Annotated in this window: 59 protein-coding genes and 1 tRNA gene (1 of these 60 running past the window's edge); 30 read left to right on the top strand and 30 right to left on the bottom strand. The window is 31.4% G+C overall.

Going from position 1 to position 57671, the window contains the following annotated elements; genetic code table 11:
• Positions 1-415 precede the first annotated feature (415 nt).
• The 9 genes from Q0998_RS15180 to Q0998_RS15220 all read right to left on the bottom strand — a co-directional run bounded on the left by Q0998_RS15180 (position 416) and on the right by Q0998_RS15220 (position 7616).
• Positions 416-673, bottom strand: coding sequence for a hypothetical protein (locus Q0998_RS15180; protein WP_299671294.1), 258 nt, complete (start codon positions 671-673; stop codon positions 416-418).
• Position 674: 1 nt separating this feature from the next.
• On the bottom strand, positions 675-983 hold the full coding sequence (locus Q0998_RS15185; RefSeq protein WP_299671296.1) for a thioredoxin family protein: 309 nt from the start codon (positions 981-983) through the stop codon (positions 675-677).
• Positions 984-1052: 69 nt separating this feature from the next.
• Positions 1053-1694 carry a peroxiredoxin gene (locus Q0998_RS15190; protein WP_299671298.1) on the bottom strand — a complete coding sequence of 214 codons (642 nt, stop codon included), beginning with the start codon at positions 1692-1694 and terminating at the stop codon, positions 1053-1055.
• A 158-nt stretch (positions 1695-1852) separates the two neighbouring features.
• On the bottom strand, positions 1853-2401 hold the full coding sequence (locus Q0998_RS15195) for a hypothetical protein (RefSeq protein WP_299671300.1): 549 nt from the start codon (positions 2399-2401) through the stop codon (positions 1853-1855).
• 7 nt (positions 2402-2408) lie between these two features.
• On the bottom strand, positions 2409-3572 hold the full coding sequence (locus tag Q0998_RS15200) for a sigma-54 dependent transcriptional regulator (RefSeq protein ID WP_299671301.1): 1164 nt from the start codon (positions 3570-3572) through the stop codon (positions 2409-2411).
• On the bottom strand, positions 3572-4441 hold the full coding sequence (locus Q0998_RS15205) for a DUF6268 family outer membrane beta-barrel protein (RefSeq protein ID WP_299671303.1): 870 nt from the start codon (positions 4439-4441) through the stop codon (positions 3572-3574). Before Q0998_RS15205 ends, Q0998_RS15200 begins: the two co-directional genes overlap by 1 nt.
• Positions 4442-4455: 14 nt before the next feature.
• Positions 4456-5361, bottom strand: a complete 906-nt coding sequence (locus tag Q0998_RS15210; protein ID WP_299671305.1) for a mechanosensitive ion channel domain-containing protein — start codon at positions 5359-5361, stop codon at positions 4456-4458.
• 3 nt (positions 5362-5364) lie between these two features.
• On the bottom strand, positions 5365-6684 hold the full coding sequence (locus Q0998_RS15215; RefSeq protein WP_299671307.1) for an ABC transporter permease: 1320 nt from the start codon (positions 6682-6684) through the stop codon (positions 5365-5367).
• A 2-nt stretch (positions 6685-6686) separates the two neighbouring features.
• Complete coding sequence (locus tag Q0998_RS15220; RefSeq protein ID WP_299671309.1) at positions 6687-7616, bottom strand: ABC transporter ATP-binding protein; 930 nt, start codon at positions 7614-7616, stop codon at positions 6687-6689.
• Positions 7617-7795: 179 nt separating this feature from the next.
• Between Q0998_RS15220 and Q0998_RS15225 the strand changes: the two genes are divergently transcribed.
• From Q0998_RS15225 to Q0998_RS15265, 9 genes are all read left to right on the top strand, one after another.
• On the top strand, positions 7796-8254 hold the full coding sequence (locus Q0998_RS15225; protein WP_299671311.1) for a MarR family transcriptional regulator: 459 nt from the start codon (positions 7796-7798) through the stop codon (positions 8252-8254).
• A gap of 12 nt (positions 8255-8266) precedes the next feature.
• Complete coding sequence (locus Q0998_RS15230) at positions 8267-10672, top strand: 3-hydroxyacyl-CoA dehydrogenase/enoyl-CoA hydratase family protein (RefSeq protein ID WP_299671313.1); 2406 nt, start codon at positions 8267-8269, stop codon at positions 10670-10672.
• Between the two features lie 42 nt (positions 10673-10714).
• Positions 10715-11074, top strand: a complete 360-nt coding sequence (locus tag Q0998_RS15235) for a four helix bundle protein (RefSeq protein ID WP_299671315.1) — start codon at positions 10715-10717, stop codon at positions 11072-11074.
• A gap of 135 nt (positions 11075-11209) precedes the next feature.
• The gene (locus Q0998_RS15240; RefSeq protein WP_299671317.1) at positions 11210-12403 is read left to right on the top strand and encodes an acetyl-CoA C-acyltransferase; all 1194 of its coding nucleotides are present in this window, start codon (positions 11210-11212) and stop codon (positions 12401-12403) included.
• A 135-nt stretch (positions 12404-12538) separates the two neighbouring features.
• The gene (locus Q0998_RS15245) at positions 12539-14335 is read left to right on the top strand and encodes an acyl-CoA dehydrogenase family protein (RefSeq protein ID WP_299671319.1); all 1797 of its coding nucleotides are present in this window, start codon (positions 12539-12541) and stop codon (positions 14333-14335) included.
• A gap of 180 nt (positions 14336-14515) precedes the next feature.
• Positions 14516-15406: a septum formation inhibitor Maf gene (locus Q0998_RS15250; protein ID WP_299671321.1), complete on the top strand. Its 891-nt coding sequence runs from the start codon at positions 14516-14518 to the stop codon at positions 15404-15406.
• Positions 15407-15431: 25 nt separating this feature from the next.
• Complete coding sequence (locus Q0998_RS15255) at positions 15432-16385, top strand: M20/M25/M40 family metallo-hydrolase (RefSeq protein WP_299671323.1); 954 nt, start codon at positions 15432-15434, stop codon at positions 16383-16385.
• 76 nt (positions 16386-16461) lie between these two features.
• Positions 16462-16854 (top strand): hypothetical protein, encoded by a 393-nt coding sequence (locus tag Q0998_RS15260; RefSeq protein WP_299671325.1) that lies wholly within the window; start codon positions 16462-16464, stop codon positions 16852-16854.
• A gap of 75 nt (positions 16855-16929) precedes the next feature.
• Positions 16930-17376, top strand: coding sequence for a KTSC domain-containing protein (locus Q0998_RS15265; RefSeq protein ID WP_299671327.1), 447 nt, complete (start codon positions 16930-16932; stop codon positions 17374-17376).
• A gap of 139 nt (positions 17377-17515) precedes the next feature.
• On the opposite strand, the gene trxB is transcribed toward Q0998_RS15265, so the two are convergent.
• The 4 genes from trxB to Q0998_RS15285 all read right to left on the bottom strand — a co-directional run bounded on the left by trxB (position 17516) and on the right by Q0998_RS15285 (position 22452).
• A complete protein-coding gene (gene trxB / locus Q0998_RS15270; RefSeq protein ID WP_299671329.1) occupies positions 17516-18463 on the bottom strand; it encodes a thioredoxin-disulfide reductase in 948 nt (315 codons plus the stop codon).
• Positions 18464-18584: 121 nt separating this feature from the next.
• Entirely contained in the window at positions 18585-19040 is a 456-nt protein-coding gene (locus Q0998_RS15275; RefSeq protein WP_299671332.1) for a cytochrome c, read from the bottom strand.
• 2 nt (positions 19041-19042) lie between these two features.
• Positions 19043-20128 carry a PQQ-dependent sugar dehydrogenase gene (locus tag Q0998_RS15280; RefSeq protein ID WP_299671335.1) on the bottom strand — a complete coding sequence of 362 codons (1086 nt, stop codon included), beginning with the start codon at positions 20126-20128 and terminating at the stop codon, positions 19043-19045.
• A gap of 29 nt (positions 20129-20157) precedes the next feature.
• The gene (locus Q0998_RS15285; RefSeq protein ID WP_299671337.1) at positions 20158-22452 is read right to left on the bottom strand and encodes a TonB-dependent receptor; all 2295 of its coding nucleotides are present in this window, start codon (positions 22450-22452) and stop codon (positions 20158-20160) included.
• Positions 22453-22566: 114 nt separating this feature from the next.
• On the opposite strand from Q0998_RS15285, the gene Q0998_RS15290 reads away from it, so the two are divergent.
• Together Q0998_RS15290 and Q0998_RS15295 are read left to right on the top strand one after the other, a co-directional pair.
• Positions 22567-22641, top strand: a tRNA-Pro gene (locus Q0998_RS15290).
• Positions 22642-22872: 231 nt separating this feature from the next.
• Entirely contained in the window at positions 22873-24123 is a 1251-nt protein-coding gene (locus tag Q0998_RS15295; protein WP_299671340.1) for a site-specific integrase, read from the top strand.
• Here the strand turns inward: Q0998_RS15295 and Q0998_RS15300 are convergent.
• A complete protein-coding gene (locus Q0998_RS15300; protein WP_299671342.1) occupies positions 24116-24433 on the bottom strand; it encodes a helix-turn-helix domain-containing protein in 318 nt (105 codons plus the stop codon). The two genes, Q0998_RS15295 and Q0998_RS15300, sit on opposite strands and share 8 nt — an antisense overlap.
• A gap of 102 nt (positions 24434-24535) precedes the next feature.
• Between Q0998_RS15300 and Q0998_RS15305 the strand changes: the two genes are divergently transcribed.
• Positions 24536-25297, top strand: coding sequence for an MBL fold metallo-hydrolase (locus Q0998_RS15305; RefSeq protein ID WP_299671345.1), 762 nt, complete (start codon positions 24536-24538; stop codon positions 25295-25297).
• Between the two features lie 11 nt (positions 25298-25308).
• Here the strand turns inward: Q0998_RS15305 and Q0998_RS15310 are convergent, their stop codons facing one another.
• The 9 genes from Q0998_RS15310 to thiC are packed head-to-tail and all read right to left on the bottom strand — an operon-like array spanning position 25309 to position 32143.
• Complete coding sequence (locus tag Q0998_RS15310) at positions 25309-25830, bottom strand: N-acetyltransferase (RefSeq protein WP_299671347.1); 522 nt, start codon at positions 25828-25830, stop codon at positions 25309-25311.
• A complete protein-coding gene (locus tag Q0998_RS15315; protein WP_299671350.1) occupies positions 25817-26350 on the bottom strand; it encodes a DinB family protein in 534 nt (177 codons plus the stop codon). The genes Q0998_RS15310 and Q0998_RS15315 overlap by 14 nt, the downstream gene beginning before the upstream one ends.
• 53 nt (positions 26351-26403) lie before the next feature.
• A complete protein-coding gene (locus Q0998_RS15320; protein WP_299671353.1) occupies positions 26404-26922 on the bottom strand; it encodes a GNAT family N-acetyltransferase in 519 nt (172 codons plus the stop codon).
• Positions 26923-26930: 8 nt separating this feature from the next.
• On the bottom strand, positions 26931-27746 hold the full coding sequence (locus Q0998_RS15325) for an alpha/beta hydrolase-fold protein (RefSeq protein ID WP_299671356.1): 816 nt from the start codon (positions 27744-27746) through the stop codon (positions 26931-26933).
• Between the two features lie 26 nt (positions 27747-27772).
• Positions 27773-28183, bottom strand: a complete 411-nt coding sequence (locus tag Q0998_RS15330; RefSeq protein WP_299671358.1) for a GNAT family N-acetyltransferase — start codon at positions 28181-28183, stop codon at positions 27773-27775.
• Between the two features lie 24 nt (positions 28184-28207).
• Positions 28208-28900, bottom strand: coding sequence for an amino acid racemase (locus Q0998_RS15335; protein ID WP_299671360.1), 693 nt, complete (start codon positions 28898-28900; stop codon positions 28208-28210).
• Positions 28901-28918: 18 nt separating this feature from the next.
• Positions 28919-29563: a thiamine phosphate synthase gene (gene thiE, locus Q0998_RS15340; RefSeq protein ID WP_299671361.1), complete on the bottom strand. Its 645-nt coding sequence runs from the start codon at positions 29561-29563 to the stop codon at positions 28919-28921.
• 10 nt (positions 29564-29573) lie between these two features.
• Positions 29574-30305, bottom strand: coding sequence for a hydroxymethylpyrimidine/phosphomethylpyrimidine kinase (locus Q0998_RS15345; RefSeq protein ID WP_299671363.1), 732 nt, complete (start codon positions 30303-30305; stop codon positions 29574-29576).
• Positions 30302-32143, bottom strand: coding sequence for a phosphomethylpyrimidine synthase ThiC (gene thiC, locus Q0998_RS15350; protein ID WP_299671366.1), 1842 nt, complete (start codon positions 32141-32143; stop codon positions 30302-30304). The genes Q0998_RS15345 and thiC overlap by 4 nt, the downstream gene beginning before the upstream one ends.
• 139 nt (positions 32144-32282) lie before the next feature.
• On the opposite strand from thiC, the gene Q0998_RS15355 reads away from it, so the two are divergent.
• From Q0998_RS15355 to Q0998_RS15400, 10 genes are all read left to right on the top strand, one after another.
• Positions 32283-33200, top strand: coding sequence for a ketopantoate reductase family protein (locus tag Q0998_RS15355; protein WP_299671368.1), 918 nt, complete (start codon positions 32283-32285; stop codon positions 33198-33200).
• Positions 33201-33203: 3 nt separating this feature from the next.
• The gene (locus Q0998_RS15360; RefSeq protein ID WP_299671371.1) at positions 33204-33977 is read left to right on the top strand and encodes an AraC family transcriptional regulator; all 774 of its coding nucleotides are present in this window, start codon (positions 33204-33206) and stop codon (positions 33975-33977) included.
• Between the two features lie 112 nt (positions 33978-34089).
• Positions 34090-34986, top strand: coding sequence for an RteC domain-containing protein (locus tag Q0998_RS15365; protein WP_299671373.1), 897 nt, complete (start codon positions 34090-34092; stop codon positions 34984-34986).
• A 171-nt stretch (positions 34987-35157) separates the two neighbouring features.
• Positions 35158-35436, top strand: coding sequence for a helix-turn-helix domain-containing protein (locus Q0998_RS15370; protein ID WP_299671376.1), 279 nt, complete (start codon positions 35158-35160; stop codon positions 35434-35436).
• An 88-nt stretch (positions 35437-35524) separates the two neighbouring features.
• Positions 35525-36190 carry a hypothetical protein gene (locus Q0998_RS15375; RefSeq protein WP_299671378.1) on the top strand — a complete coding sequence of 222 codons (666 nt, stop codon included), beginning with the start codon at positions 35525-35527 and terminating at the stop codon, positions 36188-36190.
• Positions 36191-36238: 48 nt separating this feature from the next.
• Positions 36239-36922, top strand: a complete 684-nt coding sequence (locus Q0998_RS15380; RefSeq protein ID WP_299671381.1) for an ATPase — start codon at positions 36239-36241, stop codon at positions 36920-36922.
• Between the two features lie 71 nt (positions 36923-36993).
• Positions 36994-37722 (top strand): DUF6577 family protein, encoded by a 729-nt coding sequence (locus tag Q0998_RS15385; RefSeq protein ID WP_299671384.1) that lies wholly within the window; start codon positions 36994-36996, stop codon positions 37720-37722.
• Between the two features lie 34 nt (positions 37723-37756).
• The gene (locus Q0998_RS15390; RefSeq protein ID WP_299671385.1) at positions 37757-38953 is read left to right on the top strand and encodes a DNA adenine methylase; all 1197 of its coding nucleotides are present in this window, start codon (positions 37757-37759) and stop codon (positions 38951-38953) included.
• A gap of 1 nt (position 38954) precedes the next feature.
• Positions 38955-41108 (top strand): DGQHR domain-containing protein, encoded by a 2154-nt coding sequence (locus tag Q0998_RS15395; RefSeq protein WP_299671388.1) that lies wholly within the window; start codon positions 38955-38957, stop codon positions 41106-41108.
• A gap of 3 nt (positions 41109-41111) precedes the next feature.
• The gene (locus Q0998_RS15400) at positions 41112-42431 is read left to right on the top strand and encodes a hypothetical protein (protein WP_299671390.1); all 1320 of its coding nucleotides are present in this window, start codon (positions 41112-41114) and stop codon (positions 42429-42431) included.
• Between the two features lie 697 nt (positions 42432-43128).
• Here Q0998_RS15400 and Q0998_RS15405 read toward each other — a convergent pair.
• The 7 genes from Q0998_RS15405 to Q0998_RS15435 form a co-directional block, all read right to left on the bottom strand.
• The gene (locus tag Q0998_RS15405) at positions 43129-44067 is read right to left on the bottom strand and encodes a HipA domain-containing protein (RefSeq protein ID WP_299671393.1); all 939 of its coding nucleotides are present in this window, start codon (positions 44065-44067) and stop codon (positions 43129-43131) included.
• Positions 44057-44392 (bottom strand): HipA N-terminal domain-containing protein, encoded by a 336-nt coding sequence (locus Q0998_RS15410; RefSeq protein ID WP_299671395.1) that lies wholly within the window; start codon positions 44390-44392, stop codon positions 44057-44059. The genes Q0998_RS15405 and Q0998_RS15410 overlap by 11 nt, the downstream gene beginning before the upstream one ends.
• Positions 44379-44597, bottom strand: a complete 219-nt coding sequence (locus Q0998_RS15415; RefSeq protein WP_008238836.1) for a type II toxin-antitoxin system Y4mF family antitoxin — start codon at positions 44595-44597, stop codon at positions 44379-44381. Before Q0998_RS15415 ends, Q0998_RS15410 begins: the two co-directional genes overlap by 14 nt.
• A gap of 191 nt (positions 44598-44788) precedes the next feature.
• Positions 44789-44968: a hypothetical protein gene (locus Q0998_RS15420; protein ID WP_147679101.1), complete on the bottom strand. Its 180-nt coding sequence runs from the start codon at positions 44966-44968 to the stop codon at positions 44789-44791.
• Positions 44958-45200, bottom strand: coding sequence for a hypothetical protein (locus tag Q0998_RS15425; protein WP_299671406.1), 243 nt, complete (start codon positions 45198-45200; stop codon positions 44958-44960). The genes Q0998_RS15420 and Q0998_RS15425 overlap by 11 nt, the downstream gene beginning before the upstream one ends.
• Complete coding sequence (locus Q0998_RS15430) at positions 45178-45600, bottom strand: DUF5675 family protein (RefSeq protein ID WP_299671408.1); 423 nt, start codon at positions 45598-45600, stop codon at positions 45178-45180. The genes Q0998_RS15425 and Q0998_RS15430 overlap by 23 nt, the downstream gene beginning before the upstream one ends.
• 2 nt (positions 45601-45602) lie before the next feature.
• Complete coding sequence (locus Q0998_RS15435; protein WP_299671411.1) at positions 45603-46358, bottom strand: hypothetical protein; 756 nt, start codon at positions 46356-46358, stop codon at positions 45603-45605.
• Between the two features lie 822 nt (positions 46359-47180).
• Between Q0998_RS15435 and Q0998_RS19400 the strand changes: the two genes are divergently transcribed.
• The 8 genes from Q0998_RS19400 to Q0998_RS15470 all read left to right on the top strand — a co-directional run.
• Entirely contained in the window at positions 47181-47783 is a 603-nt protein-coding gene (locus Q0998_RS19400) for a phage integrase SAM-like domain and Arm DNA-binding domain-containing protein (RefSeq protein ID WP_366943661.1), read from the top strand.
• Positions 47784-47975: 192 nt separating this feature from the next.
• On the top strand, positions 47976-48416 hold the full coding sequence (locus Q0998_RS19405; protein ID WP_366943662.1) for a site-specific integrase: 441 nt from the start codon (positions 47976-47978) through the stop codon (positions 48414-48416).
• Positions 48417-48535: 119 nt separating this feature from the next.
• Positions 48536-52663: a two-component regulator propeller domain-containing protein gene (locus Q0998_RS15445; RefSeq protein ID WP_299671413.1), complete on the top strand. Its 4128-nt coding sequence runs from the start codon at positions 48536-48538 to the stop codon at positions 52661-52663.
• Between the two features lie 150 nt (positions 52664-52813).
• On the top strand, positions 52814-54115 hold the full coding sequence (locus tag Q0998_RS15450; protein ID WP_299671415.1) for a T9SS type A sorting domain-containing protein: 1302 nt from the start codon (positions 52814-52816) through the stop codon (positions 54113-54115).
• A gap of 55 nt (positions 54116-54170) precedes the next feature.
• Complete coding sequence (locus tag Q0998_RS15455; RefSeq protein ID WP_299671418.1) at positions 54171-54692, top strand: hypothetical protein; 522 nt, start codon at positions 54171-54173, stop codon at positions 54690-54692.
• A gap of 153 nt (positions 54693-54845) precedes the next feature.
• Positions 54846-56996: a T9SS type A sorting domain-containing protein gene (locus tag Q0998_RS15460; RefSeq protein ID WP_299671420.1), complete on the top strand. Its 2151-nt coding sequence runs from the start codon at positions 54846-54848 to the stop codon at positions 56994-56996.
• Positions 56997-57011: 15 nt separating this feature from the next.
• Positions 57012-57191, top strand: a complete 180-nt coding sequence (locus tag Q0998_RS15465) for a hypothetical protein (protein WP_299671422.1) — start codon at positions 57012-57014, stop codon at positions 57189-57191.
• Between the two features lie 167 nt (positions 57192-57358).
• A protein-coding gene (locus Q0998_RS15470; protein ID WP_299671424.1) for a sulfatase crosses the window boundary here: on the top strand, positions 57359-57671 show its start. The gene runs 1133 nt beyond the window's last position; 313 of the gene's 1446 nt are visible here — the first part of the coding sequence; the start codon lies at positions 57359-57361; its stop codon lies beyond the right edge, outside the window.

Consider the following 57671-nt stretch of genomic DNA (forward strand, 5'->3'; position numbering starts at 1 on the left):
TTGATTTTGGCAATGCTACCATTGACGTAGCTTGTAAGTTACTGTTTTACAAATTATTAATATATGTCTGGTCGAGCATTGCCGAGAAGCAAAATGTATTTTGCGCCGAAGGTAGCTAGCGAAGCTATCGAGACCTTCTTTAACCTCTCGATAGCTTCGCTAGGTACTCTCAATGAAAATGTCTTTTCATTTCAGTAATGCTCGAGGAGACATTACGTCATTCCAACCGCTTGATAAAAATTTTTCTCGGGTCTCGAACTGACATTTTGGAATACATTTAACTCAAAATGCACAACGGTTTATAGAAATACAAATATGTAGGCAATAGTTAATGGTCGCGTCAAAATAAGCGAAACAAAAAAGAGGCCGTCTAAAAATAGTTTAGACGACCTCTTTTAATAAATTTATTCTTTACTTAGGTATCTATAGACCCCAAAACACGTTTCATAAAAGTATTTAAGGCTTCTTTTTTTGGAGTACCCTGTTTTACCATCTTATCAACTTCCAATGCTCCGTACATATTAGAAATCAATTCACCAATAACGTCTAGTTCTTCATCTTTTAAAGACGGTACTTCCGTTAGTGCCTCTAAAGTTGCAATGGTTTCTAAAATATAATCTTGATCGTTTTCTTCAATAAAACCAGTTAAATGCTTAATGACGGGTAACTTCATATTACACTATTTCATTTACCAAGTCCTTCAAGACATCAAACTTATTTGTTTGTGTTTGATTTTTCTTTTCGCCATTTACAAAAATTGCAAACGTTGGTAGATTACTTACATCTGCCAATTTTCTGCTTTCAGGAAATTTTTCAGCATCTACAATTACAAATTTTACATCGTCTAATTCATTTGCTAATTTTTTAAACTTTGGTTTCATAATTCTACAATTACCACACCAAGTAGCGGAATATTGCACTACTACTTTTTCATTTCCTGAAACAATTATTTGTAAATTATCTTCTGTTAATTCTTGTACCATTTTAACTATGAATTTTAAATTATGAATTACAAATTTACTATTTGTAATTCATAATTCGTAATTAATTTATTAATGTGTTGCTAAATAGGCTGCTGTTCCTTTTGCATTGGCAGACATGGCTTCTTTACCTTCTTCCCAGTTTGCAGGACAAACTTCACCATGAGACTGTACATGTGAATATGCATCAATTAAACGTAAAAATTCATGTACATTTCTACCCACTGGCATGTGATTAACACCTTCATGAAATACAGTTCCTTCTTCATCAATTAAATAGGTAGCTCTATAGGTTACATTATCTCCTTCTACTTGAATGGTTTGTGAAACTTCATCAAAAGTTTCATTTGAGATATCTAAAATACCTAAGATAGATGATAAGTTTCTATTACTATCTGCTATAATTGGATAGGTAACACCTTCAATTCCACCATGATCTTTAGAAGTACTTAACCATGCAAAATGAACCTCTGGCGTATCACAAGAAGCACCAATTACAATCGTGTTTCTTTTTTCAAACTCTCCTAAAGCGGCTTGGAAAGCATGCAATTCTGTGGGACACACAAATGTAAAATCTTTTGGATACCAAAATAACAATACTTTCTTTTTACTATTTACTGCTTCTTCTAAAATGTTTAATTTAAAAGTATCGCCCATTTCATTCATTGCGTCTACATTTAAATCTGGAAATTTTTTACCAACTAATGTTGCCATATTGTATAAATTTATAATGATTATTTTATTTTTTTCTGGTGCAAAGATAGAAAGGAGATAAAAGAATAAGAAAAAAAAATGATGGGAAGAGTTTATCTTTCCATCAGATTTATTTATAGTTTTTAATATTTAAAATAGCTTTATACTATTCTTAAAAATTACTTCTCTTCGCCTTTGTCTTCATTGTTTTCTTTGTGAATTAAAGGATGATCTTCCTTACCCAAACCCACAATTTTTATAATACTAGAAACGGTATTAAATAACATCAATACAACACTAATTAGACCACCACTTAGCACTGCAGAAATAATTAAACTAATATAATAAATATACGTATACCAAGCAGTTGGAACGTTATCTGCCTGAGTAACGGGAATGTTTAACAGTTGAAACGCAATAATAGCAGTCACAAAAACAATGGTGTCTATTTTTGCTATTAATAAAACATGTTTGTAATGGTCTTTATTTAATTTAGATTTTGAACTCGAGCTAATACTTAATAAAGTAAGCAAGAGTGCTAAAATTGTTGCTGATGCCAATGCTATGGTATTACACAACATATTAGTACCAGATATGGAAGACTCTATCAATTCTTTAGCTTCGTAACCGCTGATACTACCTAAAGAATAAGCTCCTAGTCCCATGATAATGGTAGAAATTATTCCTCCTAAAAAAGCTCTTTTATTGTATGCTGTAAGTTTTATCATTCTTAATTTATTTACTAGCAAATAGTTTTACATCGTTTGCAGAAACAATATTTTCTCCTAAAATTATTAAGCGTTCTACCACATTTCTTAGTTCTCTTATATTCCCTGTCCAATTATACTTTTGAAGCAATGCTATGGCGCTCTCTGAAAATGTTTTTTCTGACATACCTTGTTCTACCGATATTTTTTTAGCGAAAAAATCAACCAATAATGGAATGTCTTCCCTTCGATCATTTAACGCGGGTACTTTTATTAAAATAACGGCCAATCTGTGGTATAAATCTTCTCTAAACCTACCTTCTGCAATCTCTTTTTGAAGATTTTTGTTGGTGGCAGCTACTACTCTAACATTCACTTTGATGTCTTTATCTGAACCCACTCTAGAAATACTGCTTTCTTGAAGCGCACGTAGTACCTTTGCTTGTGCAGAAAGACTCATGTCTCCAATCTCATCTAGAAAAATGGTTCCACCATTGGCTGCTTCAAATTTTCCTGCTCTGTCTTTATTTGCACCCGTAAAAGAACCTTTTACATGACCAAACAATTCACTCTCTATCAATTCAGAAGGGATTGCTGCACAATTCACTTCAATCATAGGTGCTTTATGGCGATCTGATTTTTCATGCAACCAATGCGCAACTAATTCTTTACCTGTTCCGTTAGGGCCCGTAATTAAAACTCTTGCATCTGTTGCTGCCACTTTTTCAATCATGTCTTTGATATGAGAAATAGCCTCACTATCTCCAATCATTTCATAGCTTTTACTCACTTTTTTCTTCAGCCTTTTATTTTCTACTACCAACACTTTTTTCTCTAAAGCATTTCTTACGGTGTTTAAAAGTCGGTTTAAATCTGGCGGTTTAGAAATATAATCGAAGGCGCCTAAACGCATTGTATTCACTGCGGTATCTAAATCTCCATGACCAGAGATCATGACAATGGGTATTTCTGGCTTCATCTTCTTCGCTTTCTCTAACACCTCAACACCATCCATCTTTGGCATTTTAATATCACATAAAACCAAATCGTAATCGTTATTTTTTATCATTTCAATACCTAACAAACCATCTTCTGCTTCTTCAACTTTATAGGCATCATTTTCCTCTGAAATAATTTTCTTCAGAACTCTTCTAATGGCTGCTTCGTCTTCTATTATGAGTATTTTTGACATTATATTTTAAATTTAATTCCTGTTCGTAAATAAAATGCATTTATATTATCTAATGTAAATACATTGTCTCTGTCTTTGTTTCTTAGAACGTTATTCAATCTTAATGTATAACCACCGTAAGTATACCAAACCAAATGTTTTGTAAATTGATATTCATAGCCTAAGCCGGCTACAATAAGAGATAAAGAAATATTATCAACTTGATCTCCGTTAACTGTTTCAGGTCTTTGTAAATGCGCAAAATAACCATCTAAACCCACAAAAGATTGCAAATTTTTCTCTGGACTAAAAGCATATTTCAGATTCATTTTTGGAACACCCACGGTGTATGACCACTTCTCATTCATTTGTCTAAAGTAACTTATTAGTGGAAGTGGAAACGGGATTCCTGCGGTGGTATTGTAAGTCAAACCTAAAATTAAGCGGTAAGGTTTTGCGATGTCTTTGGCTTTGGTTCTGTCTTTTATAAAAAAAACACCACCGTTTAGAAAGAAATCATCTTTCGTTAATTTTTTATTTAAAGTAGATGCTAACCTGGGAGAAATGCTATAGGCAACTCTCCATATATCATTCATTTTATAAGTGTAAGCGAAGTTTAAATCGATAACGGTAATGGTTTCTAAAAAGGAAGTATTAAATGGATACTTATCATTTAAGTTTAAAAAAATTCGATTGTATTCACCACCTACTACAAAATAACTGTCTTCTTTTACTTCAATAGGATAATTTACCAATGCCCTGATTCTTGTATACTGGTCTTCTGAATTGTTTTTAGGAATAAAGGAATATTCTAATCTTGCTAAATCTGTTAATTGTGCATTTAAGAAATAACTCACAAAAAATACAATCCCTAAAAGACATTTCTTCATTTTCTAAATTTTAATTATTCCTTTTCTTTTCTTTTACTTATCAATTTCAATCCTGATTCCTTATCTGAATACACATGCACATCTCTTTGAGGGAAAGGAATGGTAACATTGTTATCTCTAAAAGCTTTATCTATTGCAAAACGTAAATCACTTTGTACAAATCTTGTTTCAAAACTATCATTTAAAGAAAATACCAATTTAAAATTTAAAGAACTGTCTGCAAAATCTGTAAACAACACTTTTGGTTCTGGGATTTTTAAAATTTTATCCTGATCTTTTGTGGTTTTTAATAAAATTTCCTTCACTAAATTTACATCACTTCCATAAGAAACTCCTACAGTTACAGATTCTCTAGTTTCTGTTCCGTTTTCGGTCCAATTAAACAAAATATTGGTTAAATATAAATGATTCGGAATTACCAATACCTTATTATCTATCGTTACAGCTCTTGTTGTTCTTAATCTGATGTCTAAAACACGACCTACTTTTCCTTCTAGTTCTATAATATCACCTACATGAACGGATTGATCTACTAAAATAAATATTCCAGATATAATATCTTGAAACAATGTTTGCAATGCCAAACCAACACCAATTAAAAGTGCTGCAGAAGCTGCAAAAACTGCCGTTACATTCACTCCAGCAGAATGCATTCCTATTAAAAAAATAACTAAAAAAACAAACCATCTGATGTAACTAAAAACCGTTACAAATTTTTGCTTGTCGTTTACAGGCATTTTTCTTGTTAAAAACCTCCGTGCAAATTTAAGTATGATAGCAGATAAGATTAACGCAATAGCAATAAATAGTAACCCTTTTACAGTGATGCTAATATCATCTGAAAGCTCAAAAGGATAGTCTAAGATAGAATTTGCTTCTTCGACAATTGCTTCTTTTACTTGCTCTATTTTATCTTGCATTTTCTAATATTTTAACCATTTATATAAGTCTTTATAAGTAGCTTTTTTACCATACATTAAAATACCTACTCTATAGATTTTTGCTGCCAACCAAACCATAAATACAAAGGTAACCAATAATAATGCCATTGAAATTGCTAATTCTGTCCAAGAAACCCCAAATGGGACTCTCATTAACATTACAATAGGACTCGTAAAAGGAATGTAAGAAAATAGCACTGCTACAGCACCATGAGGAGCATTCATAACCGTTGCAAAACCAACATAAACCCCTAAAATTAAAGGCAACATAATTGGCAACATAAATTGTTGCGTGTCTGTTTCATTATCTACTGCTGCGCCTACCGCTGCAAACAGCGAACTGTACAACATAAAACCTCCTAAAAAATAAAAGATAAAAAGTACAAATAATTTTAGAATTGGCAATCTTAATATTTCTTGAATTATTAATTGCATTTTATCTCCGCTACTTGCATTTTTAACGGCGTCTAATTGTTCTGAAGAAACAGAATTCGCTTGCATTTCAGAAACATCTACACCAAAAACAGCCGAAACAACACTTAAAATTACAAAAAGTAAAATTCCCCAGATAAAAAACTGAAGCAAGCCTGCAGAAGCATTTCCAATAATTTTACCCAACATTAACTGAAATGGTTTTACTGATGAAACTATGATTTCTATGATTCTGCTTGTTTTTTCCTCAATAACGCTTCGCATCACAGAAGTTCCATAAATCATTACAAACATCATGAGTAAATAGCCCGCAATGGCACCTACGCCAATTTTTAAACCGTTTATTAATTTGGAGGATTCTTCGCCAGAGAAATTAAACATTTTTATGTCTGTGTTAATTTTTGAAGCTTTTATTTGTTCTAAATCAATACCCAAATTGGTCAATTTTTTATTTCGAAGTTTTGTTTCCACTTTGTTTTCTAAAGTATTCATTAGAGACAATCCTGGTGAGTCTTTAGAATAAAATTCTACGGCGCTTGCAAGTATTTCTAAACTATCTTTCTTCGGAATATATAAAACCCCATAATAGCTTCCTTCTTCAACATGTTTCTTTGTTTCTATGATTCCTAAAGCGGTAAAATCTGTATATTTTATAGATTCAGTATCTTCAAAATCTGTTTTCTCAAACAAACCAGAATTATCTACATACACGATGTCCTTCGCTTTTTCATCATTTTTTCGCATTAGAAAAACAACTAAAGTAATCATACCTACCATAATTAACGGACTTAAAAAAGTCATCACTATAAATGATTTGTTCCGAACCTTCGCAACAAATTCTCTATGAATAATTAATTTTAACTTACTCATACTTAATTGTTTTTATGGATTGCTTGAATAAAAATATCATTTGCACTAGGTATCAATTCTACAAAATGCTGTACTTCTCCTCTACTGGTTAAAAAAGTTAACAAATCGTTAGCGCTGCTATTTTCATTTAATTGGACGTTTAAAGCTAAACCTTTATGTAACAATTTAAAATCTGCAGGAGTCACCTTAAAGTTTTCTTTTAAAGCATCTTCTACTTCTTTAGGATTTGCTGTTTTTAAACCTACTTGAAACGTATTTGTTTTAAACGCACGCTTGATATCTTCTAACTTTCCATCTAAAATTTTATTCGATTTATTGATCAATGCAATTTCATCACACATTTCTTCTACAGATTCCATTCTATGCGTAGAAAAAATAATGGTTGCGCCATTGTCTCTTAATTGTAAAATTTCATTGGCAATTAATTGTGCATTTATAGGGTCGAAACCAGAAAAAGGCTCATCAAAAATTAACAATTTAGGATTGTGCATTACCGTAACAATAAATTGTACTTTTTGTGCCATTCCTTTAGAAAGTGCTTCGATTTTTTTGCCCCACCAAGCAGAAATATCAAATTTATCAAACCAATAGTGCAATCTTTTTTTTGCTTCGGCTTTACTCAATCCTTTTAACTGTGCCAAATACAACGCTTGTTCCCCCACTTTCATAGATTTATACAAACCCCGTTCTTCTGGCAAATAGCCTATTTGCTCTATATGATGTGCTGCTAATTTTTCGCCATCTAAAATTATCGAACCAGCATCTGGCAACGTTATTTGATTGATTATTCTAATTAAAGACGTTTTTCCGGCACCATTGGGTCCTAACAAACCATAAACACTGCCTTTAGGTATGTGAATGGTAACATCATTTAAAGCAGTAAAATCGCCATACTTTTTTACTACATTATTTATTTCTAATAAATTTTTCATTAATTTTTGGTTGATTTCTTTTGAATAACGAATAAATACAAACTTACATATTTTAAAGGTATTTATAACTTTTAAGATGAGGAGCTTCCACTTTAAAATTCTGTTAAAATTTACTATGCACGCATAACTTTTTTGTAATTTACTATGCATGCATAATAAATTTTACTATATTTGAACCAATGAACAAACACAAATCCATAGATCATCAACTTAGAGCAACCTGGCAAGCGGTTGCTAAAATGTACAATGAACAAGCATTGACACATAACAGCACCATGTCTACAGCTTTTGTTTTATTGAATATTGACAAAGAAAATGGAACTCCTTCTACAGCTTTAGGTCCTTTAATGGGCATGGAGCCAACCAGTCTTTCTAGAATTTTAAAAAGTATGGAAGACAAAGGTGCAATCTGTAGAGAGAAAAATCCTGATGATGGTAGAAGTGTAATTATTAAATTGACAGAATATGGAAAAGAAATGCGGAAAGTTTCTAGAGGGCATGTGATTCAGTTTAATGAAACCATCATTAATAACATTACAGAAAGAGATTTAGAAGGTTTTTTTAATGTAACCACAACCATCAATAAATTAATTGCTGCAAAAGAAATTTTTATGGAAGTAAATAATAAAGCGGTATAAAATAATAAACAAATGACTAGAAGAATTAAAAAAGTAGCAATTATTGGTTCCGGAATTATGGGAAGTGGTATTGCTTGTCATTTTGCTAATATTGGTGTTGAAGTTCTTTTATTGGACATTGTTCCAAGAGAATTAACAGCCAAAGAAAAAGCAAAGGGATTAACGTTAGAAGACAAGGTTGTTCGTAATCGTTTAGTTAACGATGCATTAACGGCCTCTTTAAAATCAAAACCATCACCCATTTACAACCAAAAATTTGCAAGCAGAATTACCACGGGTAATTTAGAGGATGATATTGCAAAAGTAAAAGATGTAGATTGGATTATGGAAGTTGTGGTTGAAAGACTAGACATCAAAAAAATAGTTTTTGAGAAATTAGAAAAACATAGAACTCCAGGAACTATTATTTCTTCGAATACTTCAGGAATTCCTATTCAATTTATGAATGAAGGAAGAAGCGAAGATTTTCAAAAGCATTTTGCAGTAACACACTTTTTTAATCCACCTAGGTATTTAAAATTGTTTGAAGTGGTTCCAGGACCTGATTGTACACAAGAAGTTACCGATTTCTTAATGATGTATGGTGAGAAATTCTTAGGAAAAACTTCAGTTTTAGCAAAAGATACTCCTGCATTTATAGGAAATAGAATCGGAATTTTTGGAATTCAGTCTTTGTTTCATCAAGTAAAAGAATTAGGTTTAACGGTAGAAGAAGTAGATAAATTAACGGGACCCGTAATTGGTCGCCCAAAATCTGCTACGTTTAGAACGGTTGATGTTGTTGGTTTAGACACCTTGGTACATGTTGCCAATGGAATCTATGAGAACTGTCCTAATGACGAAGCACATGAATTGTTTAAACTACCAGGTTTCATCAATACCATGATGGAAAACAAATGGTTAGGAAGCAAAACAGGACAAGGTTTTTACAAAAAAACGGTGAATGCTGAAGGAAAAAAGGAAATTTTAGCCTTAGATTTAGATACGATGGAATACCGTCCTTCTAAAAAAGCAAAATTTGCAACCTTAGAATTGACAAAAACAATAGACAAACCCATCGATAGATTTAAAATATTAATTGGCGGAAAAGATAAAGCTGGTGAATTCTACAGAAAGAATTTTGCAGCCATGTTTGCCTATGTTCAAAATAGAATTCCAGAAATTTCTGACGAATTGTATAAAATTGACGATGCTATGAAAGCTGGTTTCGGTTGGGAAAATGGCCCTTTCGAAATTTGGGATGCCGTGGGTATCGAAAAAGGTATCGAACTAATGAAAGCAGAAGGGGCAGAACCTGCCACTTGGATAACAGAAATGTTAGCCTCTGGTGCAACCTCTTTTTATTCTGTAAAAGAAGGAGCCACTCATTATTATGACATTCCTTCGAAATCTCATACAAAAAAACCGGGTCAAGACGGATTTATTATTTTAGACAATATTAGAAAATCAAACGAAGTGTTTAAAAACTCTGGTGTTGTGATTGAAGATATTGGTGACGGAATTTTAAATATCGAGTTCCAGTCTAAAATGAATACGATTGGTGGTGATGTTCTTGCAGGTATTAATAAGGGAATAGATTTAGCTGAAAAAGACTTTCAAGGTTTGGTGGTTGGTAATCAAGCAGCAAATTTCTCTGTCGGAGCAAATATCGGTATGATTTTTATGATGGCTGTAGAGCAAGAATATGATGAATTAAATTATGCCATCAAATATTTCCAAGACACCATGATGCGCATGCGTTATTCTTCCATACCCACTATTTCTGCTCCTCATGGAATGGCTTTAGGTGGTGGTTGTGAAATTTCTTTACATGCAGACAAAGTGGTTGCAGCAGCAGAAACTTATATGGGATTAGTAGAATTTGGTGTTGGTGTAATTCCTGGTGGTGGTGGTTCTAAAGAAATGGCTTTAAGAGCATCAGATTCTTTTCACAAAGGAGATGTAGAATTAAATATTTTACAAGAAAACTTCTTAACCATTGGTATGGCAAAAGTTTCTACTTCTGCTTATGAAGCATTCGATTTAGGCTTGCTTCAAAAAGGAAAAGATGTAGTGGTTGTAAATAAAGACAGACAAATTGCCACTGCAAAAGCACACGCAAAAATCATGGCAGAAAGTGGGTATACACAACCTGCAACTCGTAAAGATGTAAAAGTGTTAGGGAAACAAGCTTTAGGTATGTTTTTAGTAGGAACAGATGCTATGGAACATTCTAAATACATATCAGAACACGACCAAAAAATTGCTAATAAACTAGCTTATGTAATGGCCGGAGGAGATTTATCTGAACCTACAATGGTTACAGAACAGTATTTATTAGACTTGGAAAGAGAAGCGTTTTTATCTTTATGTACAGAACGTAAAACGTTGGAAAGAATTCAGGCGATGTTAAAGACTGGGAAACCGCTTCGTAACTAAAATAAGAAACTAGATTTTAGAGAATTAGAAATTAGACTAAAAATGGGACGGCATAATTTTAAAAAGTTAAAAGTTTGGCAAGAAGGAATTATCCTTGTGGGAGATAGTTATAGTTTGACTAAATCTTTTCCAGATGTTGAAAGATTTAATTTGATTAGTCAAATGAATAGATGTGCAGTCTCAATTCCTTCAAACATTGCAGAAGGTTCTAGTAAGAGTACAGATAGACATTTTAAAAAATACCTTGAAACTAGTTTAGGTTCTGCTTTTGAATGGGAAACTCAATTAATTGTCTCCTTCAATGAAAATTATTTGGATAAAGATAAGTTTGATATGTTAGAAAATAAAATTAATCAAATTCAAAAAATGTTAGGAAAGTTTATTGATAATCTTGGAGACTAAAAAAAATAATTAGGATATAGAATATAGACCCGTAAAGCCTAGATAAAAAATTTTAAAATGTAAATAAAGAGAAGAAGTCTAATTTCTAGTCATCTAGATTCTAATTTCTCTTTCATAACAAAATAATAAAAGATTATGAGCAAAACAGCATACATAGTAAAAGCATACAGAACTGCAGTTGCGAAAGCGCCAAAAGGTGTTTTTCGTTTTAAACGTGCAGATGAGTTGGGGGCAGAAACCATTCAACATATGATGAAAGAATTACCAAATTTAGACGTAAAGCGTATTGATGATGTAATTGTTGGTAATGCCATGCCAGAAGGTTCTCAAGGACTAAACATGGCGCGTTTTATTTCTTTAATAGGTTTAAATTCTGTGGATGTTCCAGGAGTAACCGTCAATCGTTTTTGTTCTTCAGGAATTGAAACAATTGCAATGGCTGCTGCTAAAATTCAAGCAGGAATGGCAGAATGTATCATTGCTGGTGGAGCAGAGAGTATGAGTTCTGTACCAATGACAGGTTTTAGACCAGAATTAAACTATGACACGATTAAGGATGGTCATGCAGATTATTACTGGGGAATGGGAAATACGGCAGAAGCTGTAGCAAATCAATTTAAGGTTTCTAGAAAAGATCAAGATGAATTTGCCTACAATTCTCATGTAAAAGCCTTGAGAGCGCAAGCAGAAAATCGTTTTCAAGATCAGATTGTCCCTATTGAAGTTGAACAAACATATCTAGACGCAAATGGAAAAAAAGCAACCAAAAAATATACGGTAACTAAAGATGAAGGACCTAGAGCTGGAACTTCAACTGCGGTATTAAACAAATTACGTCCGGTTTTTGCTGCTGGTGGAAGTGTAACGGCAGGAAATTCATCACAAATGAGTGATGGTGCAGCTTTTGTAATGGTAATGAGCGAAGAAATGGTCAAAGAATTAAATTTAGAGCCTATTGCAAGAGTCGTTAATTATGCTGCTGCAGGTGTAGAACCTAGAATTATGGGAATTGGTCCTGTTGCTGCAATTCCGAAAGTTTTAAAACAAGCAGGATTGAAACAAAGTGACATTGAATTGATAGAGTTGAACGAAGCATTTGCTTCTCAATCTCTAGCAGTAATGCGCGAATTAGATCTAAACCAAGACATTGTAAATGTAAATGGTGGTGCCATTGCACTAGGACATCCTTTAGGTTGTACAGGAGCAAAATTATCTGTGCAATTATTTGATGAAATGCGCAAAAGAGACCTAAAAAATAAATACGGAATGGTAACCATGTGTGTTGGTACAGGACAAGGTGCTGCGGGTGTGTTTGAGTTTTTAAGTTAAAATCCCATCTAAATCTTCCCAAAGGGAAGACTTTGAGCAAGTTTGTGAAAAAAAATAAATAATATATTAATTTTATCCCTGCGAAACCCTCGGCAGGATAATTTCCCCCTTTGTTGGGGGACAGGGGGCTTTAAAATGGCAGAATTATTAAGAGGTGGTCAATTTCTTGTAAAAGAAACAAACTGTGAAGACGTTTTTACTCCAGAAGATTTTACTGAGGAGCAACAAATGATGAAAGAAGCTGTGATGGAATTTAATGATCGTGAAATCATTCCTCACAAAGCTCGTTTTGAAGCAAAAGATTATGCATTAACAGAAGAAGTAATGCGTAAAGCAGGTGAACTAGGCTTTTTAGGTGTTGCTGTGCCAGAGGAATTTGGTGGCTTAGGAATGGGATTCGTTTCTACCATGTTAACTTGTGATTATATATCAAGCGGAACTGGTTCTTTTAGTACTGCTTTTGGTGCACATACAGGAATTGGAACCATGCCAATTACCTTATATGGTACACAAGAACAAAAAGAAAAATACGTTCCTAAATTGGCTACCGGTGAATGGTTTGGAGCCTATTGTTTAACAGAACCAGGTGCAGGGTCTGATGCAAATTCAGGAAAAACAACTGCAGAATTGTCTGGTGATGGAAAATCATACAAGATTAATGGTCAAAAAATGTGGATTTCGAACGCAGGTTTTTGTCGTTTAATGATTGTTTTTGCACGTATTGAAAATGATAAAAACATTACAGGTTTTATTGTTGAATATGACAAAGACAATCCGAACGGAATTACCATGGGTGAAGAAGAACATAAATTGGGGATTAGAGCTTCTTCTACCAGACAAGTGTTTTTTAATGATACCGTAGTTTCTGCTGACAATATGTTGGCTGGACGTGGAGAAGGTTTTAAAATCGCCATGAACGCTTTAAATGTGGGTCGTATTAAATTGGCTGCAGCTTGTTTAGATTCTCAAAGAAGAGTAATAACACACGCAGTAAAATACGCGACAGAACGTAGACAATTTAAAACCCCTATTGCAGATTTTGGTGCCATTAAAGTAAAGTTAGCAGAAATGACAACAGATGCTTATGTTGGTGAATCTGCATCTTATAGAGCTGCAAAAGATATCGAAGATAGAATTGCTTTAAGAGTTGCCGCTGGAAACACACATCAAGAAGCAGAATTAAAAGGTGTAGAAGAATATGCAATTGAATGTTCTATTCTAAAAGTTGCCGTTTCTGAAGACATTCAAAATTGTGCAGATGAGGGAATTCAGATTTTTGGTGGCATGGGCTTTTCTGAAGAAACGCCAATGGAATCTGCTTGGAGAGATGCAAGAATTGCTAGAATTTACGAAGGAACAAACGAAATTAACAGAATGCTTTCTGTAGGTATGTTGATCAAAAAAGCCATGAAAGGTCATGTTGATTTATTAGGTCCTGCTACAAAAGTACAGGAAGAATTAATGGGCATTCCTTCTTTTGAGACGCCAGATTATTCTGAATTATTTTCAGAAGAAAAGCACATGATTGAGAAACTGAAAAAGACATTCTTAATGGTAGCGGGTGCAGCACTTCAGAAATATGGTGCAGACATGGAAAAACATCAACAGTTGTTAATTGCAGCTGCAGATATCTTAATTGAAATCTATATGGCAGAATCAGCAATTTTAAGAACAGAGAAAAATGCAAAACGTTCTGGTGAAGCTTCTCAATCTGTACAAATTGCAATGTCTAAATTGTATTTATATCATGCAGTAGATAAGATTGAAGAAAAAGGAAAAGAAAGTATTATTTCTTTTGCTGAAGGCGATGAACAACGTATGTTATTAACGGGATTAAAACGTTTTACAAAATATGTGAATTATCCAGATATTGTAGATTTACGGAATGAAATAGCTGAAAAAGTAAAAGCAGAAAATAAATACTGCTTCTAAAGATATTTAAAAAATTCTTAGAATATAAAAGTTTTAAGAATTAGTTGTTTGTTTGAAAGACCATCCGAAAAGATGGTCTTTTTTGTTGCCAAACATCTAATAATATTTATTTTTTCCTTCATATTATTGTAATTTAGACTTTTTAAACACCATCTTTATATGCAACTTTCTCTTAAAATAATGCTTCCATTAATAGCAACTTCCATATTGTTGGTTTTTTGCAACAATAATAATTCAGAAAAATCGACGCGTAATCTTTCAAAAGATATTCAGAAATTACAAAAACACCCAAAATTTAATGCATACTGGTATCAAGGAAAGGCAGAAATTACCTCTTATAAACTATCTCAAAATAGATATGGAGAAATACATGAAGGAACAGCCGTAAACATCTACGTTACAGAAGACTTTCTGCCAGAAAAACAAGTAAAAGCAGACAACAGAAACGAAAACAATGTTCCTATTTTAAAATTGAATAGTACCAAAAAATACGTAACAGGCATTTATCCTTATGCTTTAATGACAAGTACCTTCTCTCCTATCGATACAAATCAACAAGCAATAAAAATTTCTTTTTCAGCACAAGAATGGTGTGGGAATACATTTGTGCAACTAAATAATAGAAATCAATTTGAGATTGATTTTCATTCTTATTTTGAAAGCAATGCAGACAGAGAATTGTCTCTTGAGAAAAATGTTTTAGAAAATGAACTTTGGAATCTATTGCGAATCAACCCAAAAAATTTACCTACTGGAAATTTAGAAATCATTCCATCTTTTGAATTTTTAGCGCTCAACCATCAAAAAATAAAAGCGTATAAAGCTGAAGTTTCTTTAAAAGAAAAAGATGATTTTATAGTGTATACTATAAATTATCCTGAGTTGAAAAGAATGTTAGTTATTAAAGTAACAAAAGAATTTCCTTTTACCATTGAAAGTTGGGAAGAAACTATAACGCAAAGAGGTAAAATATTGACGACCAAAGCAGCAAAAATAAACACCATACAATCTGCTTACTGGAGTAAAAATGGTGTTACAGATACCAAAGAACGTAAATTATTAGGATTGTAAAATCCTGTTTTAAATAAAAATCAAAATGAAAACCAAAGGCTTATTTATTTTTGCGATCACTTTATCAATGCTTAGTTGTGCTCCAAAAAAAATGGAAATCAATGAAGAAATGCTTTTAGAAAGTATTGAAATACTAGCTCATGATTCTTTAGAAGGCAGAGGATTCTCAAAACCTGGTAATTATAAAGCACAACAATTTATTGCCAATAAATTTGAAGAAATTGGTTTAGAAACTGTCATTGGAAATAAATTTATTCAAGAATTTCCATATACGTTTTCAGGAAAACGAAGACACAGCATGTTTCCTGTAAAAAATGCAAACGAAGATTTTTCTAATGTACAAGATACCACGGTTATTGGAGGAAATGTAGTTGGAAAAATTTCAGGAAAAATTAAAAATACCATTGTTATTACTGGTCATTTAGATCATTTAGGAATCAAGAATGGAAAAATTTATAATGGCGCAGATGATGACGCTTCAGGCACAGCCGCTTTATTTGCCATTGCTGAATACTTTCACAAAAAAAACCCAAAACACACCTTGGTTTTTGCTGCTGTAGATGCAGAAGAGATTGGTTCTTTGGGCGCAGATTATTTCTTGAAAAATGATCCTAAAAAAGATAACATTGTCTTAAATATTAATATGGATATGATTGCACATAATGATTCTCTACAATTGTATGCATCTGGCTTGTATCATTATCCACAGTTAAAAGAACCGTTAGAGAATATAAATTCGCCAATTACTTTACTTTTTGGTCATGATGACCCAAACAATAAAAAACAAGAGGATTGGACGTTTTCTTCAGATCACAGAATTTTTCACAAAGAGAAAATTCCGTTTATTTATTTTGGTGTAGAGGATCATAAAGATTATCACAAACCCACAGATACTTTTAAAAACATCAATCAATCTTTTTATATAGATGCTGTAAAATTGATTATTCAGGCTATTGAAAATTTTGATACTTCTTTATAGTAGAATTGCATACATTTAACTCATCAATATCATAACAAAAATCAAACTTTAAACCTATTTTTAAATATTTAATTCAATGAAAAACACCATTACAAAAGGCTTTATCTTATCAGGAATCTCAAATATTGTTGCTGTTTTACTACTATCAAGATTTTTTACCAACGAATTCATTCCAAAGTATGACAATGTAGTGATGTCTAATTTTGGGCTGCTCATGATTGTTGTTTGGGGGTTTGCTTATATTTCTGTAGCCAAAGATTATGCAAAAGTAAAATGGTTGGTTGCTGTTTTTGCTGTTGAAAAACTAATTTATGGTATTATTTGGATAATTTGGAGATTAGAAAATGATGTTTCGGCTATTTTTAACGAAGACATGATGGCTGGAATCTTTTATGCGATCTATGGTTTAAATGATCTTCTTTTCTTTTTATTCTTTACCTATGTTTTTGTAAAACTGTCTAAAAAATAAATTGAATTAAAGTAAAAAACAAAGAGCTAATCTCTTTTTTATCAGTACTTTTGCACGCAATTTGAAAATACAGAAATGAAGCGTATCAAAGAATATAAAAAACTTTTTAAAGTAGAAGGTCCAATTAACTTAAAGGAATTGAAAACTACCTATAGAGGTTTGGTAAAAGAATGGCATCCAGATAAATTTCAGGATGAAGAAAAAAAAGCGGAAGCAGAAACCGTAAGTACAAAAATTATAGATGGGTATCACTTTTTGGTAAGTATTGCTCCAGAAACTAAAGCAGCGAACTTAGAGGCTTATAAAACGACCATTACAGAGTTTCAAGTTGCAGATTGGCATCATAAAAGTATGTTGTTAGAAGTTACTTTTACGGATGGTAATACGTATGAATATTTTGGAGTTAGCAAAATTCTTTTTGGGAAATTTGTAAATGCAAAATCGATGAACAATTTCGGTAAAAGAAATATATTTAATTCTTTTACCTACAGAAAATCTAAAAAAGCTTCAGTAATGGCTTAATAATATTTTATTTTAAAAAGATTGAAAAATGTTGAAAATCAAAATTCTTATCAATCATTTTTATCTATCAAAATTTAGAACTAAAAAAAAGAGATTTCATTTCTGAAATCTCTTTTTAATATAATTTTACAATAGAAAACTATTCTAAAGCACCTAAATAACGTTCTGCATCTAAGGCTGCCATACAGCCTGTTCCTGCTGCAGTAACTGCCTGTCTGTATTCTTTATCTTGAATGTCACCAGCTGCAAAAACACCAGGCATGTTCGTCTTCGTAGTTTTTCCTTTGGTAATTAAATACCCAGTTTCGTCCATTTCTAAAACACCTTTAAACAATTCTGAGTTTGGTGTGTGACCAATGGCTATAAAAACACCAGTTACATCAATATTAAACTTTTCTTTGGTTAAATTATTAACAGCTCTTACACCTTCTACTACATTGGTTCCTAAAACCTCATCTACTTCAGTATTATACAATACTTCAATATTTTTAGTTTTATTAACTCTATGTTGCATTGCTTTTGATGCTTTCATATAATCCTTACGCACCAGAATAGTAACTTTCCTACATATATTTGCTAAATACGTAGCTTCTTCTGCAGCAGTATCTCCAGCTCCAACAACTACAACATCTTGTCCTTTGTAGAAGAAGCCATCACAGGTTGCACAAGCAGAAACACCTCCACCAATCAAGCGCATTTCGCTTTCTAAACCTAAATACTTTGCGGTTGCACCCGTAGAAATAATTACGGTAGCAGCTTCAATTTCTTTTGTTTCATCTACAATTACCTTGTGTTTGCCACCAATTTCTGGATTTAATTCTACTTTTGTAGCCAAACCAAAACGCACTTCTGTTCCAAAACGTTCTGCTTGTTTTTTTAAATCTTCCATCATTGCAGGACCATCTGTACCTTCTGCATAACCCGGAAAATTATCTACCTCTGTAGTGGTTGTTAATTGACCACCCATTTGCATTCCCGTATACATTATTGGTTTCATATCTGCTCTGGCTGCATAAATTGCAGCAGTATAACCTGCAGGACCAGAACCAATAATTAAACATTTTATTTTTTCGACATTTTCTGACATAATTGGTATTGAAAAATTAGATGACAAATCTAAATTTTTAGATTTATTTATACCGTCTTTTAGTATGAATAATTGTAATTAGTTAATAACAAAAATTTATAGATGTTTTTTAAAGATTTTTCTAGTTTTTGGAAATAGCTGCTACTTCTTTCTCTGTGATCATTTTAATGTTCTTATTTCCCCAAGAATTTCTGATATAATTCATCACATCTGCAACTTCATCATTCTCCAATCCTAAAGGAGACATTACTTGGTTATACTGTATATCGTTTACAACGATTTCTCCTTGCATTCCATATTTTATAGCTTTGATACTCTCAACTTCTTTTTCCATTAAATAATCTGAATTTGCTAAAGGCGGATACACCTTTGGAACTCCTTTTCCATTAGGCAAATGACAGGTTACACACATATCTAAATACACTTCTTTTCCTTTTTTTATACTTTCTGCTAATGGCGATTGTGTATGACTAATAACTTTTATTTTATTTTCTAACATTGCCACTGATTTTTCTTTTTTGTGATCACATGAAATGATAAGCAAACCAATAGCTAAAAAAACAATTTCTTTTTTCATCTTTACTTCGGATTTATTTTTACAATTCCTAAATTTTCGATTCCAGCATACAAATAGCCATCATTTCCTTGCTCAATCGAACGAACTCTTCCTATATTTTCTAAAATTTTTTCTTCTTTGATTACTTTTCCATCTTTTAACGTACAATTTGCAATGTATTTAAATTTTAAAGAACCAATAAAAACGTTTCCTTTCCACTTCGGATATGTATCAGAATTTACAAAAGCCATTCCGCTTGGCGCAATCGATGGATCCCAATAATGTAAAGGTTGCTCCATACCTTCTTTAGCAGTTATATCAGTAAAACTTGTGCCCGAATAATTGACTCCATAACTAATTACTGGCCAACCATAATTCTTTCCTCTGTGAATAATATTGATTTCATCGCCTCCCTTTGGGCCGTGTTCGTGCGTCCAGATTTCTCCTGTAAACGGATTGGTTTCCATGCCTTGCGGATTTCTATGTCCGTAACTAAAAATAGCTTTTTTTGCATTTTCTTGATTTACAAAAGGATTGTCCGCAGGAATTGTTCCGTCATCATTCAAACGATAAATTTTACCACAATCTCTAGTAATATCTTGCGGATTTTCATCTCTATTACCACGATCTCCAATACTAAAATAAATATGATTTGCTGCATCAAAAGCAATTCTAGAACCAAAATGTTGCCCTTTTCTACTGTTTGGTTCGGCTTTATACAACACTTTTTGATCAGAAAGTTGATGGTCTTTAAAAACGGCACGCATCAGCGAAGTATTTGCTCCTTTTTCTTCGCCTTCTGAGGATGCGTAGGTAAAATAAATAAAGTTGTTTGTTTTAAAATTTGGATGCAGTTCAATGTCCATCAAACCGCCTTGACCACGAACAGTAACTTCGGGCATTCCTGCAACCATGGTCTTTTTCCCGTCCTTATAGTGAATTAATTCTCCTGATTTTTCGGTAATTAAAATGGAATTATCGGGTAAAAACGTAAAACCCCAAGGGTTCTCTAGTGCTGGTACAATCAACTCGTAGTCTGAACTATCTTGAGCAATCACGGCACAAGAATAGTAGGAAATGATTACTAAAAAAAGGGATATATATTTCATGAATTTTTATTTATCAGTTTAAAAATACATCAAAAAATATAATTTATGCGAATTCCTGCATAAAAGTTTATAGGATTTCCAGGGTAATAATATCTTGGTGCATTGCCTCCAAAACTTGATGCATTTATTAGAATTTGAGAAGCATAGGCTTCATCAAAGATATTATTTACACCGAAAAAGGTGTTAAACTGTAGCTTTTTAGTAAGGTTTTTTCTATACCCAATCTTCAAATTGGTCACCTTATAGCTATCAGAAAAAAGAGAATTACTATCTGTAACGGGCATACTTCCTACATATTGAAAATTAATATTTCCGTAAAATCCAAGCATTGAATTGAAATCAATTCCAGCATTAAAAACATCTTTAGGTACACCTGTTAAATCGTTTCCAGAGAAATCATCGGTATCATCAATAAATTCTTTAAAGATAAAATTGTTACGTGTATAGTTTATAAATGTGTTTATTGTTACATTTTCTTTCTGCAACCATTTATAGTTGATTGCTAATTCTAATCCATCATGTTGTGTTTTACCCGCATTAATACCTACAAATTCATCTTGTGCTGTTCTTCTTGAAACTAGAAGATTCTTAATACTTAAACGGTAGATTGCTACATTGTATTGAAACTTATTATTGAAGAATTCGCCTCGTGAGCCAACTTCAAAGTTCCAGCCTGTTTCTGGTTTTAAACTGGTATTTATTTGTCCGTCTGGCAACAATGTTTCATTCAGAGAAATAGGCGAAAAGCCATGACTAACACTTGCAAAAACACTCATATCTTCTGAAAATAAATGAGATAACCCAAATTTAGGCGATACAATATTCTTAAATTTGAAGCTACCAGATTGATCTGGATTATCTGCTGAAACTTGAAACTGATCTTCTAAATCATAAGATGTTTCATTTATATTTAAACCTGCGGAAAATGTTGTTTTTTCTGAAAATTCATAATTAGTTTCAAAAAACAGGTTGTAATACTTCCTATTTTCTTTAAAGTTTGAGATTCGATCACCCTTAACACTTCCTATTCCTACAGGAGAATCTTCATGTAAATTTTCGAATGTTTCGTATTTGTAGCTGTCTTTAAAAAGTTCGCCACCAATAGTCCAGTTTAGTGTTTTACTGAATAGCTTCGTATTTCCTAAAAATCGACTTCTCATCCCAAAAGCAAAGATATTTTCTTTTAAAATATTAAAAGGTCTCGGTTCATAGGCATCTCTAAAAGAGCTAAAAATGCTTGTAACCAGTTTTAAACTAGTAGTATAATCATGATTCCACGTTGCACCAAAAACACCTCTTTTAGCATCTTCAAAACCTTGCGCTTGTTTCCAAGTAAAAGCTGCACTTTTTGGATTGTTTAAATATATTGCTTCATTAATAGAACTGGGAATAAATGCTTTTAAATCGACAAAACTTGCTAAAAATGAGACCTCGTCCTTTTCGCTTAAAAAGTGATTCGAATTAATGGTAAAAGTTTGCCTATCGTATTGGTTATTATCACGATAACCATCGCTATGTGTATTGCTATAAACTGCTCTAAAACTATTTTTAGAGGTTCCGTGATTCAAGTTTAGAATCTGCTTATTTAATCCAAAAGAGCCAATTAATAATTCTCCGTTGATACTAGACTGATTTAAAAAACCATTTTGTGGTGTGATGTGAATAACACCTCCAAGACCAGCTCCGTAAATACTTGATGCTGCTCCTTTAATAATTTCAAAACGTGAAATTGAAGCCAATTCAAAATCTTCTATGGTGGTTTCTCCGCTTCCGTTAGTTAGCGGAATATCTTTAAAGTAAGCTCTAATTTTAGAAGTCCCAAACAAGTTTCTAGCACCAATTCCTCTAATGGTAATTCGGTTTGTATTGAGCGCGCCGCTTTGCATAAAAACCCCTGATGCTCTATTTAATATTGGAGCAAAATCTGTATTATTTGAACGTTGTAGGTCTTCAGAAGAAATAATACTAATAGCAGCTGTAGCTTTTTTTAGTTTTTTAGGAATATGATTTGTGGTGATAATAACTTCATGTAATTCTGACGGATTTATCTCTAATTGAATAATATAAAATTGGTGATTTTTTAACTCAACAATCTTATCTATATAGCCTTTCCTTTTAAATAAGTAACTATCAGAATTTAAAACTTCGAAAGTACCATCTATATTGGAAGTAGTGTTTTCTTTAGAAGTTAAATTTATTATTTGAGTAATAGGTAATGGAGTTCCGTTATTACTATCTACTATTTTTCCTTTAATTTTTGATTGACAAAACCCTGTAAAAGTAATACTGAAAAAAATAAAAAAAAGTATTCGTGGTTGCACCATATTAGCTTAAAAAATGAATTGCTAAATTAGCACTTTTCAACAATATTTTTTTCAATTATAATTAGAAAACAAATAAAAAAAAGTATATTTGCAACCCGTTACAAATAAATATTTCGGGGTGTAGCGTAGCCCGGTCATCGCGCCTCGTTTGGGACGAGGAGGTCGCAGGTTCGAATCCTGCCACCCCGACTAAAATGAATACCAAAGAAAACTAAAACCTTGTAAATCGTATGATTTACAAGGTTTTATGGTTTTTGAGTTATCATAAGAATTGAATTAACATGGTTTAATTCGGTTCACAATTCGGTTCACAGTTTTAAAACACAAAAAGTGTGAACCGAATAGATACTTAAAATTCTGTAATTGAAATAGTTGATTTGACTTTCGTCTTGAATGAATGTTTAATTAAAGACGACAACTATGCAATCACAATCCACCTTCAGTTTATCATTTTGGGTAAACGCAACAAGAGCAAAAAACAACCAAGTTTCTGTTTATGGCAGAATAACTGTTAATGGCAAACGAGCAAATATCAGTTTAAAACGAAAAGTAGTTTTATCCGAATGGGATTCTAATAAAGGTAAAGCAAGAGGTAATAAACAAGAATCTCGATTACTCAACAGATATTTAGACCTGGTTAAAAACAGAATTTACGAAGCTCATGATGAACTAGTAAAAGAAAAAGTCTTTATCTGTGCTCAATCTATTAAAGCTCGTTTTTTAGGCGAAGACAACGAAGAGTATTCTTTATTAACATTAGTAGATTATCATAATACACAAATGAGCGAATCATTAAGTTATGGTACTTTAAAGAACTACTTCACTACTCAAAAATATATCAAGTTATTCTTAACAAAAAAAAGAAAAACTCAAGACGTGTATTTATCACAACTAACATTTCGTTTTTTGGTTGATTTTGAAAAGTTTTTACGTTCCCATGTTCCAGAGGACCATCAAAAGAAAATGGAAAATAATACAGTTATGAAGCATATCCAACGACTTCGAAAAATGGTAACATTAGCCTATAAAATGGAATGGATCGATAAAGATCCTTTCATAAAATTTAAACCAACCTATATCAAGAATGAGCGTGAGTTTTTAAGAGAAGATGAGCTGCAAGATATCATTGAAAAAGAATTTGAAATTGAAAGATTGAATCTAGTAAAGGATTTATTCATTTTCAGTTGTTATACAGGCTTATCATATATAGATGTAATGAATCTCAACGAAGATAATATTGCAATTGGTATTGATGGTGGGCGATGGATTATTACTAACAGACAAAAAACACATAACAAAGTAAAAATTCCAATACTATCAATTGCAGAAGAATTGATTAAAAAATACAAAGGACATATCAAAGCCAATAAAACTAAAACCTTGTTCCCAAATATTTCAAATCAAAAATTAAACGCCTACTTAAAGGAAATAGCAGATGTATGTGGTTTAAAAAAAAGTCTTACATTTCACATGGCTAGACATACTTTTGCAACGACAGTTACATTAAGTAATGGGGTTCCAATTGAAACAGTATCAAAATTACTAGGGCATTCAAAAATTGCAACAACACAAATTTATGCAAGGGTAATTGAAAGAAAAGTTAGTCAGGATATTGGATTGCTTAAGGCAAAATTGAATATAAAGAAAAGTACGATGAAAAAGATTAATTAATATGTTTATTGCCAAAATCGTTTAGAGTTTTTAAAAGGTTTCCTAACTCTTTTGCTTCTTCATGTATTTTATAAAACACCTTTGGAGGAAAGTCATTAAATTCTATTCGTTCAATAATATTATTTTCTTCTAGTTGTTTTAATTGTTCCAACAAAACTTTTTTAGAAACACGGGGAATACAGCGCCATAATTCAATAAACCGTATTTCTTTTTCATTGAATAGATGATGCAAAATCAGGGGTTTCCATTTACCCGAAAGTAAATCTAAACTTCGCTTTACTCCGCAATTTTCAAACTCCTTATAATTCATAATTGTTTTTTTTAAGTAGGTTACTTAAAGGTAAACCTCTTTAAGAATACATAACGTGTCACTAATTTAGTGAATATAAATTATTCATAAAAAACAAACACTATGGAAGTTCAATTATGGCGAAATGCAACAGTACTACTAGATATAAAAAACATAAAGTTTTTAATAGATCCTATGCTAGGGAAAAAATCTTCGTTTGGGATTTTTCCTTGGACTCAGGACAATAGACCGAATCCCTTAGTAGATTTACCGTTTGATACAAAAGAGTTAGACAATTATTTAGCAAGCATAGATGCGGTTGTAGTAACCCATCTTCATCCAGACCATTGGGATAAAGCGGCTATAGAGCGTTTAGATAAAAACCTGCCTATTATTTGCCCTATTGCTATTGCAGAAACGATTGCAAACTATGGCTTTAAAAATGTTATAGAGGTTTTTAGAAATTTAAATTTCAATGAAGTTACTATTTCTCTTACTTCTGGATTACACGGTAAGGGTGAAATAGAAGAAAAGATGGGGACTGTAAATGGCTTTATGTTTTCTTCTCAAGATGAACAAATATATTTTGCCGGAGATACTGTTTTATGTGAGGAAGTTATAAATACTTTAAAGCTTTATAAACCAGAAATAGTAGTTGTTGCGGGTGGGGCTGCAACTTTTGAAATTGGAGCCCCAGTAACTATGTCCGCTAATGAAATTGTTAAGATTTGTAAATTATTTCCAAAAACTCAAGTAGTCATTACACACTTAGAATCTATAAGTCCTTGCATAGAAAATAGAACAACTATATCAAAAATTATTAAGAGAGAGGGTGTCCATTTACAATGTGTTATTCCTAACGATGGAGAGGGTATTCAATTCTAATTAAAGATCGATTAAGCTATATTTTTTACAATATATTCCATAAGGGTAATATCCAAATTTCTGTGCTGGATTGGTAGATCTATTGTGTCACTTGTTTTATACTCTTCTATAACATTAAAATTAAATTTTTTATAAAACTCGATTATTGCTTTGTTTTTGGTCCAAGTATCAATTCTTATAGAGTTAAGATTACGGCTAATAGAATAATCGATAGCCCAGTTTAAAACTTTATTAAATTGATTTTGACCCTTAAAATTAGGGTTTACAACAACCCTATGTAAATATAGAGAAGTTCCTTTTTCTTTTTCTCGCCAAATAAGTGGGTCAGAAAACATTATACCAAATGCACATAGTATATTTGAGTCTTCAATAATTTTATAGTGTTTCCCCTCAATTATTTCATTTTTTAAATGATTAATATCAATAGCTTCCCATCCGAAGTAGTTATTTCTCTTTTGGTACTCTATTGCTTTTTTGTACATCCAAGAAATAGTATCTAAATCTTCAATTAAAGTTTGTTTAATGTGGTACATTTAAATTATTGAAATACTTAGACCATGGTCCTATTTGTTCTTTATATTGAAAGGCCATAACTCTTGAAATTTGGGAAAGATGAGACAAATCATGTACTGCCCATGTACTTATCTGCTGTACAAGAGTAACTTTTCCAAATTCTGGGTGGATAGCTTCTTTTAAAAAATCGTCATGTTTTAAGTTTTGCGATTTTAAAAAAATTAAACTTTCATTACGCATTTTTTTAAAGATTTCACATAATAATTCTATTGGTTGTTGGTTGTTAGATTTCTTAAGTCTCTCAAAGCGATGGTAAGTTTTATTTAAATCAGTAGAAAGAATAATTTTTATTCTTGGTATCCAATTTGTTTTTTCAGCTTCAATTAAATGTTCGACTATTTGATATGTAGACCAAGTGTTTATGCCTTCATTAAAATTTGTCCAGTTTGTACTTTTATTTTTCGTCAATGCAATTAAAATATCAGGTGTGCTTTCAATAATTTCAAGGCATTCATCCAGTTTAAAACTATTATTATTCATAAAATTTATTAATTTAAAAATTTATTAATCAATTTATTGGTTGAGAATATTTATTACCGAAGCTCATAACTTAAATATTCAATTGGGTTGTTGGGGAGGTTAATTTTTCCGTTAGTTTTAAAACCAAGTTTTAGAAGTAGTTTTTGTGAAGCTAAATTAATTGGAGTTGTGATTGCTTTAATAGACTTAATTTTAAAATCATTAAAGCAAATTGAAATTATTTTTTTTGAAGCTTCAAATGCAAAACCCATACTTTCAAACTCAGGTTTTAAGGCAAAACCAATATCAATACCATCTATGCCATCTCTATCATACAAGCCACAAGTTCCAATTTTTTTGTTGTCAATTTGTCTTATTAATGTGTAAGTACTAAAACCAAGTCTGTTTTGTTGTGAAATAATATGCTTTTCAATGTAATTTTCAGCGTCTTCTATGGTTTTTATTCCTTTATCGCCTATATACCTTATCCATGAAGGTGTGTTAAATAACTCAAAAATAAATTTACTATCCTTTTGGTTAGTAGGCCTCAGAATAAGTCTGTCAGTTTTATAAATATTATGTGAATTTTTCATAAGGAATATTATTTTTTGTTAAAAGTTTCAAATGCATCATAAACAGCAAGATGCAACGTATCACCATGATTCTGGTTTTCAAAATATTTAAAAGAAACGTCTAGGCTTGGGGTTTTGATTTGATAATTAAGCAATTTGCTATATAGTGAGTAAGCTAATTTTTCCATGACAGCCCCTTCTTTCCCAACCGCTATGTAAACTTTTTTTTCATTTAGAGAATCACAAAGTTCAACTTTTAAGAGAGACTCATTATCCCACCATAAACTCGGGCTTACAATAATGTAATTGTCAAAAAGATCAGGTTTCTTGAAAACAACTTCCGTTAATAATAAACCACCAAGTGATTGTCCTATAATGGTGCTAGTTGCTGAAGTTCTGTAAGTATCTTCAATAATTGGTTTTAGTTCGTTTTCAATAAAATCTATAAACCTTTCAGATCCTCCTGATGTAGAGAATTCAATCATATCTAATTCGTGTTTAGATGGAAATGTAAAGTCCCGTTTTCTATCAATATTTGAAATACCGACAACAATTGATTCAGGAATAATATTAATCCAAGAAAATGAGCAAAATTGCACTAAACCAGAAATGTGTATAAAATCTTCATTTAAAGATCCGTCAAGCAAGTAAATCACTGGATATTGTTTTGTGCTACTTGTGTTGTAGCTACTAGGTAGATATATGTTTAAGAGCCTTGTCTCATCTAAAATATTAGAGTGGATTTTCAATTGCTCACCTATAGTTAATTTGTCTTTATTGATTGTTTGACTATTAACAGTTATTAATCCAATAAAAAAAATAAGTATAAATATTTTAGTAGTCATAATATGAGTGTTTATTAAGGTGATATTTATGGGTGTATCATTCCATGACCAAAAAGATTATTCGGACATGTTTTAAGGCCATAATTTTTATAAAATGCTTCTTTATTGGGCATTACTATTGTACAAACAGTGGATAGCTTTGAAGTTTTTTTGTTTATATACATTATAATGTTTTCCATAATTAAACGGCCTATTTTTTTGCCTTGCATCAACGAAGGAACCATTACATCAGAAATGTAGAAATATAAAACCCCATCGCCTAAAACTCTTCCAAAGCCTATGAGTTGATTTGAACTGTATATAGAAATACTATATAAGCTATATTTAAGGCTTTGCTTTGATTTAACTTCAGAAACTTTACCGAAACCACATGCTTGTCTAAGTCTTGAGTAGTCATTAGGAGATGGTAAGCTATATTTTATAATATAATTTGACATATTGAGAAGACGGGGCTTTAAGAATTAATTGAGATTTAAAATATGGTCTATAATACTGTTAACATGAATTTCGGTAGTATCAAAAACAGGAAAGCTAAATCCTTCTTTTGGAATAATTAATGGCAATTCAGTACAGCCTAAAACAATACCATTAGCACCTTTTTTTATTAGATTATTAGATATATGTATTAATTTTTTTTTCGATGATTTATTTATAATTCCTTTACCCAATTCATTCTTTATAATATGCTGAATTTCGTCGATGTCTTCTCTTTTGCTTGGAATTAAAACCTCAATGCCATACCTTTTTAGAGTGTTCCTGTAAAAATTCATTCCCATGGTGTATTTAGTCCCTAAAAGACCAATTTTAGTGTAGTTTGAGGTGTTTATAAATTTCGCAGTGGCTTCAATAATATCAATAATAGGAGTTCTTAATTTTGAGCGTAGTTTCTCTAAATATAGGTGTGCAGTATTTGCACATAGAACGATGTAATCAATATTATTTTGCTCAAGTTTTATACAGGCATCTAGAATGATATCAAATGAGTTGATCCAACCTTTATTTTGAACATCATTAAAGTTTAATGAATATATAATACATTCCGCAGAGTTTAAACCGCCCATTCTTTCATTAATCCCCAAATTAAGTAATTCATAATATTTTAATGTAGAAGTCCAGCTTATTCCACCAACAAGACCAATTTTTTTTAAACGCATATTTTTGTAGTTTAGTTATTACTTATAATTTTTAATAATGTTGTTAATGGTTTTAAGAACTAGTGATTTATCAGAGCTTTTGTTAATCAATGAAGCTATTGCAATACCGTAAACACCTGCATCAAGAAGTGGTTTTATGTCGTTTATTTTAATACCACCAATGATTAGAATAGGAATATAACTAGTGAATGATTTTTTTAAAACTTCAGTCATTTTAGCTATTTCATCTAAAGAAAGAAATGTTTTAATCTCAGGTTTAGTGTGTGTGGGTTTAAATGTGCCAACACCAATATAATCAACGATACCGTTATTTTGGTGAAGCTTAGCTTCAGCCATGTTATATGCCGTAGCGCCAATAATTTTATTGGTACCTAGAAAGGCTCTAGCTGTTATATGATCAGCGTCTTCATTGCCTAAGTGAACACCATCAGCATTCAGTTCAGCTGCTATATCTAGGTGATCGTTAATGATGAAATTTACATTAAACTTTTTGCATATTTTTTGTGTTTCAAGAGCTATGTTATAAATCTCATTTTTATCCAAATGCTTTAGTCGTAGTTGTACTAATTCAACACCAGCTTTACAAGCTTCAAAAGCTAATTCTTGATGTGTTTTACCAGGAATATCTTGGGTAATATAATGTACTTTAGGAATGTAGTTCATATCTTAAAATTTAAGTGATTCCAAGTAAAGAATTACTACTTTGCATGTACTCTATAAGGTGTTCTTTAGCTTTTTTATAAGCTTCATCTAATTCTAAACCTATGGTTAAATTTGCCGCAATACCAGCAGAAAGTATACAGCCTGTACCATGTTTATCTAGCCCATTTAATCGTGTTTGTTTAAAAATAAATTTTTGTTTTTTCCACCATAATATGTCAATAACACTTCTAGAATTTTTTATTGCAGATTTGTATAAAACCGAAATAGAGTTAGGAAATGTATCTAACGAATGATTTTTACCCCATAACGAAATGTATTCATATTGGTTGGGTGTAACAATATCAATGCAGTTAATTACTTTATTTAAACTATAGGTATCATTATTTTTCCAAAAGTTAAAACCGCTAGTGCTTTTTATTATTGGATCCCATAAAACTTTAATATGCGGATTGTAAAACCGTAACAAATCTATTAACCAAATTAAGGTTTCTAAATTTTGTATAATACCTATCTTGGCAACAGATATCTTGTGTTTTTTAAATAAAATATCCACTTGTTTCTTTATTTCCATTCTAGATATCCATTTTACTTCTGTTATTTCAGTCTCATTTTGAGCAGTTATAGCACTTAAAATCCCAAAACCATAAACATTAAAGTGTTTAAAAGTCTTTATATCAGCTAATATGCCTGCGCCCGCTGAAGGGTCAAACCCAGCAATCGATAATACTTTTGGTTGCTTCATAAGTAAATTGATGATCCTTTTTTTGTGAATTCTTTAGCCTTTTTCTTTAAGCCTTCTTCAATCACTTCAGTTTCTGTAGCTGTTTTTTTATTGGCCAGTTCCCGTATCTCCTGTGTGATTTTCATCGAACAGAATTTAGGGCCGCACATACTACAGAAATGAGCAATCTTCGCCCCTTCTGCTGGTAAAGTCTCATCGTGATATTCACGAGCTCTATAGGGATCCAGTGAAAGATTGAATTGATCTTCCCATCGAAACTCGAACCTTGCTTTACTTAATGCATTATCCCTATATTGGGCAGATGGAAAACCTTTTGCCAAATCTGCTGCGTGGGCTGCTATTTTGTAGGCAATCAATCCATCCTTTACGTCTTCTTTATTTGGCAAGCCTAAATGTTCTTTAGGGGTTACATAACAAAGCATGGCAGTACCGAACCAACCAATCAAGGCAGCTCCAATAGCGCTGGTAATATGATCATATCCAGGAGCAATATCCGTAGTAAGTGGACCTAACGTGTAAAAAGGGGCTTCGTGAGTAAGTTCCAATTGCTTATCCACATTTTCTTTAATCAACTGCATAGGAACATGTCCTGGGCCTTCAATCATTACCTGAACATCATATTTCCAAGCGATTTTAGTGAGTTCTCCTAAGGTTTTCAATTCAGCAAACTGTGCTTTATCATTGGCATCTGCAATACTACCTGGGCGAAGACCATCACCCAATGAAATGGAAACATCGTATTTATTCAATATTTCGCATAGTTCAGAAAAATGGGTGTAAATAAAATTTTCTTTATGATGTGCCAAACACCATTTGGCCATGATGCTTCCACCTCGAGAAACAATACCTGTAAGTCGTGTGGCGGTAAGTGGAATATATTTTAATAGCACACCAGCATGCAATGTAACATAGTCCACGCCTTGTTCCGCATGTTCTATTAGGGTATCACGAAAAAGCTCCCAAGTTAACGCTTCGGGATTTCCATTGACTTTTTCCAACGCTTGATAAATAGGCACAGTACCCAATGGCACAGGGCAATTTCGTATAATCCATTCTCGTGTTTCGTGGATGTTCTCTCCTGTGGATAAATCCATAATGCAATCAGCTCCCCAACGACAAGCCCATACCGCTTTTTCAACTTCTTCTGCAATAGAAGATGTCACTACGGAGTTTCCGATATTAGCATTCACTTTAGTAAGGAAGTTACGTCCAATTATCATAGGTTCTAATTCAGGATGATTAATATTGGCAGGAATGATAGCACGACCTTTAGCCACTTCATCCCGAACAAATTCTGGAGTAATTTTTTGAGGAATATTTGCGCCCCAACTATTTCCAGAATGCTGCTTGTAATCATCCATCATTAGGCTTTCTCGTATTGCTATGTACTCCATTTCTGGAGTAACTATACCTTGTTTTGCATAATACATTTGGGTATGGGCCGATTTTATAGAGCGTTTCGGTTTTCGAATATTTGGAAATCGCAACGTATCCAAAGTAGTATCCTTTAAACGTATATTCCCATATTTAGAGGATGGTTGTGAAAGTTCTATGAGATTCTTGTCTTTTGCCAACCACTCCCTAACATCGGCAAGCCCTTGAGTTAAATCAATAGTTGCTTTTGGATCCGTATATGGACCACTGGTATCATAAAGGAATACTTCTGGATTTGTGGTATTTTTTTCTGTCCCATTTATGGTCGTTTTATCTTGCTTTACGCCTCTAAAAGGAATTTTTAAGCCTATATCAGTAACTACATAGTGTTTTTTCGAATTGGGAAAAGGTTCTCTTGAAATATGTTGTTTATAATCGCCTGAAACCGTATCTTTTTTGTCCATTTGTTTTTTTAACAAAAGTCATTAAATCACTATAAGTAAGATAGTACAAGTTGGACATTAGACTAAAATGTCCAACTTATACTATTAAAAATAGTGTGTTTTAACGTAATTTGTTGTTTATGTAAAATCAAAAAATATAATGGCTATATATATAATTGGAGCAGGAGCAATTGGTAAAGCATTGGCTGTTTGCTTAACAAGACATGGTAGAGACGTTCATCTTATTCGCGGACGTGTTGATGATGGTAGTTCGTATAGTGAAAAAATAACATTGAAACTTAAATCAGGGCAAGAGTTGACAACGGATATAAGGTTCAATTCTTTGCGTAACTTCACTGACTTAAATAATGGTCTGGTTGTATTAACCAATAAATCTTTTGGTAATAAGGATCTTGCTAAAAAGTTAAAAAGCAAAGCTGTTAATTCTCCAATAGTTATCTTGCAGAATGGTTTAGGTATAGAAAGATCATTTATCGAGCATGATTTTCAAGAGATTTATAGATGCGTACTTTTTGCAACTAGTCAAAATATTTCAAAAAATGAAGTAAGTTATAAACCTGTAGCGGAATCTCCCATTGGTATAATCAGGCAAAATAATACAGTTTTAGACACAATTGTAAAAGAAATAGATACACCAGAATTTAGATTTATTGCTGAAAAAAAAATCGATAAAACAATATGGAAAAAGGTGATTGCAAATTGTGTGTTTAATTCCATATGTCCTTTATTGGATGTGGATAATGGGATTTTCCATAGAAATACTGAAGTCTTTTCCCTAGCGAGGAAAATTATTAAAGAATGTGTGCTCATAGCAAATAAACAGGGAATTGAGTTAGAAGTTAAAGAGGTTGAAGAACAGGTGATTTCCATCAGTCAAATGTCAGACGGTCAGTTTATTTCCACATTACAGGACATTCAGAATAAAAGGGAAACAGAAATAGACACCCTAAATTTTGAGATCTTTAGGTTAGCGAAAAAAATGAATTTAGAAGCACAAGTAAAAGAAACCAAGTTGTTGGGCGAGTTAGTGAAACTTAAATCAGAATTAAGCAGATAAATAATGTACCAAGTTTATGCACCACCAAAGCATTTAAATCATTTGATTAGATATTATTGGTTACTTGATTTAAATAAAAAAGAACACCACGTAAAGGAGTATATTTTTGCATATCCTTATGTAAACTGGGTATTTACGCTTGGTACACCCTATACAGTTAAAGATAAACAGAAAGGAATTCTAGTAATCAAAGATACCCGAATTCTAGGACCAAGAACTAATTTTGCAGAATATGTACACCCCGAAGGTAATATAGCATTTGGCGTTACATTTCAATTTGGAAGTACGCGACCTCTTTTTAGGGAAGACACAAATACATTAACTAACAAAATCATATTACAAGATGACATCTTACCTAATTACAATTGGCTGACACCTTTTTTTGAAGATGTACAATTAGATGTTTTTATGAACGCATTTAGTAATCAAATGGAAAAAAATTCCAGTGAACGTGATAGTAAAGGACAGCTATTATGGAGGCAATTTATAGCACTTATAACCCAAGGAGCTAATTACGCAACATCATCTAGCCAAATGGCAAAAGCACTTAAAATTACACAAAGGCACTTGCAAAGAATAACCATGCAGTTTTCAGGCTTATCACCTAAACAAGTGCAGTCAATGATGCGATGTAGGTTAGCTATAAAGCATATTAGCAAAACTGGATTTACACCAGACTTTTTTCACTATGGTTTTTATGATCAAAATCATTTTATTAAAGAGGTGAAAAAATGGTCAGGACACACCCCAAAAGCACTTTTATCCTTACTAAACTAAATATTTATTCAAAATTAAATTAGTTATTTTAAAGAGAGACCTGGTTTCTTTTTAAAGGTTTGTGTCTAATGATGTAAAAGAGTGGTTTGATAGACTGTAGTTTTTAAACTGTTTGAAAATCAAATTAATATCAAAAGAATTGAACCAAAACATAAAGTCCCAAATTAAAAACGTACTTACAACCTACAAAGAAAATATTCTAATAATAGAAAAATCCGATTTATCTGTAGTAGTAAATTCTTCAAAAGGCATCCAAATATCTAGAGATTGCTTGCAGCAATTGCGTTTGATAGTAAGGGATAACCAATTTAATTCCATTCAAGAAGAAATAGATTTTTTTAAGGAACAAAAACCTTTTGTATATGGTAGGCTAAAGTTTTTTGTGAAAATTCATAAAAGTGTTCTAGAAAGACCCAAAACATCTATTGAAAGGCAGCGAAAATACATAAATGAACAGTTAGATGAAATAGATAGACGAAGGAAATCATATCTTGACTTTGAAAAATATTATTTACAAAAAGAAAGTAAACTAGATAAGTATTACTTTGTTAGAGGAAGGGATTCTTATGAACTTATTTCCGATACATCTCATTATTATACAGATCCCGAATTTTCTACAAGTCATGATAATATAGTCGCTAGAATTATTGCCTCCGAGCTATTAATAAACCACTATAATTCTGAACTTAATTATTTGAGAAGAAAAGAACTTCAGCCTTTAAAAACAAGCCCTACTATAAGTCCATTAGAAAATTTGTCATGGACAGCAAGTAAAACAGATCTGGTAGAGCTTATATATGCATTGCAGGCATCTGGAGCCATTCAAAATGGAAATGTAGAAATTAAATTAATGGCAACGATTTGCGAAAAGATGTTTTCAATAAACTTAGGTAATTTTTATAGAACATATTTAGAGATAAGAGAACGTAAAATGGATAGGAGTCGTTTTCTTAAGCATCTTAAAGATAGTCTTAATCAAAAGATGGAAAACGATGATCAACAATACTGATTGTTTTGTTAAAATATTTCCCAACCCATTCCCAACTTGGGAATAAACCTCATCAATTCACTTCATATTTGCCAAACGAAAGTCAAATCAAGACAAAAGAAACCTTTTGTCGCAGTCCCCACGAAAGTGGGGATCTTTTGATTTTAACTTATTAATCTAAAATCGTTTACTATGGCAGCAACAATTATTACTACAGAAGATCTTCGTGAATTTAAAGAAGAATTACTAGAAGACATCAAAGCAATTATGAACCATCAATCAGGTTTTGCACCCAAAAAGTGGCTCAAGTCACCAGAAGTTAGAGACCTATTGAGCATCTCACCAGGAACATTACAAAATCTTCGAATTAACGGAACATTACCCTATACCAAAGTTGGAGGTGTTATCTATTACGACTACGAAGAAATCTTAAAAGTAATGGAAGAAAACCGCATTCATAATAAGTTCTAGTTCCAACGAAAGTGGGAATCTCATAAATATAAACTAAAACGTACTTCGAGTGATTTTGTCTCACAAAATTGTATCGAGAAGTCAACTTATGCAAAAAGTAAATTACATACTACACCTTAAAGGTGTATTTATTCAATTCTCTAAAGACAACCGTTTAAACCCAACACACATAAGTCTATATGTGGCATTATTTCAAATTTGGAATAACAACCGATTTTTAGAAGAATTCTATATCAATCGCGAAGAAGTGATGAGTTTTTCAAAGATAGGTTCTAAATCAACATATCATAAATGTATCAAAGAGTTGAACCATTGGAAATATATCATTTATTATCCATCACATAATCCATTCAAGGGGAGTAAAATTAAGATGTTCAATTTTGAGACAAGCTCTAAACAAGTAGAGGACTCATACAGTCCTAAAAATGGACAAGCACTGGTATCTATTAATAAACATATACAAACAAATAAAAACATTAATAAACTTGACCAGCCAAAAAATGAAATAGAAGTCATTAATTTTTTTAAAAAAGAAAATTGGCCAATAATTGAAGCTCAAAAATTCTACAATCATTATCAAGGTATTGGATGGAAAGTAGGTGGTAAAACAAAAATTGTCAATTGGCAAGCAACAGCTCGTAATTGGATGCTTAAATCTAAAGAAATTAAAAGTAAAGAAACACCAAGTGCAGTTAGCCAAAATCAAGACAACCTCAAGACTAGCAAAAATAAAAATTACAATGAACCTCTCTAACCGTCATTGCGAGGAGTAAAATGACGCGGCAATCTCATCAAAAGAACTATGAACACCCAACCACCACATATCATTATTGAAAAAGGCGTAGAGTACCACCTAGGCACACTCCAAGGCGACACCATCCAATACGACTTCCAAAAGATCCTAATCTATCTGGATCATAAAGGCAAAATGTTGTTCGGTAAAAACTTTAAGATTTATGAAGAAGATGAGGTGGTGCTTTACAAATTATGTATTTATTTTATTAGAGATTTTGAAGCATGCAAAAAGTTAGAGATAGATCCGAACAAAGGCATTTTATTATCAGGACCTGTAGGTTGTGGTAAGACCAGTTTAATGAAACTGTTAAGGTATGTTGTACCACACCATAAACCTTACGAACTAATTCCAGCAAGAAATATTACGTTTACTTTCAATAACATTGGGTATAAAATAATTGAAGAATATGGCAATAGTAGTTTTTATTGCTTTGATGATTTAGGTGTAGAAACAACAGGTCGTCATTTTGGTAAAGATTGTAACGTAATGGGCGAAATTCTTTTATCTCGTTATGATTTATTTATAAAAACTTGTCACCCGGAGCACAGTCGAGGGGTCAAAACTCACGCAACAACAAATCTAAATGCTCAAGAATTAGAAGATAGATATGGTAATCGTGTACGCTCTCGCATGAGACAACTCTTTAATTTAATAGCTTTTGATAAGGAAAGTGTAGATAAGAGAAATTAATTACATCAAAATAAATTAATCTTTGGCAAATATTATGTAATTTGCCAAAGATTAATTAAGAACTTAACACTTTGATTAATACAATAAAAGATAAAATAGAATCTTATTTTAAAGAACAATCAACCATTTCAAAAGAGAAATTGGTGAATTGTATGGTATTAGATTTTCCTGAACTCAAACAAAGCACTATAAACGTGTATTTGTCACGTTTAAAAAAGGAAGGACTTATTAAAAATCCCTCAAGAGGCATGTATGCATTAAAAGAAAAAAAGACATACAGTCCTGTTGTAGATAATTCTTTAAAACGCTTGTTCAATAAAATAAAAAAAGACTATCCATTTGTCGAGTTTTGTATTTGGGACACCAAATGGTTAAATGAATTTATGAGGCATCAGCCATTTAAATGTTATACGGTTCTAGAATTAGACAAAGATGTTACAGAAGCTGTCTTTCACGCATTAAAAGAACAAGGAAAGCAAGTCTATATAGAACCAGATGCAGAAACATTCAATCTGTATATCAACAATAGTGAAGATGTTATTATTTTAAAGCATTTAATATCAGAAGCACCATTGCAAGAAATAAATAAAATAACGCTGCCAACGCTGGAGAAATTATTAGTTGATATGACTATTGATACCAAACTATACGCAGCACAACAAAGTGAAATAGAGTTTGTTTACGCTTCTGCATTTGAAAACTATGGGGTAAATAAAAATAAAATGAAGCGGTATGCATACAGACGAAATAGAGAAAATGAAGTAGAAAATTTAACCAATTTAACTTTGGCAGAAATATAATTTTAACTACGGTTTTAAAAAAATAAACTAACAAATGATTGATACTAATCAATTAGATATTGAGGAAAAAATAAAAAAAATTCCACACTTACTAAAGTATATGGGATCAAAACGTGAAATATTAGACTTTGTTACAGACTCGGTTGGTTCACTTAATGTTCAATCTGAATGGCTTTGCGATTTGTTTAGTGGTACTGGTGTCGTAGGGGGCACTTTTAAAGATGAATACAAGGTGCACGCTAATGATGTACAATCTTATGCTTCTGTTTTATCACATACGTATTTACTTAATTTAAAAGGCCAACTTACCATTGACTGTTTAGATGAAATCAAAAACAAAGTAAATACTCTAGTATCAGATTATTACAATAGATTTCAGAAATTAAATTTTAATTATGATGATATAAATACTTTTAAAAAATTACAAAAAATAGAAAAAGCACAACAAGCTCTTATTTCGGAAGATTTCGATATTGGCTTTCACTTATTTACCAAATATTATTCAGGAACTTATTGGTCATACGATCAATGTGTTTGGATTGACTCTATAAGAGCAGTTGCTGAACAGTATAAATCAAAACCTCAGTATTATCCTATTTTATCATCTTTAATATTTGCAATGTCATATGTTTCTCAAAGCACTGGTCACTATGCTCAATACAGAGATGTAACTGAAGATAATATGAAAGATATTTTAAGTTATCGGAATAGAGATATCTGGGTTTATTTTGAAAGGAAATTTATAGAATTAATTAAAAACGTAAATGGTAAGTCTCAAGATTTCAGAGTTACAACTTTAGACTATGTTGATTGTCTTAGAATAATAGAAGAAGACTCAATCGTTTATTCTGATCCGCCATACCAGTCTGTTCATTATTCAAGATTTTACCATGCTATTGAAACTTTGGTAAAATATGATTATCCTAATATTAGTTTCAAAGGAAGGTATCGTGATGATAGACATCAATCACCTTTTTGCAAGAAAACGACTGTAAAACAAGCTTTTAGCTTAATGTTTGAAGGAGTAAATATAAAAAAATCTCATTTAGCTCTAAGCTATTCAGATACTGGGATGATTGATCTAGATACGATTATAAATATTTCGAAAAATAGTCTTAAAGGGTATACAAATGATATACTAACTAAGAATCATACTCATAGTAAAATGGGGAGATCTGATGAAAAAAATCAAGAAGTAAAGGAATACATTATTCTATTTAAACGTAATTAAAATGCCAGAATTAAAAAAAATTAATTGCTCGTGGACTAAGTTTGATGTTGTTCAAGTCATAAAAATTGCAGCAGAAGATAAATTGAAACAAATTTACGAATCAAAAGAAGATATTAATGCTAGTGTTCTAAAATCATTTGTTGGTGTCGATAGTTTAGAAGATGAATTTCCAGAGTATTGGATCAAAATGAAAAATTATCCAAAGCAGCTTAGGATTTTTGCTCTTATGTCTGCAATATTTACTCATGAAAAAAACATTAAAGATTTTGCCAATAAATTTACTGATGGTAAAATGAGAGGTGTTTTAATTGTTGTACCAGGTAATAAACAAAGCACCAATTTAAGAAGAGGTTTGATCGTTTCTGGCGCATCATTGCAAAATTATGAAAAGGCGAAAGAAGTCCCTTATGATCTATCTGCTCTTTTTGAAGAAGGAGAAGTTGGTTTATTATTTAGAAAATTACTAGAACAGAGAATTTTAAAAATTGGTCATACTTTTGAAGATATTGACACACAAAATAAGTTTTTAAAAGTTTGCTATAATTATCAATTTCATAAAGTTTTAAGTTTAACAAGAGATCAGTTTAAAAAGTGGCTTGGCGGTCAATCACTTAATCAAGAAGAAGATATTTTCAATTTCAGTCAATTAAAGGTATACAAAAAAATACCGATGATTAAAATGAATCAATGGCTTAACGAGTGGGATGATGTAAATTATAATACTGAGGAATTAAGAAGAAAACCTCAGCCGGTTGCTTATTTATTTTCTATAGACGCCAGAGTTTTAAAGAAACTTGCAGATGTTCACAGAAGAAAAGCTGATAAGCCCAGAGAAGAAGATAAACACGTGCAAAGGAATTTGAATGAGAGTAGAGTTGATGAAATAAATTCTTATATAGAAGGTGGCTTTCCTTGGTCTACACTTTCAGCCAGCGAAAAGATTTCTTATGAAAATCAAAAATTAAAAATGCCAGGATTCTTACCTACTGCCATTATTGCAAATATTATAGGTCCTGGAGAGAAAAGAAATAGTAGAATAATAAACGATGCTGATCTTTTAAAGATTAGTGATGAAAAGACTGGTTCGGCTACTCTAAATATTCCAGAACAAGTTTTTTCTGGAGATTGGAATCCAGAGCTTAAACCTATAGAAATTATAGATGGGCAACATAGACTTTGGGCTTTTGATGAAGATGATCCTTTAAGTGGTAATTTTGAGTTACCAGTAGTAGCATATTATAATCTAGATAGGGCTTGGCAGGCATATTTGTTTTACACAATTAACATTAAACCAGTAAAAATTAATACTAGCTTAGGTTATGACTTGTATCCATTGTTACGTACACAGGAATGGTTAGAGAATAGTAAAGAAGGTTTATTAGCATATAGAGAAACAAGATCTCAAGAAATGGTTGAAGCTTTGTGGAATTATCCTGAGAGTCCTTGGTTTCATCGAATTAACATGATTGGAGAAAGTGGTGGACCAACAATGAGTCAAGCGGCTTTTATAAGAACATTATCTAACTCTTTTTTCAAGAAAAGGGATGGGCTTTTTAGTAGTAATCTTACAAACAATGAAGTTCTACCTTGGTCAAGAACTCAGCAAGCAGCATTTTTAATCCTTTTATGGACAGAATTTGCAAATGCAGTTTCTGATAGTAATAGTCAATGGGTTGAGGCTATACGAAGTGAAGATCGACAGTTAAATATTTATGAAGAATCTGCAAAATGGGATATAGGCTTTTTAAGTAAAAATAGTTTTTTATCAAGAGATCAAGGTGTTAGAGGCTTCTCTACATTTGCAAACGATTTCTTTTTTATTGCTGCTAGTTATAACGATTTTGACTTTGACGATTTTGATTATCAAGAAGATGATAATAAGTCTATAACTAAAGAGGAAGTTAGTTTGGCTATTGATTACTTCAAGAGCCAAAAAATAGATATATATAATTTAATGAAAGAGTTTTGCGTCATTGCTTCTGGTGTTGACTGGAGAACACCTTCTGCTAATTTTTCTAACGAAGATGAAAAAACAAGTCAAATGAGATTTAGAGGTAGCGGTGGCTATTCCCAGTTCTGGAAAGTATTATTAGAGGAATTTAAAAAATCTAAAGATAGTAATATTCAAAAATACGTTAGCCAATTAGACTCTTAATCTATGAATTATTCACAATTAGTACATAGTACAGATCCTAGTCTTGTTGTTGATGGTATGAATATTATTAAAGCAAATCATTTGGCTAATAATAACTTTCTTCCTGATACAAACCCTCTAAAATTTAACTCACAAAGTGCTATAGAAGCTCATTTTAATAATTCACGACCTATAGCAATAAATGATGTAAAATCCTTTATGGCAACTTCAGTCATTTCTCATTGTTTTGACGGATGGCTTTATCTAAGTCACGCAGTTGATAGCCTATTAAAAGGAGACAAAGGTATTGCAATACATTTAGCTTATTACGCTGAACTTAGAGGAACCTTATCATTTTTAGCTCGTCAAGGTATTTCAGTTCACAACCGTAAGTGCTTTGGGATCAATAATACAGGAATACTACAAAGTACAAATGCTGGTGGTACGCACGTTGCTGCTTGGAATTATTTGAAAGAGTGGACCAATTCGACAGCATTAGATAGAAGTTCTTTACTGAAGTCTTTTACTGTCAATGGTAAAAATTTAGGAGATTGGGTTAATCATGTCCAATTTCCCATATCACAATCTCTTGCTAGTCATTATACTTTAGAATGGATGAAAGAATGGAGTTTTGATATTCAAAATTATGAAAATGATAAAAACTTCAGAAATATAGTTACGTACCAACCTCAAAGGTTAGTAAATAATGGTCAAATCGATTTTAATAAAAAATTTGCAGGAATAGCAAATATATGGAAGTTTATAGAACCTAGCGGGTCGGATAAATTTGCTTTATTAGATAAATATTTATTCTCAATATTATTTAAAAAAATTCATAATAATCCGGGAATATCTGGTTCTGGAATAACTCTAGAAGGTCTAACTGATCAAACATTTACTGCTGCTGGTTTAAATCAAGATCCTTCAATTAGAGCGATAATGGCATCCGGTATAAATAATTCAATTTTGAGTTATGCTAAAGACCAGGCAATATCTCAACCGAATGGAGAGTTAATGCCATTAAATATAATATCAAGAGCTATGCTAATGTTAAGAATATCAAGTGGATGCGCATTTGACTTAATGAATTCTGCTGGTATTAATAAAGGTAATATAGATTTTTATTTGAATAGTTTAGGTAATAATAGTGGTTATTGGAAAGGAGCTACACCAACAAATTTTCAAAATCTATGGGGAGATGTAAATGAGTCAATAACTTTTATTGACGAATTACTGCAAGAGGGCGACGATATAATTTTAAGTGAATTGTACAAAGATTGGGCATCTGAACTTCATTATTTCAAACAAATTAGTAGAGCAAGTTTTTGGGGTTCTTGCGCATAAAACATGAGGACAACATTGTTTATTGGTGCTGGTTTCTCAAAGTGGTCTTGCAATTTACCGCTTGTTAATGGTTTATTTGATTTTGATATTTCAATCCTTAAGTAAATTATATTTCAGTAATTCAAATTTCCCCACAAACTAAAACTTAGTTTTCTCGTTCCTCAAAAGCTTCTGTCTTTTGGTTTGTTCCGCTATCCAACGCGCATGTAGTTTTTGGTTGCCAACGCTCACACAGCACATTGCTTATTTTGCTTAAAGTATTATATTCATAATTGTCTAATCAAAAAAGCAAAGAGCTGTTCCCAACGCTCACACCAAAAACTACCCAAAGCTATGTTACATAATGCGCAGTTATAGTAGCATTCATTTAGTTTCTGTACTATAACGCCATTATGTAAAATATCCGCTCACCAGCCGCCAATTCAGAACTGACATTGGAATTTAGAACACACAATTTTTCCATCTTTTCCCCACCACCCATTTCAACGGTGTAGGTTACAGCAATTATTAATGTTTTGCCTTGTGTCTGCGGTAGGATGCATTACATTCGCTCAATCGCTTACTAGGGAATCGCTCTTTCCATTTATCCACCTCAACACCGCGCATAAAAAAAGAGCATTTTTTAGAAAATGCCCTTTATTTATCTTTCCAACCGCTTAACATCAATAATCACTTCCACCTACGACACTTTGCCCCGTTAAGTAAGTCGTTCATATCTTGTTTCTAAAATACCTTTGTAAGCAGTTTTCATATCATCCGATAAAAAGGAATTATCAATCCATTTTATAGCTTTAGATTTATTTTTGAGCATACGCTTAAAAACACCTTGTATTTGTCTATCAGTTAATCCAAGTCCTTGACCTAAATGCTCAAAATGGGCTTTTTTAAATTTTCGCTTTTTCCCTTCAAGGGTGAGTGCCAATTCTTCAGTATCTTCAGGAAGAACAATAGACACATTTAACAAATCATATGCAGGAGCTAATATCCAACCTGAAGGGCTTTCTATCATGGAAAAGTTTTTCAAATGCATATCATTGTTTCCCGTGAGAAAACTAAAGATAGCCAATTCAAAATAGAAGATTTTATCCAACAAAGTATTATTAGAATAATTGTCCAAGGCTTTACCAACTTTTTCCATGGAACTTTTATACTTATCAAAAGCTTCCGTTATTTGAAACATATCCAACATATGGATTTTCTTTCCTTTTTCAGTCCTATCGATACGTTTGGTAACATAAGACAATTCACCCGAAGACAATTTTATCAAACTAGAGGGAACAACCCGTATGCCAAAAGCTTCCGCAATCCGCATAGTCAAATGTTCGTTCTCTGGCATTTCCGGAAATTGATGGGATGGTGGTTTAAATATATACTGGCCACCAAGTGCACCAACAACAGTTAACCGTGTGTCGGCTTGTTCTTGCGTTTCTTTTATCAAGGACATTGATAATTTAGGTTGCACACCTGGTACAGCAACACTGCGCTCAACAACACTCTTTGCCAATTCTGCCATTTGGTCTATAGTGTATGGGATTATTGGAGGTGTTGTAGTGCCAAAGAATTCCATAGAACATTTTTCATGAAAATCAGTTTCATTTTCAAGTGGCTCATAACAATATAAACATCTATTCTTCATGGTTATCAGTTTTAGGTACAACGCTTACTGCCCCAATACAATTCTGGCAACAGGCCAATAATAATCCCATACGATCATTTCGGTTTATTTTCCAGTTTTTTGATGCTATATCCAATAACCAACCTTCAGGGATCAAACCTTCAAAAAAAGGAAATAGTTTATTATCAGTATAAGCTTCTTTCCTAACAGGCATGGTAAACGTTATAAATTCAAAAGGATGGGTTTCTATATAAGTTGCATCGTACTGAAAAACATAATCACCTTCGTCAGTTTCGGTAATAGTTCCTGCCAAATAATCTTTATAATATACGTTACCTTGTCTCATTGTTCAATGCTTTACTATTTACAGGGGCTAACTCATGCCCAAACATAGCAAGAACAAGATTAACCTTTTCCATATTAAGCTTGGTCTTACCTTGTTCTATTTTTCGTACCACAGTTAAAGCAACACCAGCTCTGTCGGCAAACTCTTCTTGTGTGAGCCCAACTTCTTTTCTTCGTTCTTTAACAAATTCTGCTAATGATTTCATCTTATATTTATATTATGATTATATGCTTTTACATATAATTTTAAGCAAATATACATAATTATATGCTTTTACATATAATTTAAATAAAAAAGACGCAATTATATGCTTTTGCATATAAAATTAGGGATAGGTTTTAAAATTAAGTGAAGAGGTTAAGTATAAGAAAGCCCAGAAAGATACTGGGCTTATATTTACATTTTAAGATTTTTAATAAACTTAACAATGGATTTGAACAACATCGAGGCAATAAAACTGACCAAAGCCCCAACAAATGCCAAAACAATAGTGGTAACCAAATCCTCAACACCAATATTAACAATTGATGAAAAGAAAGTACCGCCAATAATGGCAGATTTGGTGTTATAATCCATCGTCATTCTCATCAGTTTCTGTGTTTTTATCATCGGTAACTACGGCTTGACTTACTGCGGTGGCCACAGTACCAGCAACAGTCATATAAGTAGCAATGGTTACCACAATGGCAGGCATACTAATCGGTGCAGCTATGATAGCACCACCTGCAGTAGCCAATGCAATACCGATATTTCGTAAAGTCTTGAAAAATTTGGGAGTTGGTTTTTTATAACGTTCTACAATGTTCATAATTCTGTGATTTAATAGTTAATAAAATAGGTTCTTTTCGGTCTTTAGCTTGATACACCAAAGACAACAGTTTTTGCATAGCATTTTTAGAGTAAATACCCTTTCCTATACCACTCAAATAAGTTACTGGAGCAATACACCCTTGAAGCTCTTTTAAAGCATCATTCGCAGGATGGAAGAGAATAAAACTTCTACCTTTTACAGCCTTCAAAATCAAATGATGCTTAAACCGTTTGGAAAAACGTGGTTCAACTTCATAAATACCTTCAGGAATACAGGAAATGTTTCGCTTGTTGTCGTTCCAGGGCAATTCTATGGTATAACAAAGGAATCTATCAGAATTAAAGAGAGTACCATTGGTACCCTCTTTAAAATAGGCTCTATGCAGCACTAATTCCATACTTACGGTGTATCTACAATAACAATAGCCAAAGCGTTGTAAGCACCGTTCTTAAGCTCGTACATTTGTCCGTTTACCTCTTGGTAAAACTCAACACCAAGTACCTGAACAACAGGAAGCGTTGAGTTAGCAGTCAATGAAGCTGTTAAGGCAATGGCAGCAGTATCAGCAGCTGTGTATGGAAGAATTGCAGTCTCATCATTTTCAAATGTTGAGGTTTCATTTTCGAAATCCAGTTCAGAAGCACCCATTACCACTTTAAAATGTGTAGTTCCTGTAGGAGCAGCAATTCTCAAAGTTGGTGAGAATGGGTCAAGGTTTAAAGTAGCATCTCCAGTCACTCGGTCAAATGCATTCACAAATGGAGCAAATAAAGTTGTTCCTAATTTTCCGTTGAGGTTGAACTCAAAACCTGATAATAAGTTAAAATCACCATCAGTTAAAGTTCTCAACCCTCTCTCATTAACGGCATCAGTTTTAATGATAGCCAAGAGATCCTTGGTTAATCGACTTGTTACACGCTTATCTTTCGCATTTTGCAACAGGATCCGAATAGCGTTTCTTAATAGTTTACCACCTTTACCAGCACGTCCAAATTCAGACCCATTTTCACGCGTTCTTTGAAACGCAGGATCATTCGCAATACGGTTGGCATCAACACCTCCTTTTTCGCGAGCTAGATGTCCATCAGTTGTTTTGTAAAAGGAAATACCACCTATAGTTCCTTTTAGTTTAATAATTCCAGTTTGTTTTGCCATAATAATTCGTTTTTTGATTAGTATTTCAAATCACGTAACTTTATGGCTTGCAATAAAAAAGTAGATTCCGTTTTTGGTCATCCATTCCGATACAACCAAAAACGTCATTAAAATATTGATAACACTATCGTGTTGTCAACATTTTAACAACGCATCATCACCATCATCATAAATTAATTAAGTTTGTTTAATACATAGATAAAGCATACATAAAGTATCATGAATCAGAAAAGAGCTTGTATATATCCAAAAGACATTCAGCGAATCACAGGACGAAGTGAACGTTATGGTCGTAAGCTTTTAAATGATATTAAAAACTACTTCGGGAAAGAATCCTACCAATTTATCACAATAAAAGAATTCGTTTAATATAGTGGAATAGAAGAAGAAATTGTCAATAAATATTTAATAGATTAATCATAATATTTGATGCGAATTGACTGGTTTTAATGAAGTTAAAAGCGTAAATTTGTTGTAAGACGTTCAGATAAAAAATACTATTTCAAACTAACAAATAGGTCAACAATTCGGTTCACACTGTTTTAGTCTATTTCGTAAAGTATTGATTTTACTGCATAGTGGCGGTTTAGTTATCATCCTGCCACCCCGACAACTTTAAGTATTAAATTAGTGCAAAACCTTGGTAATCTAACGATTATCAAGGTTTTGTGGTTTTTAGACAATCATAAAATTTGATTGAATTTAAACAAACAAGTGACCTATTCGGTTACCTAATTAGCAAAAGCAAAAAAAGGTAACCGAATTATATTGATTTGACTTTCGTATTAAATAATTGTTTAACAAATTTAATTATGAAAAATTATGAAAACTTCCACCACCTTCAGTATACTGTTTTGGTTAAAACAATCCAAAGCTAAAAACGGTAAAGCACCATTGTACGCAAGACTTACAGTAAGTGGACAAAGAGCTGAAATCAGTTTAAAAAGAAAAATTAAAATTACAAATTGGAATGCTACAAAAAACCGTGTAAAAGGGACAAACCAAGAAGCAAGAACAATCAATGAATATTTAAACCAAGTTCAAAAAGGAATTATTCAATCTAAAAACGAATTAACACTTGAAAATAAATACATCACTTCTCAAGCAATCAAGTCAAGATATCTAAAAGAAGATGAACAAAACCATACGTTGAATGATATTATCAAATATCATAATGAAGATATGGTTAATAAGTTAAAATGGGGAACACAGAAAAACTATTTTACTACTCAAAAATATATTTCAAAATTTCTTAAGAAATATTTTAACACATCAGACATCTACTTAAAGCAATTGGATTATAACTTCATTTTAAAATTTGAAAAATTTTTAAGAGAGTATCAACCATTAGACCATCAAAAAAAGATGGGAAATAATTCAGTGATGAAACATATTGAAAGATTTCGTAAAATGATAACGCTTTAGTTTAAATTAGAATGGATTGACAGAGATCCTTTTATTAATTTTAAATCAAAATTCGAAAAAGTAGAACGTGGTTATTTAACAGTAGTAGAATTAGAAACTATTGAAGAAAAGCAATTTTCAATTCCTAGACTTCAATTAGTAAAGGATTTATTCATTTTCTCTAGTTACTCAGGTTTAAGTTATATTGATGTAATTAATTTAACTGAAGATAATATTAATTTTGGTATTGATGGTGAATTATGGATTGTCAAAAAAAGAGAAAAAACAAATAAGTTGCTAAGAATACCTATTCTATCAAAAGCAAAAAAGTTAATCGATAAATACAAAGTAAATCCAAAATCAGAAATAAACGGAACTATTTTTCCAAAGATTTCTAATCAAAAATTGAATTCATATTTAAAAGAAGTAGCAGATATTTGTTTAATAAAAAAGAACCTTACTTTTCATCTGGCACGTCATACTTTTGCAACGACTGTTACATTAACTAATGGTGTGCCTATTGAAACCGTATCTCAATTATTAGGGCATTCAAGAATTTCTACCACTCAAATTTATGCGAAAGTTATTGAAAGAAAAGTGAGTGATGATATGACTCTATTAAAAGAAAAATTGAAACTTAAAAAAGTTAATTAATTCTAATAGAGTTAATTCTTTTTTGATACTTAAGTTTTAGTAAAGATTTTTTTAATTTTATGATGCTACTATTTTACATATAATTTTAATATCATTGTAAATAAATTTTTGTTTAACAAATGACTAAAAAAATCTTATTTTTCATTAATCTACTTTTCTTTTTATGTTTTCATACTATAGCGCAACAAAACGAACTTTCCTATTCAAAAAAAATCACTATATCCCAAGGTTTAGCTCATAATGGAGTAACTTGTATTCTTAAAGATAGTAAAGGTTTTATTTGGATTGGTACTTACGAAGGAATTAATAAATATGATGGATATAAGCTTACCACTTATAAAAACACTTTAGATAGCGAGTTACTTTCTAGTAACAGAGTAAGAGCATTGACTGAAGATACAAAACAGAATTTATGGATTGGCACTGATGAAGGAATTACAATCTACAACACTTCTAGTGAAAAATTCACACAAATTTACCCTAAAGAATCAATATCAAAGGAAAAAAAAGGAGTTATAGTAAGAAAAATTTTAGTCAAAAAAAATAAAATTTACTGTTTAACTGAAGGAAGAGGTATTTTACTTTTTGATCAGAATTACAAGTTATTAAATCAATTTGTTCCTGTAACCGAAAAGCAAGGTGATTTAATTTTTTTTGATGCTAAAGAATTATATGATGAGAATATTTTATTTTCTACTTCTCAAGGATTACTTTTTTTTGATAATAAAAAGAATAGTTTTCGAAACGTTTTAGAATCAGAGATTGATTTTTCAAGTTCTATACTTGCAGTTAATGATTCTATTTTTATAACTACTATTTCAAAAGGAGCTGTGTTTTTTTCTTTGAACAAAAAGAAAAAAACATTTCAAACTATAAAACATGTTTTAAAAGATTATCAATTTAATAGTTCTTTAATTGACGCTAAAGGAAATTTATGGTTAGGTACTTTAAATAAAGGAATTATACAAATAGAAAATATCCATCAAAAAATAGCTCTCAATAACGTAAAACCATTCGCTAGAAAAGTTTTTACAGATGATCTAGATAGGTTAAGGATAAGCACATTATTCTCTTCTTCAATTAGCATTTGGGTTGGTTCTTTTAATGAAGGTTTATATCAATTTGATATAAAAGAAAACCCATTCAAAAAATACAATAAAGAAAATAACGATAAATATGGTTTAGTTTCTTATAATATAACAGGTATATCTGCATTAGATGAATCTAGAGTTTTTGTTACAGCTGCTAAAGGAGGTATAGGGCTTTTTAATACAAGAAAGAATGTATTTGAACCATTACCTTTTGATATTCCATCAGAATATAAACTAAACGTTTCTAATGTTTTTGTAGATAGTAGAAAAGCAATTTGGTTAAAAATAGGGAAGTTAGGCTTATACCGTGTAAAACAAGGGAGTAAAAGTTTGATTAAAATAAATAATCAAATTTTGAATGAAAATTTAGCGGTATTTTACAGAACATTTTCAGAAGATAGATATGGAAATATATGGATTGGAAGCGACTCTGAAGTTATTAAGATTTCTATTAATAATTTTAACGAAATTAAAAATGTAGAATTATTAAATAAAAATAATTTTTTTAAAAAGGATAAAATATCACTTATAAGAGTTGTTTATCCAGATCCAATTAAAAATGTTGTTTGGATAGGAACTGATTCAGACGGGCTTTTTAAAGTCGAAAATAATGAAGAAACCAAACTAAACGAAGCATTAGTCAAAAAAATTACTACAAACACAGAGAATAAAAAATCATTAACAAGTAACTTTATAACATCAATATTAAGATTACCTAATAATGAGTTATGGATTGGAACAGAAAATGGTGGTGTTTGCAAAGTTGTAGAGAAAAAAGATAGTTTTGAATTTATATCGTTTTCAGAAAAAAATGGTTTATCAAATAACGTAGTTAAGAGTATTCAGTATGATACCAATAATAGTTTGTGGATTTCTACGAATATTGGTTTAAATAATTTTGATTTAAAAACAAATGTTTTTAGAAAGTTTAATTTATCAGACGGATTACCTTTTGAAGACTTTTGGTACCCTTCTGAAAAATTAGGAAACGGCATATTTTTATTTTCTGGATTAGATGGATTTTGTTATTTTAATTCAAATAAAATAAGTGCTAAAGAAAAACTACCAATTGTATTGTTAGAAAATTTTAAGCTTTTTAACAACAAAGTATATCCAAGCGACACAATTCATAACAGAATATTATTTGATAAAGACTTCTCTGAATTAAGCCAATTAAATCTAAAATACAACGAAAATGTGTTTTCTTTAGATATTGTTAGTTTGCATTTTTCTAATCCAAAAAATCATTTAATAAGATATAAATTATATCCAATTAATGAAAATTGGGTAACCTTACCTTCAAACAGAAATACTATAAATTATAGTGGTTTGCAACCGGGTGAATATGAATTAAGTTACAAAGCATCTAACTCTTTAAATGAATGGACACCTACCAAAAAAATTAAAATTAATATTACACCTCCTTTTTGGAAAACAAATTGGGCTTATTTTATTTACTTTCTCTCAGTAATTATTTTATTATATCTAGTAATAAAAATTATAACTAAAATACAATCTTTAAATCATAAAGTAGCTATCGAAAAATTAGAAATAAATTCTGTTAAAGAATTAAATGAATCTAAATTACGTTTCTTTTCAAATATCTCTCATGAAATAAAAACACCTTTAACATTAATCTCTAGTCCTTTGGGTGTTCTATTAAATAGATATAAAAATAATTTAGACGTCTCTGAAAAATTAGTTCTCATAAAGCGTCAAACAAAAAAAATTAGACAATTGGTAAATCAAGCTAATGATTTCAGAAGAGCTGAAGCTAATTTATTAAAAATGAACTACTCTCGTTTTAATTTTAATGATTTCATACAAGAAGTAACAGACGACTTTATGTTTCTTGCAAGTAAAGACGAAAAAAACTTTGAACTCATTGCTAAAAATAAAAATATTATTGTTTCTGCTGATAAAGATAAATTAGAAAAAATAATAAATAATTTAATTAATAATGCTTTTAAATACACAAGAGCAAATGATATAATTAAAATTGAATTTAGTTGTAATGAAAAAGATCTAGATATTACTGTAAGTGATACCGGGATTGGTATAGATGAAGAAGACTTAAAACATGTTTTTGAGCGTTTTTATCAATCTAAAACAATGCAACAAGAACATATTTCTGGTTCTGGTATTGGCCTTGCATTCTCTAAAAAGCTGGTTGAAATGCACTATGGTTATATAAATGCTAAAAGTACTTTAAACGAAGGTACTTCTATACAGATACAATTACCGATAGTAAAACAACAAACTGGCGGAGATGAAATTTTAGAGAAAAAAAAGATAGAACTTCCAGAAGAAAAGGAAATTTTATTAGATAAACAAGCCTTAAAAAAAGAAGAATTAGATTTTGTTGAAGTAAATAAAGAATTTTCTGAAGCATTGATTTTTTACGCAGAAGACAATTTAGAGATGAGACTTTATGTTTCTGATATTTTGTCTAAATATTTTAATGTAAAAGTTTTTAGAAATGGACAAGAGTGTTTAGATGCTCTTGAAGATAATTGGCCAGATTTGATAATTAGTGATGTGCAGATGCCAATTTTAGATGGATTAGATTTATGTATTGCAATAAAGTCTGATTTGAAAACCAGCCATATTCCTGTAATTCTATTAACAGCACTCACTAATATAGAAGACCACATAAAAGGTTTAAGAGATGGCGCAGATGCATATATCAAAAAGCCATTTAGCGTAAAGCGTTTAATTGCGAATGTTGAAGCACTTTTAGATAACAGAAAAAAATTAAGAGAAAGATATCAAGTAGGCATTCCATTAACTAAAGAAAATAATAAAAATAACAGAAATGATAATGCATTTTTAGAGAAGTTATATAGCATTATGGAAGACAATCTAGATAATCAAAATTTTGATATTAATACTTTAGCTAAAGAATTGTATTTGAATAGAACTCATTTTTATCAAAAAGTAAAAGTATTAACCAATAAAACTCCTTTTGAACTTATAAAAATCTATCGTTTACAAAGAGCTGCGAAATTTTTGTCTCAAGATAAGCTTTCTGTAAATGAAGTTTTCTTAATGACAGGATTTAAAAGTAGAACACACTTTACTAAAATATTTAAAGAGAAATATAATGTGTCTCCAAGTAAGTATGCCAATGAAGTTGAAAAAAAATTTGAAAGCTAAAAAAACATACCATAAATGCTGTAATTAAAAAACTAAATAAGTTGTTTAAAATACATACGTACTTATAACAACATACTTTTTATTTAGAAATACAGAAAAATAGAATAAGCTTGTTTTCTTTGATATTAATTAAACATTAACTAGCTTATTATGAAAAAAAAGATACTTAAAGGGATAGCTTTATTCTTTATTACTTTTCTAACTTTCCATGTAAAATCACAAAATGCTACATTTAACAACAATGATGGAGATAATCTCTGGAGCAATACTGCTAATTGGGATACAGGAAGTCTACCAACAGGTGTTGCTACAATTAATACAAATGTAATTCTAGACGGTGATTATACAATCACTAAATTAGAAACATCAAACGGTGTAGCAACAGACATTACAATTTCTGGAACTAACACTCTAACAATTTCTGATAATGCAAACCCATATCTTCATAATAAGTTAAACGGAATTTTAACTATTAATTGCAATTTAGAAGTACAAGTTACAAATCAAAGTTTAGATGCTAGGTTTTTAGATGATAATAAAATTATTTTTGGAGGCAACAGCACTATAATCTTAACAGAAGCAACTAAAATTAGAAATTTTAGTCAAAATCCTTTAGAGTTAAATGGTACTTTAATTGGCTCAAAAAACATAATAGTTTCTAATGCAACAGGAAATGCGCAAGCTGGTGGTATTACTTTTGGTAATACTGCAGATAATTCTAATTTTACTGGTAATATTTTAGATTTTACAGAAGATATCGTATCAAATATTGTAGCGCCAAACGTATTTACTTCAACCGATGCGGTAATTCAGTTTAGTGGTGTTGGTGGTTCATTAACCTTAAACGGAGAAAATACAATGTTAGGAAGTATCTCTAGATTAGGAGCAAACAATGGGCAACCTACAATAAATTTTAATGCAAATCAAAACAATATGAAAGCATTGACTTTAATAGGCACAAGTGCAGGAAATGCTTTAGCTTTAAATATAAATACAGCTGTAAGCAAAATTATATTTAATGATTTAGATCTAAATACGGGCGCTAATGATGGTATATTAAATATCATAGGTTTTAGAGACGATGTTTTAAAATTTGGTGTAATATTAACTCAAGACCAATTAGATGCAATACAGATTGATGGTGTTGCAACTGCAGGATTTCTATCTCAAAGAGCTAACGGTTATATTGTAAAAACAACTACGTTAAGTGTAACTAAAAATAATTTAGAAAATGCTTCAATATATCCAAATCCGGTAAGAAATAATTTATACATAAATAGTCCAAAAAATAGCAAAATTACACTCTACAATACCTTAGGTTCAAAAATAAAGTCGATTATAAATTCTTCTGGAAGTACTACAATAGAAGTAGATAATCTAACTAAAGGTGTTTACATTATTAGAATAAATGCCGATGAAAAAGTAAAAACTAGTCGTGCAATTATTAACTAATTATTTACTTAACTCTCACAAAATAAATTCTAGAATAAAAATAAACGTCTCTATTATGAAAAAAAATAATTTTAAATATTTGTTTTTAATACTACCACTATTCTTTAGTTGTTTTACTACAAATTGTCAAGTTGAAAACTTTAATAAAAATGCTTGGAGTTTTGAACCAACATCTGGAATCACCTATATAAGTAATCCAACTTCACACCCTAAAAAACCAGGACCAGGAAATATTGTTGAAGCATTCACACAAATAAATAAAAATAATAGTAAAAGCAAGGAAAGTTTTTTTTATCAATCTTCAGAGCAATCATATACAGGAAAACAAAGCCTGTTAGCAGACTTTAATGAGTTAAAAGCTACTCCAAAATTGCAAAGTTTTAGACCAAATAAGAAAAATAAAAATATTGGAAATTTTGATATTAAATCTACGGGTACCTATAAAGCATCCATTTGGGTTTACATGACCACTTTAAAGAAAGGTAAAATAAGATTCAATTTGGGAAAAGGTGGCTATAAAAATGTAAATTTTGATTTTGATTTTGATTTAAGTACCGTAACAAAAGTAAATACTTGAACTAAAATTTCTGTTGAAAAAAATATGGAAGAAGGTGCTAAACTTTGGGCTACTGTCTATTTTGTTGCTCCTTTTCCCAAAAACTCAAAAATATATATCGACGATTTCACGATAGAAAAACAACCAAAATAACTATTAATAAACTTAAATATTATGAAAATAAATAAACTTAAAAAAATCATTTTCCTTATCTTATTTACATTTAGTATTTGTCAAGTCAGTAGTCAAGTGACTGATTTTAATATAGATACTTGGGGTTTTGAGCAAACCTCTGGTATTGAATATGTAAATAATTCTTCTAGCTTTCCAGATGCTCCTGGACCAGGAAATATTGTGGAGGCAATGACGCAATTAGTGAGTGGAAGTACAACAAATATTTTTATACAGTCAAGTGACGCTGCTCACAATAGTTCACAAAGTATGTTAGCAGATTTTAATGTCTTAACAGACAGTCCAAAACTACAGAGCTTTAGACCTTCTGGAGCTAACGATCTTATAGGTAATTTTACCACAGGTTCAACAGGGGTTTACAAAGCTTCAATCTGGATTTATATGGATGCTTTACAATCTGGAACAGTAAGATTTAAAGTGAATATTGGTAGCATAACTGCTGTAAACTTTGATTTTGATTTAAGTACAGTCACAAAAGTAAATACTTGGACTAAAATTTCAGTAGAGGAAAGTTTGCAAGCAGGAACCAACTTATTTGCAGAAGTAACTTTTATAAATTCAGTAACATTAATAGCTTCAACAACGAAAGTATATTTAGATGATTTTAAGTTAGAGAAAGTAACCACAGAAACCTGGACTGGTACAACTGATTCAGATTGGTTTACAACTACAAATTGGGATACAGGAACTATCCCAACAGAAGCATCAACAGTAGTAATACCTAGCGCTCCTGCAAATCAACCAGAAATTACAACAGATAGAGGTGCTGTTGCAAATAATTTAACAGCAGATAGTGGTGCAAGTTTAATAGTAGAAAACGGAAGTTCTTTACGTGTAGGAAATACTGCTTCTGGAGATATTACCTACAACGTAAATGTCGCAGATACCAATTGGCATTTAATTTCTTCTCCTGTTGATGGTGAGCAATATGATAATACTTGGATTGCAAATAATAATATTCTTGCAAGTACAACTCCAGGAAAAACAGATAATAGAGCAATTGCTACATACAACAATACAGTTGCTTCTAATAATTGGGATTATTTTAGTGCCAATCCAGGCACACCAGTAACTTTCGGATCGGGTATTGGCTATTCTTTAAAAAGAATAACTGTAGGAAACTACACATTTACAGGAACGTTTCCTACTTCTAATGTAACTCCTACTATTTCACAAAACTCAAGTAACTGGAATTTAGTAGGAAATCCTTTTCCGTCTTTCTTAAATATTTCAAATTTAATAACGGCAAACACCACAAATTTATCTCCTGCAAATCAAGCAATATATGTTTGGAACGGAACATCGTATCAATCATTAACAACAGGATACCTACAACCAGGACAGGCTTTTTTTATAAATTCTAATGTTGCTTCTGGAGCTTTAGAAATATCAGAAGGTTTACAGAGTCACGAAACTGGAGTTACATTTTACAGGACTAATAACACAGAGCAAAGAATTGTTTTAAATATTTCTGATGGAGAAACATTAAAATCTACCGAAATTAATTACATAAAAAATAAAACTATTGGTTTGGATCCAAGATTTGATATTGGTCTATTTGATGGAGTCACATCAGATTTAAAATTATATTCTATTTTAGTTAGTAATGATAATGAAAATGCTTTTGAAAAACAGGCATTACCAAATGCTAGCTTTGAAGACTTAATAATACCGATTGGAGTGAAAGCAAAAGAAGGAAAAGAAATTACTTTTTCTGCAACAATTTCTAACTTACCTGAAGGAATTGAGTTGTTTTTAGAAGATAGAATTGAAAATATTTTTATAAAATTAGATGAAAATAATACTTTTAAAACTACGCTTTCTTCAGATTCAGATGTTGTTGATAGATTCTTTTTACACACTTCTCAAAGATCATTAAGTATAAATGAACCAATTTTTTCAACCAGTATTTCAATCTATCAATCAGATAGTTCTACATTAAAAATGACTGGTTTACCAGAAGGCGATTCAACCGTTCTAGTTTATGATATTTTTGGAAGACAAATAGTAAAGAACTCTTTTACCTCAAGCAATACCAAAGAAATTAAATTACCAAACTTTACTACTGGGATTTATTTGGTAAAATTAAATACTGTAGAAGGTACAACTACAAAAAAAATAGTTTTAAGATAATCTAAAAGAATAAAGATGAAAAAACAAATAGGTAAAACTCAAAATAGAATTGAAGAAATTTCTAGAAAAGATGCATTAAAAAAAATAGGAAATTACAGTAAATATATTGGCTTAACTGCATTGGGCACTTATTTAATATTAAGTCCACAAAAAGCACAAGCTCAAAGTCCTGAAGCACCTGGAACAGGCTTTTAAAAAGGGTTATTCAGAAATTAAAAAAGCATTGTTTTCTTTAAACAATGCTTTTTTTAAATATTCCATCTTACTGCAATGTAAAAAGGATTAAAAAACCACAAAATAATTAAGTAATAAAAGTTTGTTCTTAATTTATGTATTATGATTTCAAAAAGGAAAGTTTTAAGATGATGAAAGAAAATAAAATTAAAAATACCATATTTCTAATTCTAATATCACTTTTTATATTTGGCTGCTCTAGTTCAACAAAAGGTGATAAAAAAATCAATAACAAACCAAATATAATATTATTTGTTACAGACGATCATGGTTTAGATGCTTTAGGAGCATATGGTAACAAAGTAATAAAAACCCCAAATTTAGATAAGCTAGCTTCAGAAGGAATCACGTTTTCTAATGCCTATTGCACAAGTGCAAGTTGCACTGCAAGTAGATCTGTAATTCTCTCTGGAAAGTTTGGTCATGCTACAGGATCTTATG

Source organism: uncultured Polaribacter sp., assembly GCF_947501385.1.
GTDB lineage: Bacteria > Bacteroidota > Bacteroidia > Flavobacteriales > Flavobacteriaceae > Polaribacter.

Bases quoted from the DNA above. Each gene is read 5' to 3' on its own strand.
- Q0998_RS15360 (WP_299671371.1), top strand. From the start codon at position 33,204: ATGTACCAAGTTTATGCACCACCAAAGCATTTAAATCATTTGATTAGA.
- Q0998_RS15275 (WP_299671332.1), bottom strand. From the start codon at position 19,040: ATGAAAAAAGAAATTGTTTTTTTAGCTATTGGTTTGCTTATCATTTCA.
- Q0998_RS15390 (WP_299671385.1), top strand. From the start codon at position 37,757: ATGATTGATACTAATCAATTAGATATTGAGGAAAAAATAAAAAAAATT.
- Q0998_RS15240 (WP_299671317.1), top strand. From the start codon at position 11,210: ATGAGCAAAACAGCATACATAGTAAAAGCATACAGAACTGCAGTTGCG.
- Q0998_RS15370 (WP_299671376.1), top strand. From the start codon at position 35,158: ATGGCAGCAACAATTATTACTACAGAAGATCTTCGTGAATTTAAAGAA.
- Q0998_RS15330 (WP_299671358.1), bottom strand. From the start codon at position 28,183: ATGTCAAATTATATTATAAAATATAGCTTACCATCTCCTAATGACTAC.
- Q0998_RS15400 (WP_299671390.1), top strand. From the start codon at position 41,112: ATGAATTATTCACAATTAGTACATAGTACAGATCCTAGTCTTGTTGTT.
- Q0998_RS15195 (WP_299671300.1), bottom strand. From the start codon at position 2,401: ATGATAAAACTTACAGCATACAATAAAAGAGCTTTTTTAGGAGGAATA.
- Q0998_RS15245 (WP_299671319.1), top strand. From the start codon at position 12,539: ATGGCAGAATTATTAAGAGGTGGTCAATTTCTTGTAAAAGAAACAAAC.
- Q0998_RS15410 (WP_299671395.1), bottom strand. From the start codon at position 44,392: ATGAGACAAGGTAACGTATATTATAAAGATTATTTGGCAGGAACTATT.
- Q0998_RS15205 (WP_299671303.1), bottom strand. From the start codon at position 4,441: ATGAAGAAATGTCTTTTAGGGATTGTATTTTTTGTGAGTTATTTCTTA.
- Q0998_RS15445 (WP_299671413.1), top strand. From the start codon at position 48,536: ATGACTAAAAAAATCTTATTTTTCATTAATCTACTTTTCTTTTTATGT.
- Q0998_RS15325 (WP_299671356.1), bottom strand. From the start codon at position 27,746: ATGACTACTAAAATATTTATACTTATTTTTTTTATTGGATTAATAACT.
- thiC (WP_299671366.1), bottom strand. From the start codon at position 32,143: ATGGACAAAAAAGATACGGTTTCAGGCGATTATAAACAACATATTTCA.
- Q0998_RS15355 (WP_299671368.1), top strand. From the start codon at position 32,283: ATGGCTATATATATAATTGGAGCAGGAGCAATTGGTAAAGCATTGGCT.
- Q0998_RS15315 (WP_299671350.1), bottom strand. From the start codon at position 26,350: ATGAATAATAATAGTTTTAAACTGGATGAATGCCTTGAAATTATTGAA.
- Q0998_RS15395 (WP_299671388.1), top strand. From the start codon at position 38,955: ATGCCAGAATTAAAAAAAATTAATTGCTCGTGGACTAAGTTTGATGTT.
- Q0998_RS15190 (WP_299671298.1), bottom strand. From the start codon at position 1,694: ATGGCAACATTAGTTGGTAAAAAATTTCCAGATTTAAATGTAGACGCA.
- Q0998_RS15460 (WP_299671420.1), top strand. From the start codon at position 54,846: ATGAAAATAAATAAACTTAAAAAAATCATTTTCCTTATCTTATTTACA.
- Q0998_RS15455 (WP_299671418.1), top strand. From the start codon at position 54,171: ATGAAAAAAAATAATTTTAAATATTTGTTTTTAATACTACCACTATTC.
- Q0998_RS15405 (WP_299671393.1), bottom strand. From the start codon at position 44,067: ATGAAGAATAGATGTTTATATTGTTATGAGCCACTTGAAAATGAAACT.
- Q0998_RS15430 (WP_299671408.1), bottom strand. From the start codon at position 45,600: ATGGAATTAGTGCTGCATAGAGCCTATTTTAAAGAGGGTACCAATGGT.
- Q0998_RS15300 (WP_299671342.1), bottom strand. From the start codon at position 24,433: ATGAATTATAAGGAGTTTGAAAATTGCGGAGTAAAGCGAAGTTTAGAT.
- Q0998_RS15295 (WP_299671340.1), top strand. From the start codon at position 22,873: ATGCAATCACAATCCACCTTCAGTTTATCATTTTGGGTAAACGCAACA.
- Q0998_RS15235 (WP_299671315.1), top strand. From the start codon at position 10,715: ATGGGACGGCATAATTTTAAAAAGTTAAAAGTTTGGCAAGAAGGAATT.
- Q0998_RS15220 (WP_299671309.1), bottom strand. From the start codon at position 7,616: ATGAAAAATTTATTAGAAATAAATAATGTAGTAAAAAAGTATGGCGAT.
- Q0998_RS15335 (WP_299671360.1), bottom strand. From the start codon at position 28,900: ATGCGTTTAAAAAAAATTGGTCTTGTTGGTGGAATAAGCTGGACTTCT.
- Q0998_RS19400 (WP_366943661.1), top strand. From the start codon at position 47,181: ATGAAAACTTCCACCACCTTCAGTATACTGTTTTGGTTAAAACAATCC.
- Q0998_RS15345 (WP_299671363.1), bottom strand. From the start codon at position 30,305: ATGAAGCAACCAAAAGTATTATCGATTGCTGGGTTTGACCCTTCAGCG.
- Q0998_RS15265 (WP_299671327.1), top strand. From the start codon at position 16,930: ATGAAGCGTATCAAAGAATATAAAAAACTTTTTAAAGTAGAAGGTCCA.
- Q0998_RS15230 (WP_299671313.1), top strand. From the start codon at position 8,267: ATGACTAGAAGAATTAAAAAAGTAGCAATTATTGGTTCCGGAATTATG.
- Q0998_RS15255 (WP_299671323.1), top strand. From the start codon at position 15,432: ATGAAAACCAAAGGCTTATTTATTTTTGCGATCACTTTATCAATGCTT.
- Q0998_RS15320 (WP_299671353.1), bottom strand. From the start codon at position 26,922: ATGAAAAATTCACATAATATTTATAAAACTGACAGACTTATTCTGAGG.
- Q0998_RS15420 (WP_147679101.1), bottom strand. From the start codon at position 44,968: ATGGATTATAACACCAAATCTGCCATTATTGGCGGTACTTTCTTTTCA.
- Q0998_RS15280 (WP_299671335.1), bottom strand. From the start codon at position 20,128: ATGAAATATATATCCCTTTTTTTAGTAATCATTTCCTACTATTCTTGT.
- thiE (WP_299671361.1), bottom strand. From the start codon at position 29,563: ATGAACTACATTCCTAAAGTACATTATATTACCCAAGATATTCCTGGT.
- Q0998_RS15185 (WP_299671296.1), bottom strand. From the start codon at position 983: ATGGTACAAGAATTAACAGAAGATAATTTACAAATAATTGTTTCAGGA.
- Q0998_RS15215 (WP_299671307.1), bottom strand. From the start codon at position 6,684: ATGAGTAAGTTAAAATTAATTATTCATAGAGAATTTGTTGCGAAGGTT.
- Q0998_RS15210 (WP_299671305.1), bottom strand. From the start codon at position 5,361: ATGCAAGATAAAATAGAGCAAGTAAAAGAAGCAATTGTCGAAGAAGCA.
- Q0998_RS15425 (WP_299671406.1), bottom strand. From the start codon at position 45,200: ATGAACATTGTAGAACGTTATAAAAAACCAACTCCCAAATTTTTCAAG.
- Q0998_RS15305 (WP_299671345.1), top strand. From the start codon at position 24,536: ATGGAAGTTCAATTATGGCGAAATGCAACAGTACTACTAGATATAAAA.
- Q0998_RS15285 (WP_299671337.1), bottom strand. From the start codon at position 22,452: ATGGTGCAACCACGAATACTTTTTTTTATTTTTTTCAGTATTACTTTT.
- Q0998_RS15225 (WP_299671311.1), top strand. From the start codon at position 7,796: ATGAACAAACACAAATCCATAGATCATCAACTTAGAGCAACCTGGCAA.
- Q0998_RS15415 (WP_008238836.1), bottom strand. From the start codon at position 44,597: ATGAAATCATTAGCAGAATTTGTTAAAGAACGAAGAAAAGAAGTTGGG.
- Q0998_RS15180 (WP_299671294.1), bottom strand. From the start codon at position 673: ATGAAGTTACCCGTCATTAAGCATTTAACTGGTTTTATTGAAGAAAAC.
- Q0998_RS15375 (WP_299671378.1), top strand. From the start codon at position 35,525: ATGCAAAAAGTAAATTACATACTACACCTTAAAGGTGTATTTATTCAA.
- Q0998_RS15310 (WP_299671347.1), bottom strand. From the start codon at position 25,830: ATGTACCACATTAAACAAACTTTAATTGAAGATTTAGATACTATTTCT.
- Q0998_RS15260 (WP_299671325.1), top strand. From the start codon at position 16,462: ATGAAAAACACCATTACAAAAGGCTTTATCTTATCAGGAATCTCAAAT.
- Q0998_RS15380 (WP_299671381.1), top strand. From the start codon at position 36,239: ATGAACACCCAACCACCACATATCATTATTGAAAAAGGCGTAGAGTAC.
- Q0998_RS15450 (WP_299671415.1), top strand. From the start codon at position 52,814: ATGAAAAAAAAGATACTTAAAGGGATAGCTTTATTCTTTATTACTTTT.
- trxB (WP_299671329.1), bottom strand. From the start codon at position 18,463: ATGTCAGAAAATGTCGAAAAAATAAAATGTTTAATTATTGGTTCTGGT.
- Q0998_RS15200 (WP_299671301.1), bottom strand. From the start codon at position 3,572: ATGTCAAAAATACTCATAATAGAAGACGAAGCAGCCATTAGAAGAGTT.
- Q0998_RS15465 (WP_299671422.1), top strand. From the start codon at position 57,012: ATGAAAAAACAAATAGGTAAAACTCAAAATAGAATTGAAGAAATTTCT.
- Q0998_RS15435 (WP_299671411.1), bottom strand. From the start codon at position 46,358: ATGGCAAAACAAACTGGAATTATTAAACTAAAAGGAACTATAGGTGGT.
- Q0998_RS15250 (WP_299671321.1), top strand. From the start codon at position 14,516: ATGCTTCCATTAATAGCAACTTCCATATTGTTGGTTTTTTGCAACAAT.